Origin of the sequence: Bacillus seohaeanensis, assembly GCF_042684945.1 — a bacterium.
GTDB lineage: Bacteria > Bacillota > Bacilli > Bacillales > Bacillaceae_B > Rossellomorea > Rossellomorea seohaeanensis.
This window is the reverse complement of sequence record NZ_JBHUMF010000009.1, coordinates 1-57,671: the sequence shown is the minus strand read 5'-3', so window position 1 is coordinate 57,671 and position 57,671 is coordinate 1. Positions and strand designations below refer to the sequence as shown.

At 36.4% G+C, this 57,671-nt stretch carries 58 protein-coding genes; 8 read left to right on the top strand and 50 right to left on the bottom strand.

Translation table 11 applies throughout. From position 1 onward, the window contains the following. Nucleotides 1-225 precede the first annotated feature (225 nt). The 11 genes from ACFSUL_RS04200 to rpsU all read right to left on the bottom strand — a co-directional run bounded on the left by ACFSUL_RS04200 (nucleotide 226) and on the right by rpsU (nucleotide 10,141). The gene (locus ACFSUL_RS04200) at nucleotides 226-621 is read right to left on the bottom strand and encodes a diacylglycerol kinase family protein (protein WP_377932994.1); all 396 of its coding nucleotides are present in this window, start codon (nucleotides 619-621) and stop codon (nucleotides 226-228) included. Next, the gene (ybeY, locus tag ACFSUL_RS04195; RefSeq protein WP_377932992.1) at nucleotides 596-1,069 is read right to left on the bottom strand and encodes an rRNA maturation RNase YbeY; all 474 of its coding nucleotides are present in this window, start codon (nucleotides 1,067-1,069) and stop codon (nucleotides 596-598) included. The genes ACFSUL_RS04200 and ybeY overlap by 26 nt, the downstream gene beginning before the upstream one ends. Next, nucleotides 1,066-3,234: an HD family phosphohydrolase gene (locus tag ACFSUL_RS04190; protein ID WP_377932990.1), complete on the bottom strand. Its 2,169-nt coding sequence runs from the start codon at nucleotides 3,232-3,234 to the stop codon at nucleotides 1,066-1,068. Before ACFSUL_RS04190 ends, ybeY begins: the two co-directional genes overlap by 4 nt. Nucleotides 3,235-3,844: 610 nt before the next feature. Next, entirely contained in the window at nucleotides 3,845-4,801 is a 957-nt protein-coding gene (locus ACFSUL_RS04185) for a PhoH family protein (RefSeq protein ID WP_377932988.1), read from the bottom strand. Nucleotides 4,802-4,804: 3 nt separating this feature from the next. Continuing rightward, the gene (yqfD, locus tag ACFSUL_RS04180; protein WP_377932986.1) at nucleotides 4,805-5,992 is read right to left on the bottom strand and encodes a sporulation protein YqfD; all 1,188 of its coding nucleotides are present in this window, start codon (nucleotides 5,990-5,992) and stop codon (nucleotides 4,805-4,807) included. 24 nt (nucleotides 5,993-6,016) lie between these two features. Beyond that, on the bottom strand, nucleotides 6,017-6,298 hold the full coding sequence (yqfC, locus tag ACFSUL_RS04175) for a sporulation protein YqfC (protein ID WP_377932984.1): 282 nt from the start codon (nucleotides 6,296-6,298) through the stop codon (nucleotides 6,017-6,019). Nucleotides 6,299-6,354: 56 nt separating this feature from the next. Next, nucleotides 6,355-6,801 carry a hypothetical protein gene (locus ACFSUL_RS04170; RefSeq protein ID WP_377932982.1) on the bottom strand — a complete coding sequence of 149 codons (447 nt, stop codon included), beginning with the start codon at nucleotides 6,799-6,801 and terminating at the stop codon, nucleotides 6,355-6,357. Nucleotides 6,802-6,831: 30 nt separating this feature from the next. Further along, nucleotides 6,832-7,836, bottom strand: coding sequence for a flotillin-like protein FloA (floA, locus tag ACFSUL_RS04165; protein WP_071411273.1), 1,005 nt, complete (start codon nucleotides 7,834-7,836; stop codon nucleotides 6,832-6,834). An 18-nt stretch (nucleotides 7,837-7,854) separates the two neighbouring features. Beyond that, nucleotides 7,855-9,168 (bottom strand): NfeD family protein, encoded by a 1,314-nt coding sequence (locus ACFSUL_RS04160; protein ID WP_377932980.1) that lies wholly within the window; start codon nucleotides 9,166-9,168, stop codon nucleotides 7,855-7,857. A 337-nt stretch (nucleotides 9,169-9,505) separates the two neighbouring features. Beyond that, nucleotides 9,506-9,952: a GatB/YqeY domain-containing protein gene (locus ACFSUL_RS04155; protein ID WP_071411272.1), complete on the bottom strand. Its 447-nt coding sequence runs from the start codon at nucleotides 9,950-9,952 to the stop codon at nucleotides 9,506-9,508. Between the two features lie 15 nt (nucleotides 9,953-9,967). Next, nucleotides 9,968-10,141, bottom strand: coding sequence for a 30S ribosomal protein S21 (gene rpsU / locus ACFSUL_RS04150; protein ID WP_006838418.1), 174 nt, complete (start codon nucleotides 10,139-10,141; stop codon nucleotides 9,968-9,970). A gap of 320 nt (nucleotides 10,142-10,461) precedes the next feature. On the opposite strand from rpsU, the gene ACFSUL_RS04145 reads away from it, so the two are divergent. Next, nucleotides 10,462-11,418: a Na/Pi symporter gene (locus tag ACFSUL_RS04145; protein WP_377932978.1), complete on the top strand. Its 957-nt coding sequence runs from the start codon at nucleotides 10,462-10,464 to the stop codon at nucleotides 11,416-11,418. Between the two features lie 467 nt (nucleotides 11,419-11,885). On the opposite strand, the gene deoC is transcribed toward ACFSUL_RS04145, so the two are convergent. From deoC to gpr, 14 genes are all read right to left on the bottom strand, one after another. Further along, a complete protein-coding gene (deoC, locus tag ACFSUL_RS04140) occupies nucleotides 11,886-12,563 on the bottom strand; it encodes a deoxyribose-phosphate aldolase (protein ID WP_377932976.1) in 678 nt (225 codons plus the stop codon). Nucleotides 12,564-12,777: 214 nt separating this feature from the next. Beyond that, nucleotides 12,778-14,445, bottom strand: a complete 1,668-nt coding sequence (locus ACFSUL_RS04135; RefSeq protein WP_377932974.1) for a glycoside hydrolase family 13 protein — start codon at nucleotides 14,443-14,445, stop codon at nucleotides 12,778-12,780. 206 nt (nucleotides 14,446-14,651) lie between these two features. Further along, nucleotides 14,652-16,007: a tRNA (N(6)-L-threonylcarbamoyladenosine(37)-C(2))-methylthiotransferase MtaB gene (gene mtaB, locus ACFSUL_RS04130; protein WP_377932972.1), complete on the bottom strand. Its 1,356-nt coding sequence runs from the start codon at nucleotides 16,005-16,007 to the stop codon at nucleotides 14,652-14,654. Nucleotides 16,008-16,011: 4 nt separating this feature from the next. Then, nucleotides 16,012-16,764 carry a 16S rRNA (uracil(1498)-N(3))-methyltransferase gene (locus ACFSUL_RS04125; RefSeq protein ID WP_377932970.1) on the bottom strand — a complete coding sequence of 251 codons (753 nt, stop codon included), beginning with the start codon at nucleotides 16,762-16,764 and terminating at the stop codon, nucleotides 16,012-16,014. Between the two features lie 281 nt (nucleotides 16,765-17,045). Then, nucleotides 17,046-17,987 carry a 50S ribosomal protein L11 methyltransferase gene (prmA, locus tag ACFSUL_RS04120; RefSeq protein ID WP_377933088.1) on the bottom strand — a complete coding sequence of 314 codons (942 nt, stop codon included), beginning with the start codon at nucleotides 17,985-17,987 and terminating at the stop codon, nucleotides 17,046-17,048. 24 nt (nucleotides 17,988-18,011) lie between these two features. Next, nucleotides 18,012-19,136, bottom strand: a complete 1,125-nt coding sequence (dnaJ, locus tag ACFSUL_RS04115) for a molecular chaperone DnaJ (protein ID WP_377932968.1) — start codon at nucleotides 19,134-19,136, stop codon at nucleotides 18,012-18,014. A 161-nt stretch (nucleotides 19,137-19,297) separates the two neighbouring features. Beyond that, complete coding sequence (gene dnaK / locus ACFSUL_RS04110; RefSeq protein WP_377932966.1) at nucleotides 19,298-21,127, bottom strand: molecular chaperone DnaK; 1,830 nt, start codon at nucleotides 21,125-21,127, stop codon at nucleotides 19,298-19,300. A 38-nt stretch (nucleotides 21,128-21,165) separates the two neighbouring features. After that, on the bottom strand, nucleotides 21,166-21,729 hold the full coding sequence (gene grpE / locus ACFSUL_RS04105; protein ID WP_377932964.1) for a nucleotide exchange factor GrpE: 564 nt from the start codon (nucleotides 21,727-21,729) through the stop codon (nucleotides 21,166-21,168). A 374-nt stretch (nucleotides 21,730-22,103) separates the two neighbouring features. Continuing rightward, nucleotides 22,104-23,138: a heat-inducible transcriptional repressor HrcA gene (hrcA, locus tag ACFSUL_RS04100; RefSeq protein ID WP_377932962.1), complete on the bottom strand. Its 1,035-nt coding sequence runs from the start codon at nucleotides 23,136-23,138 to the stop codon at nucleotides 22,104-22,106. 314 nt (nucleotides 23,139-23,452) lie between these two features. Beyond that, nucleotides 23,453-24,586: a radical SAM family heme chaperone HemW gene (gene hemW / locus ACFSUL_RS04095; RefSeq protein WP_377933086.1), complete on the bottom strand. Its 1,134-nt coding sequence runs from the start codon at nucleotides 24,584-24,586 to the stop codon at nucleotides 23,453-23,455. Nucleotides 24,587-24,782: 196 nt separating this feature from the next. Further along, on the bottom strand, nucleotides 24,783-26,615 hold the full coding sequence (gene lepA / locus ACFSUL_RS04090) for a translation elongation factor 4 (RefSeq protein ID WP_377932960.1): 1,833 nt from the start codon (nucleotides 26,613-26,615) through the stop codon (nucleotides 24,783-24,785). A 208-nt stretch (nucleotides 26,616-26,823) separates the two neighbouring features. Further along, nucleotides 26,824-27,228 carry a YqxA family protein gene (locus ACFSUL_RS04085; RefSeq protein WP_377932958.1) on the bottom strand — a complete coding sequence of 135 codons (405 nt, stop codon included), beginning with the start codon at nucleotides 27,226-27,228 and terminating at the stop codon, nucleotides 26,824-26,826. A 283-nt stretch (nucleotides 27,229-27,511) separates the two neighbouring features. Then, a complete protein-coding gene (spoIIP, locus tag ACFSUL_RS04080; protein WP_377932956.1) occupies nucleotides 27,512-28,720 on the bottom strand; it encodes a stage II sporulation protein P in 1,209 nt (402 codons plus the stop codon). Nucleotides 28,721-28,822: 102 nt separating this feature from the next. Beyond that, nucleotides 28,823-29,950: a GPR endopeptidase gene (gpr, locus tag ACFSUL_RS04075; RefSeq protein WP_377932954.1), complete on the bottom strand. Its 1,128-nt coding sequence runs from the start codon at nucleotides 29,948-29,950 to the stop codon at nucleotides 28,823-28,825. A 210-nt stretch (nucleotides 29,951-30,160) separates the two neighbouring features. Here gpr and rpsT point away from each other — a divergent pair, with 210 nt between their 5' ends. Further along, nucleotides 30,161-30,412 (top strand): 30S ribosomal protein S20, encoded by a 252-nt coding sequence (gene rpsT, locus ACFSUL_RS04070; protein ID WP_071411259.1) that lies wholly within the window; start codon nucleotides 30,161-30,163, stop codon nucleotides 30,410-30,412. A gap of 117 nt (nucleotides 30,413-30,529) precedes the next feature. Here the strand turns inward: rpsT and holA are convergent, their stop codons facing one another. Further along, on the bottom strand, nucleotides 30,530-31,564 hold the full coding sequence (gene holA, locus ACFSUL_RS04065) for a DNA polymerase III subunit delta (protein WP_377932951.1): 1,035 nt from the start codon (nucleotides 31,562-31,564) through the stop codon (nucleotides 30,530-30,532). Between the two features lie 294 nt (nucleotides 31,565-31,858). Here holA and ACFSUL_RS04060 point away from each other — a divergent pair, with 294 nt between their 5' ends. Further along, entirely contained in the window at nucleotides 31,859-31,993 is a 135-nt protein-coding gene (locus tag ACFSUL_RS04060) for a YqzM family protein (RefSeq protein WP_071411258.1), read from the top strand. A 79-nt stretch (nucleotides 31,994-32,072) separates the two neighbouring features. On the opposite strand, the gene ACFSUL_RS04055 is transcribed toward ACFSUL_RS04060, so the two are convergent. From ACFSUL_RS04055 to ACFSUL_RS04045, 3 genes are all read right to left on the bottom strand, one after another. Beyond that, nucleotides 32,073-34,346 carry a DNA internalization-related competence protein ComEC/Rec2 gene (locus ACFSUL_RS04055; protein WP_377932948.1) on the bottom strand — a complete coding sequence of 758 codons (2,274 nt, stop codon included), beginning with the start codon at nucleotides 34,344-34,346 and terminating at the stop codon, nucleotides 32,073-32,075. A 3-nt stretch (nucleotides 34,347-34,349) separates the two neighbouring features. After that, nucleotides 34,350-34,913, bottom strand: a complete 564-nt coding sequence (locus ACFSUL_RS04050; protein ID WP_377932946.1) for a ComE operon protein 2 — start codon at nucleotides 34,911-34,913, stop codon at nucleotides 34,350-34,352. 144 nt (nucleotides 34,914-35,057) lie between these two features. Further along, nucleotides 35,058-35,681: a helix-hairpin-helix domain-containing protein gene (locus tag ACFSUL_RS04045; protein ID WP_377932944.1), complete on the bottom strand. Its 624-nt coding sequence runs from the start codon at nucleotides 35,679-35,681 to the stop codon at nucleotides 35,058-35,060. Between the two features lie 83 nt (nucleotides 35,682-35,764). Between ACFSUL_RS04045 and comER the strand changes: the two genes are divergently transcribed. Next, nucleotides 35,765-36,586 (top strand): late competence protein ComER, encoded by an 822-nt coding sequence (gene comER, locus ACFSUL_RS04040; RefSeq protein WP_377932942.1) that lies wholly within the window; start codon nucleotides 35,765-35,767, stop codon nucleotides 36,584-36,586. A gap of 81 nt (nucleotides 36,587-36,667) precedes the next feature. Here comER and ACFSUL_RS04035 read toward each other — a convergent pair whose 3' ends face one another. From ACFSUL_RS04035 to ACFSUL_RS04000, 8 genes are read right to left on the bottom strand one after another with little or no spacing between them, the layout of a single operon-like run. After that, on the bottom strand, nucleotides 36,668-37,426 hold the full coding sequence (locus ACFSUL_RS04035) for a class I SAM-dependent DNA methyltransferase (RefSeq protein WP_377932940.1): 759 nt from the start codon (nucleotides 37,424-37,426) through the stop codon (nucleotides 36,668-36,670). A 2-nt stretch (nucleotides 37,427-37,428) separates the two neighbouring features. Next, nucleotides 37,429-37,779: a ribosome silencing factor gene (gene rsfS / locus ACFSUL_RS04030; RefSeq protein ID WP_071411252.1), complete on the bottom strand. Its 351-nt coding sequence runs from the start codon at nucleotides 37,777-37,779 to the stop codon at nucleotides 37,429-37,431. Between the two features lie 4 nt (nucleotides 37,780-37,783). Continuing rightward, a complete protein-coding gene (gene yqeK / locus ACFSUL_RS04025) occupies nucleotides 37,784-38,350 on the bottom strand; it encodes a bis(5'-nucleosyl)-tetraphosphatase (symmetrical) YqeK (RefSeq protein WP_377932937.1) in 567 nt (188 codons plus the stop codon). Continuing rightward, on the bottom strand, nucleotides 38,337-38,912 hold the full coding sequence (locus ACFSUL_RS04020; RefSeq protein WP_377932935.1) for a nicotinate-nucleotide adenylyltransferase: 576 nt from the start codon (nucleotides 38,910-38,912) through the stop codon (nucleotides 38,337-38,339). The genes yqeK and ACFSUL_RS04020 overlap by 14 nt, the downstream gene beginning before the upstream one ends. A 12-nt stretch (nucleotides 38,913-38,924) precedes the next feature. Then, a complete protein-coding gene (gene yhbY, locus ACFSUL_RS04015) occupies nucleotides 38,925-39,218 on the bottom strand; it encodes a ribosome assembly RNA-binding protein YhbY (RefSeq protein ID WP_071411249.1) in 294 nt (97 codons plus the stop codon). Next, nucleotides 39,205-40,053, bottom strand: coding sequence for a shikimate dehydrogenase (aroE, locus tag ACFSUL_RS04010; RefSeq protein ID WP_377932932.1), 849 nt, complete (start codon nucleotides 40,051-40,053; stop codon nucleotides 39,205-39,207). Before aroE ends, yhbY begins: the two co-directional genes overlap by 14 nt. A 17-nt stretch (nucleotides 40,054-40,070) precedes the next feature. Beyond that, nucleotides 40,071-41,171, bottom strand: a complete 1,101-nt coding sequence (yqeH, locus tag ACFSUL_RS04005; protein ID WP_377932930.1) for a ribosome biogenesis GTPase YqeH — start codon at nucleotides 41,169-41,171, stop codon at nucleotides 40,071-40,073. Then, the gene (locus ACFSUL_RS04000; protein WP_377932928.1) at nucleotides 41,168-41,689 is read right to left on the bottom strand and encodes a YqeG family HAD IIIA-type phosphatase; all 522 of its coding nucleotides are present in this window, start codon (nucleotides 41,687-41,689) and stop codon (nucleotides 41,168-41,170) included. The genes yqeH and ACFSUL_RS04000 overlap by 4 nt, the downstream gene beginning before the upstream one ends. A 529-nt stretch (nucleotides 41,690-42,218) precedes the next feature. Here ACFSUL_RS04000 and ACFSUL_RS03995 point away from each other — a divergent pair. Beyond that, the gene (locus ACFSUL_RS03995) at nucleotides 42,219-42,365 is read left to right on the top strand and encodes a sporulation histidine kinase inhibitor Sda (protein ID WP_377932926.1); all 147 of its coding nucleotides are present in this window, start codon (nucleotides 42,219-42,221) and stop codon (nucleotides 42,363-42,365) included. A 255-nt stretch (nucleotides 42,366-42,620) separates the two neighbouring features. Here the strand turns inward: ACFSUL_RS03995 and ACFSUL_RS03990 are convergent, their stop codons facing one another. Then, complete coding sequence (locus tag ACFSUL_RS03990; protein ID WP_377932924.1) at nucleotides 42,621-43,424, bottom strand: phosphatidylserine decarboxylase; 804 nt, start codon at nucleotides 43,422-43,424, stop codon at nucleotides 42,621-42,623. 120 nt (nucleotides 43,425-43,544) lie between these two features. Between ACFSUL_RS03990 and pssA the strand changes: the two genes are divergently transcribed. Then, a complete protein-coding gene (pssA, locus tag ACFSUL_RS03985) occupies nucleotides 43,545-44,084 on the top strand; it encodes a CDP-diacylglycerol--serine O-phosphatidyltransferase (protein ID WP_377932922.1) in 540 nt (179 codons plus the stop codon). Nucleotides 44,085-44,165: 81 nt separating this feature from the next. Here the strand turns inward: pssA and ACFSUL_RS03980 are convergent, their stop codons facing one another. Beyond that, nucleotides 44,166-44,300, bottom strand: coding sequence for a hypothetical protein (locus ACFSUL_RS03980; RefSeq protein ID WP_377932920.1), 135 nt, complete (start codon nucleotides 44,298-44,300; stop codon nucleotides 44,166-44,168). Between the two features lie 631 nt (nucleotides 44,301-44,931). Here ACFSUL_RS03980 and sigK point away from each other — a divergent pair. Continuing rightward, nucleotides 44,932-45,645 (top strand): RNA polymerase sporulation sigma factor SigK, encoded by a 714-nt coding sequence (gene sigK, locus ACFSUL_RS03975; protein WP_377932918.1) that lies wholly within the window; start codon nucleotides 44,932-44,934, stop codon nucleotides 45,643-45,645. Nucleotides 45,646-46,623: 978 nt separating this feature from the next. On the opposite strand, the gene ACFSUL_RS03970 is transcribed toward sigK, so the two are convergent. The 6 genes from ACFSUL_RS03970 to ACFSUL_RS03945 form a co-directional block, all read right to left on the bottom strand. Beyond that, on the bottom strand, nucleotides 46,624-46,767 hold the full coding sequence (locus tag ACFSUL_RS03970) for a YrzI family small protein (RefSeq protein ID WP_084778183.1): 144 nt from the start codon (nucleotides 46,765-46,767) through the stop codon (nucleotides 46,624-46,626). A 360-nt stretch (nucleotides 46,768-47,127) separates the two neighbouring features. After that, complete coding sequence (locus tag ACFSUL_RS03965; RefSeq protein ID WP_377932916.1) at nucleotides 47,128-47,364, bottom strand: YrhC family protein; 237 nt, start codon at nucleotides 47,362-47,364, stop codon at nucleotides 47,128-47,130. 185 nt (nucleotides 47,365-47,549) lie between these two features. After that, nucleotides 47,550-48,686 (bottom strand): bifunctional cystathionine gamma-lyase/homocysteine desulfhydrase, encoded by a 1,137-nt coding sequence (locus tag ACFSUL_RS03960; RefSeq protein WP_377932914.1) that lies wholly within the window; start codon nucleotides 48,684-48,686, stop codon nucleotides 47,550-47,552. 1 nt (nucleotide 48,687) lies between these two features. Next, nucleotides 48,688-49,611: a PLP-dependent cysteine synthase family protein gene (locus tag ACFSUL_RS03955; RefSeq protein WP_377932912.1), complete on the bottom strand. Its 924-nt coding sequence runs from the start codon at nucleotides 49,609-49,611 to the stop codon at nucleotides 48,688-48,690. 102 nt (nucleotides 49,612-49,713) lie between these two features. After that, nucleotides 49,714-50,412 carry a 5'-methylthioadenosine/S-adenosylhomocysteine nucleosidase gene (mtnN, locus tag ACFSUL_RS03950; RefSeq protein WP_377932910.1) on the bottom strand — a complete coding sequence of 233 codons (699 nt, stop codon included), beginning with the start codon at nucleotides 50,410-50,412 and terminating at the stop codon, nucleotides 49,714-49,716. A gap of 15 nt (nucleotides 50,413-50,427) precedes the next feature. Beyond that, entirely contained in the window at nucleotides 50,428-51,066 is a 639-nt protein-coding gene (locus ACFSUL_RS03945) for a class I SAM-dependent DNA methyltransferase (protein ID WP_377932908.1), read from the bottom strand. Nucleotides 51,067-51,284: 218 nt separating this feature from the next. On the opposite strand from ACFSUL_RS03945, the gene ACFSUL_RS03940 reads away from it, so the two are divergent. Beyond that, complete coding sequence (locus ACFSUL_RS03940) at nucleotides 51,285-51,491, top strand: YrzA family protein (protein WP_377932906.1); 207 nt, start codon at nucleotides 51,285-51,287, stop codon at nucleotides 51,489-51,491. Between the two features lie 256 nt (nucleotides 51,492-51,747). Here the strand turns inward: ACFSUL_RS03940 and ACFSUL_RS03935 are convergent, their stop codons facing one another. The 5 genes from ACFSUL_RS03935 to ACFSUL_RS03915 form a co-directional block, all read right to left on the bottom strand. After that, nucleotides 51,748-52,470, bottom strand: a complete 723-nt coding sequence (locus ACFSUL_RS03935; RefSeq protein WP_377932904.1) for a DUF1510 family protein — start codon at nucleotides 52,468-52,470, stop codon at nucleotides 51,748-51,750. Nucleotides 52,471-52,701: 231 nt separating this feature from the next. Next, nucleotides 52,702-54,396: a peptidoglycan D,D-transpeptidase FtsI family protein gene (locus tag ACFSUL_RS03930; RefSeq protein ID WP_377933084.1), complete on the bottom strand. Its 1,695-nt coding sequence runs from the start codon at nucleotides 54,394-54,396 to the stop codon at nucleotides 52,702-52,704. Between the two features lie 414 nt (nucleotides 54,397-54,810). Continuing rightward, on the bottom strand, nucleotides 54,811-55,287 hold the full coding sequence (gene greA, locus ACFSUL_RS03925) for a transcription elongation factor GreA (RefSeq protein WP_377932902.1): 477 nt from the start codon (nucleotides 55,285-55,287) through the stop codon (nucleotides 54,811-54,813). Between the two features lie 184 nt (nucleotides 55,288-55,471). Then, nucleotides 55,472-56,107 (bottom strand): uridine kinase, encoded by a 636-nt coding sequence (gene udk / locus ACFSUL_RS03920; protein WP_071411232.1) that lies wholly within the window; start codon nucleotides 56,105-56,107, stop codon nucleotides 55,472-55,474. Then, on the bottom strand, nucleotides 56,104-57,387 hold the full coding sequence (locus ACFSUL_RS03915; protein ID WP_377932899.1) for a peptidase U32 family protein: 1,284 nt from the start codon (nucleotides 57,385-57,387) through the stop codon (nucleotides 56,104-56,106). Before ACFSUL_RS03915 ends, udk begins: the two co-directional genes overlap by 4 nt. Nucleotides 57,388-57,671: the final 284 nt, after the last annotated feature.

The window sequence follows — 57,671 nt, the reverse complement described above, 5'->3', positions numbered from 1 at the left end:
AAAAATGGGCTGTTATCATTTTGTTACAAAATAGTTAGATAATTCTAACAATTGAGCCCCAATTTAATGATTGTTCCCTTATTTTATCGGACTAACGAAGCGTTTTCAAATTTAACAGCAGTTAGTATCCTAAACAAATTGCCTAGCACCTCCCTCACAATAGAAAGTACTACCTACTGTTAAATGGGTGGGGCTAGGCAACTATTTATCTATACTTTTTATTACTCATCCAATTATAATCTCTATAAGCTTTGGAACAAAAATGATGGCCCCAATGATAATGGCTGCTATTGAAAAAATCAGCACAGAACCTGCTGCAAGATCTTTAGCAACCTTTGCTAAGGGCTGATAGTCAGATGTTATCAAATCTACTGTCTTTTCAATTGCTGTATTCATTGTTTCTAATGCTAATATCCCAAAAATAAGAAGCAAAAGAATTGACCATTCAACTGGAGAAATAGACAAGACAAATCCTATAACACAAACTAGTACTGCTGCAAAGAGATGAACTTTGAAATTTTGTTCCCCTTTCCAAACAGTCCATATCCCACCAAAAGCATATTTAAAGGAATAAATGAAACGCTTCCACCTACTTTTAGTTTCTTTTAAGTCCATACTCATCTAATATGTCCTTTTGACGCCCGAACATTTTCTTTTCTTCTTCCGCTTCCATGTGGTCGTATCCGAGTAGATGAAGAAACCCATGTAATGCAAGGAAGCCTAATTCTCTTGAAAAAGAATGACCATATTCTTCTGCCTGTTGCTTCGTCCGATCAACAGAAATAATAATATCCCCTAATACTCTCGGCATATCTCCACCAACAATTTCAATCTCTTCTTCTCCCAGCTCTTCCAATGCAAAAGAAATAACATCTGTTGGCATGTCTTTATCACGGTATTCACGATTAATTTCTTGAATTCTCTTATCCGTCACAATAGTAACAGAAACTTCACTATTCTCTTCCACATTTTCTTTTTCGGCTGCAAAGTTTAAAATATTTTGCACCAATTTTTTAGAACCATTTTCCAAAGTATCTGTTTCATCAGTAAAATCAATTATTAATGTCATTTGTCTTCTCCTTTAGTCTTTAATTCTGGGTACTCAATTCTGGAATGAAAAATACCATTTAATGTTTCACACAATGTATGTTTAACTTTTTGAATTTGTTTCAATGTTAAATCACATTCATCAAATTGCCCATCTTGAAGACGGTCGTTAATTATGTTATTTACTAGTTTTTTTATTTCCTCTGGAGTCGGTGAACTCATTGATCTTACAGCCGCTTCTACACTATCAGCAATGTTAATGACAGCTGCTTCACGGGATTGAGGTTTTGGTCCAGGATATCGGAATGCTTCTTCTTGCACATCATTCCCTTGTTCTAACGTCTTATGATAAAAGAATTTTAGCAATGTAGTCCCATGATGTTGTTCAGCAATATCCACTATTTCTTTTGGAAGTTTATGTTTCCTCAACATTTCTGCACCATCTGTCGCGTGACTAATGATAATATTTTTACTTGTTTCTGGAGAAACATGGTTATGAGGATTTTCCATATTCATTTGATTTTCAATGAAAAAATGCGGCCTTTTCGTTTTGCCAACATCATGGTAATAACAACCAACCCTTGCTAACAAACCATTTGCTCCTATCGATTCACAAGCTGCTTCCGCTAAATTAGCAACCATCACACTATGATGGTATGTACCAGGAGCTTCCGTTAATAATTTTTTTAGTAATGGATGATTGGGATTTGAAAGTTCAACTAATCTCATTGCTGATAAAATACCAAATCCCGCTTCAAAAAATGGGAGAAACCCGATGGTCAGTATAGCAGACCCGATACCGGATACCAATGCAAAAATTGCATAGTACACATACTCCATGCTTGTGAATTGAGCATCTCTTAACAAGATTAAGAATGATATGATTAAAATATTCACAATTACTACATAAAAACCTGCCCGTAAAATATTTGCTCTTTGGTCGCGATTAGATAAAAACAATACCCCAGAAATACCGCTAAACAACGTATACATGGCCACCTCAATGTCAATAGCCCCTGTTAGCTGATTATGAAATACGAGGCTTGCACACGCTGAAAGGATAAACACCATAATCATGGCTATTCTTTCATTTAATAAAATTCTGATGATCATTCCAGCAAATGCAGCTGGAAACAAAAATCCGATATCATTTATTTCAAGTTTTTCCATAAGACCTACAATTTTCATTAAGAGAAGCGTGACAACAAATACAATACTTGTCAATATTAAATAATTTTGCTTTTTTTCCTCCGAAATATCCCAGCTATAAAAAAAGTAGTAAAGGGAACTCATTAATACAATAATAAAAATCCCCAAGCCAATTAATGGTTTCAATGAAATATCATTGGAGATAATCCCCAATAATTCCAATTGACGATAAATATCTGGAGTTATTATTTGATCGGACTTTACAATAACTTCTCCTTCAATTATTTTTACCGGTTGTACATTTGCTTCTGCCTCTTTTTTCAACTCCTCCGTTTTTTGATTATCATATATTTCTGTAGGTTCAATAGCTAAATTTCCTAACCTTACAGCAGCCGTCAATAGATCACCGGTAAAATTAAAGGTGGATATCCTTTGTTCTAATGATAATTTAGCTTCGTCAAGTTGATCATCGTAAACCTTGTTATTCATGATGTATTTCACTTGAGTAGTGACAACTGTATTAACCCTTTGCAATTCTTCATCTGTAGCAGATAAAAGAGTCGTAAGCACTTTATCATTAAGCGCATCTGTCACATTCTTTTTCACATTAGATGTTAAACGTTCCTTTAATTGTGTCAGTTGCTTATCAAGTAGACTTGATTGCCTTGATTCATTTTGGGAATTTCCCTCATCCTCAGAAGGTGCATTTTCCCGTTTTATTTCTGCAACACTTTCTACAAGTGAATCTATTAAGGTAAGGGAGTTATTAATTGCTTCTTCTTTATGTATATATACCTTCTCAACTTCTTGAATTGCCTTTTCCCGTTTTTCTTGTGTTTTTTGATCATCTGTTATTGTTTTAGGTGCCCGTATTGTGTTCTCTGGTACCTCATATATATCTACATTGTAACTTTTAGGTTTAACATTACTAAATAAAACACCAAATACGATGATGGCTAATAATACAAATATTAAATTAGTAAATAATCTATAGCTTAAAAACAATCTTATTTTTTTTAAAAGAGGATGAGTTTGCATGGTAACCTCCTACTAGTTTGCAGAGAGTAAAGGTATTACTGCCCGTTAATGTGAGATGAAATTAATAATTATGTAAAATGATAACAGTTTTTGTCACAATTATCTATTTAAATCCTGTTTACATTTCATAAAGTAAGGCCCTTTTCTCCTAGATTGTTGTTTCTACTTATAAATTCTACCCGTTGCTTTCCGCGGGGAGGAATGAAAGCCTCTTAGAAAAGTGGAAGCAGCTTGGTCAACCCTTGAAGAAAATAGGGATTACTCTTAAAAAGGCGCTTTTTGCCTTTAGAGGGTAATCATCTTTTTCACAGCGAGCTAGACCCTCCGCTTCGCCTGCGGAGGCTCTCACTCCCCTCTCTTCCTTCAGGAGTCAAGCACCTTTCGTTCTAAGCAACTCAGTTGGTTAAACTTAATGTGTAGTTTTTTAAGACAACAAATTTTACAAAAACAGCCTAAAGTAATAAAATCTCGACTATTGTGCCGTATTCGTGTTGAGATCAACTTAAAAACTACTTCAATCTATTTGCTTTCCTATATAAGAACATAAATAAGAGACTGTGCCTAAGGTATTTATAACCTATTGGACCAGCCCCTTTTTATTATTAACATATTATGATTTTTGTTCAAAAGCGTTAATTATTTTTGCAACTAATGGGTGACGAACAACATCTGCCTGCTCTAGATATACGAACGACAACCCTTTTACATTTTTAAGAATTCGTTCTGATGAAATCAATCCGGACTCCACACCTTTTGGAAGATCTACCTGCGAACGATCTCCGGTTATAATCATCTTCGAATCAAATCCCAATCGAGTTAAAAACATTTTCATTTGTGCTTGTGTCGTATTTTGTGCCTCATCTAAAATAACGAAAGCATCATCCAATGTTCTTCCCCTCATATAGGCAAGGGGTGCTATTTCTATTGTCCCTCTCTCAATTAAGCGAGCAGTATGTTCTGCCCCTAAAACATCGTGAAGAGCATCGTATAATGGTCGTAAATATGGATCAACTTTTTCTTTTAAATCCCCTGGTAAAAAACCAAGACTTTCCCCAGCTTCCACTGCTGGTCTTGTTAAAATAATTTTTTTTACGTTACCATTTTTCAACGCATGTACAGCCATCACAACTGCCAAATACGTTTTCCCCGTTCCGGCTGGACCAATGCCAAATACAAGATCATTACTTCTGATTGCTTGTATATACTGTCTTTGTCCTAACGTTTTTACTCTAATCGACTTTCCTTTGGCATTGCGCGTTATTTCTTCGTTATAAAGGTCAAGAAAGTATTCTAAAGTACCTTGTTTTGCCATTTGAAGTGCATATAATACATCACGCCCACTAATGTTAATACCTTTTCTTATAACATTCACAAGGCTTTCTAATACACCGAGGGCAAGTTCTGATTTTTCCTTTTCACCTGAGACGAGTAATTCTTCGCCTCTAGTAACAATAGAAACCTGCAAATCATTTTCAATTAATTTAAGATGTGAATCAGAAACACCAAATAATGCAACGGCCTCATTTGGATTTTCAAGTGGTAATTTCATTAAAATTATATCTGACATTCCTCAGTCTCCTTGGATAATTGGTTGTCCTTTTGCAATGTCTTCTATTACTTTATAGTGTATGTTTAACTTAACTTTACCATTCTCAACCTTTTCATGCAAAACTTTTTGGCTAATGATTTCAGCATCCTCCGGAAGGGTCGAGTCCAAATTATTTTGGGCTAGTTTTTTTGCCACCTTAATAGCTTCTTTCCTCGAATACTTACGATTTACCTCCTCTTTCTCCTTAATCGTTTTTTCTATATAATGAACTGGAAGTTCCCATTTTAAAAATTTTATATTTTTCTCTTCTGTTTCTTTCACATATTGTTTATATTCATGTTTGCCAAACCCCCAAATAGGAATTTTCCATGAACCTACTGCTAAATAATGCTTCCTTTTTTCATTTCCTGAAAACACTTCAAATTTGGAATCAAGTGGGAGTTCAACCGATGTCTTATACCACGTTTCTCCTATTATTTTTGCTTTTGCGGGGACATCTTTTGTTTCGTCTTCATTGCCAATGACCCCAGAAACTAAAAGTTGTCCTTCTTTGACGTAATCATTTACCTCGACTTGAGGCTGACCTTCTTCAACAAACATTTTAGTTATAATCGCTTTCTTTTTTGCTACGATGTTTTGCGGACCCGTTTTTTTCAACTCTTCAGGCTCATTTTTTTCCACTACTTGAAAGTGAAAGGTTGTCCCTTTTAACTCAACACCTACCCATGTTATATTGTTCATTCGGTAAGATAATTCTTGTTGGATTGTTTCAACATCCGGAATGAAAAATTGCAATTTCCCTTTGGCTACCCCAATATCTTCTAATTCCTTTCGAATTCCATGTTCCACTTGCGGACTTGCTCCTTTAATATTTATCCCCCAAACCATATTAGATAACAGGATAATGATAAAAAGAAACATCAGCGCACCTAGTACAAATCCTGCATTTTTAATGGACCTTTTTACAAGGAAAGGGGACCCCTGACCCCTTAAAAATGTCACTTTACAATTAAAAGAACGGATTGCCCTTCTGAAGTTATGTACATCATGCAATGACAAATAAAATGTTACAGTTTCCGTTCCTGCTCGTTTCACATTCCAAATATAAATATTCGAACGTATTAACTGATTTAGAACCCTCTCAACACCTTTTCCTTCTAGCTTTACAAATACTTCCCCAGTAAAAAATCGGATCCACTGGTTCTTCAAATTATGTCCCTCCTACTCGAATTACTAGTCTAAATACGTTACCTCATCAATTTTTCCTTCCAGTAGAATCTCTTCCGGCAAAATCATTTTAATAACAAAAGACTTCCCTCTAATCATTAACTGACCTTGTTTTAAGAGCAGCCTCACTTCTTTATCTGTGAAAGTCAGTAATCCGCGATGGTTTTCTATATAAATATGAATTTGTCCGATCATCGTAATTCTTGGAAGGTCCATCATGACATCTTCCGGTAGGTCCATTTTCTGGGTCATCCATTGCCGAACTTGTTGAACCCAATTTTTCGCCATAAAAAAGAACCCCCTTTCATCTCATATTTATGAAATGGAAGGGGGTTTCATCACTGTTATTTTCGGTGATGCTGTTTTTTTGCTCTAGGTGGCCCTAATATTTCTGACATTACTATGCCTTTAACAAGGTCATCTTGTGTTAAGTTATCAAAAGAAACGGCACTATACTTCTTCTTTTGATACTGGTTGCCTCTTGAGATAGGGGGATTAAGTTTATTTCGATTGGAAGTTTTCTGCACCTTCTGTTCCGCTATCTGCCTTTCTACTTCCATTCTTTTTTCAATAAACCTATTGGATGCACTCTCAGGAGCCTTTTCTTTGTTTATTTTTTGTGCTCTTCTTGGCTCAGTCTCTACTTTAACTGGAGGCTTTTCCCTCTGTATAGGATTTGGTGCTTTTTCTGTTGGTATCACTTTCCGTTCTTTTTCAGAGTCACCTTTTTTAGTACGATTAAAAATCATACTGATGATCCCTGCGATAATCATAAATATTAAGCTCTCCACGAATAATTCTCCTTTCTAAGGCAAGGATTCTTATTCATCCGTTTGGTCATTATTTTCGTTATTCCCTGTCAATTTCCCAATGGAATCCCTCATATCAGTATCAGCATCAATATTTTTTAAGTTCATATAATCCATGACACCGATATTTCCAGAACGCAGTGCTTCTGCCATCGCAAGTGGGACTTCTGCTTCTGCTTCCACTACTTTCGCTCTCATTTCTTCTACACGAGCTCTCATTTCCTGCTCATTAGCTACAGCCATCGCTCTTCTTTCCTCTGCTTTTGCTTGTGCAATATTCTTATCCGCCTCTGCTTGTTCGGTTTGTAGTTCTGCACCAATATTTTTACCGATATCAACATCCGCGATATCAATAGATAAAATTTCGAAAGCTGTACCAGCATCCAATCCTTTTGTTAAAACAGTTTGAGAAATTAAATCTGGGTTTTCTAACACTTTTTTATGGTTGTCAGAGGAACCAATTGTAGAGACAATTCCTTCCCCAACACGTGCAACAATCGTATCTTCGCCTGCACCACCGACAAGTCGATCAATATTTGCCCTTACTGTAATACGTGCTTTTGCCTTCACTTCAATTCCATCCATTGCCACACCAGCAATAAACGGTGTCTCTATTACCTTTGGATTAACACTCATTTGAACAGCTTCTAGTACATCTCTTCCCGCAAGATCAATAGCAGCCCCACGTTCAAATGTTAATTCGATATTTGCACGATGAGCAGCGATTAATGCATTAACAACTCTGTCAACATTACCTCCAGCTAAGTAATGACTCTCAAGCTGATTTGTGGTAACTCCTAATCCTGCTTTATGTGCTTTAATAAGAGGATTAATAACTCGACTTGGAATAACACGTCTTAACCTCATACCAACTAAAGTAAAAATACTTATTTTAACTCCTGCAGCTAATGCGGAAATCCATAGCATTACTGGTACAAAAGTAAATAAAACGGCGAGAAAAATAATTCCTACTACTACTGCTACCAGCATTAATATTGTACTTGCATCTAATACCATAACCCTGCCTCCTAATGACTATTTGTGTTCCCTAACAACAATTCGTGATCCTTCTACCTTTATAATTTTTACTTGTACATCTTGTTTGATATACCCACCTTCCGAAACAGCATCAATGCGCTCATCCTCTACAATCACAGTTCCTGATGGTCTTAACGGAGTTTTAGTAGTTCCGACCCTTCCTATCAATTCAACTCGGTTTGCGTTTGACACATAACCACTTTCCGTACTGGTGGAATCTTTTAAAATTATCTTATTAAATAGTTTCATTTTTTTCCCAAACACCTTTACAAATAAGATCATGGCAATAATTGCTACACACAGAGCAATCAAAATGGAAATACTCATTTGCATAACATTTCCCCCTGCCAAAATAATACTGCCTATAACCGCAACGATTCCCAGAATCCCAGCTATACCACCAGGCAAGAATAATTCAGCTATAATTAAAGCGACACCAATAAGAAATAGAATTAATGTTTCATATCCCGCCAAGCCTGCTACTAAGTGACCATAAAAGAATAACAAAAGAGATGCAAGACCAATGGACCCCGCAACACCAAATCCTGGAGAATAAAGCTCTACAACTAACCCTAGACTAGCCAAGGATAAAAGAATAGGTACTACAATAGGATTGGTAATAAAACGAGCGAGCTTTTCAGCAAATGTTTCTTCCACTTGATGAATAGTTGCATTTTCGAGATTCAGTTTGTTCAGAAGTTCTTGTAAAGAATCCACTGTCCCTTCCGAATAACCCACTTTTTCAGCTGTACTTGAACCTAATGTTAATAGTTCACCTTTTTCAATACCTAATTCAGGAATTTTCATCGTTTCATCTGCCATTGCTAACGCATAATCAGGATCTCGATTTTGGGATTCAGCAGCACTCTTCATTGCTGAAAGCCAATAACTTTGAGCTTTTTTATCAGCAGCATTACCAGCTTGGTCAATAACTGCTGCCGATCCAATTTGACCATTAGGCACCATATAAATTTCTTCTGCATGCAGTGCAATAAAAGCTCCAGCAGAAAGGGCTTTATTATTAATAAAAGCCACTGTCTTTGTTTCAACCCCATCAAGCAGCTGCCCAATATCCCCTGCAGCATCCACTAAGCCACCGGGCGTGTTTATATCAAACACAATGACATCTGCATTATTTTCACGCGCCTCTTCTATCCCACGTTCCAAAAATGCATGCATTCCTTTTTCTACTTCTTTTTGAATAGGAATAACATAAACATTTTTGCTGCCGCTTTCCGCACTGCTTTCAAAAGGGGAAAAACAGCTTAAACCAATAAAAGTAAGAACGAGTGAAAGCAGTATTCTTTTCAATTATACCCCCTCATTTCAATGATGTTGTTCTTCCTATATAACCCCCGTTTAGATAAAGAACGTTTCGCTTTACCACAAATCAATCAAACACGGGATACCTACCTTTATGTACGTATTACTACACTAAATAGTTTCAACTTATTACATTAATTTATTAAAGTTAAATGCAGAGAAACGGAAGATGCCTTAGTGAATCAAGATACCTAAACTAGAGTTAGCAAAAAGTGGGCGCGACTCATTCAGCCTCAACCACAGGTAGTTTCTGGAGCAAGACATACATCAACCACTATAAAACGGGAAAAAGCCGAGAAATTAATTTCTCGGCTTTTTCCTAACCTTATGATAGATGCTGATGAACAAGTTTGTTGACGAGAGCCCCATCCGCTTTCCCTTTTACTTTAGGCATGATAGCCCCCATCACTTTACCCATGTCAGCTTTAGAAGTTGCTCCAACTTCTGAAATCGTTTCTTGAACAATTTCAGATAGTTCATCTTCTGAAAGTTGCTTAGGCATATATATTTCGACGTAAGTCAGTTCAGTTTGAATTTTTTTAACGAGATCCTCACGACCCGCATTCTCAAACTCTTGGAGGGAGTCTTTACGTTGCTTTACTTCACGAGAAAGGACTGTCAACTCTATGTCTTCAGACAACTCCTGCTTACCAAGCTTAATTGCTTCATTCTGAAGAGCAGCTTTAAGCATACGGATAACAGTTAGTTTGTCTTTTTCCTTACTTTTCATCGCTTGTTTCATATCATCATTTAAACGATTGAGAAGACTCATGAATTACACCCTCTCTTAGAACTTACGTTTTCTTGCTGCTTCAGACTTTTTCTTGCGTTTTACGCTTGGCTTTTCATAAAATTCGCGCTTTCTATACTCTTGTAAAGTTCCTGTTTTAGAAACTGAGCGTTTGAAGCGACGAAGAGCATCTTCAAGCGATTCGTTTTTACGAACAACTGTTTTTGACATCTCTCTTTCCCTCCCTCCGAACACACTACACTTACATGTTCCAGTTAAGCAAAATTGGAATAAACCAAATTTTTCAGGTGTATGGAAAATCATACTACCTATATTATTGGCTATCAATTGATAGCTGTTTCCCTTGCATGTTTGGTACAAGGTGACAGAAAGTGCATGTCTTTCTTTATGGAAATCGTAAAGAATTCCATTCACTTTGCAATTATAATATAAGCAAAGTAATAGGTCAACATTTTCTCATAAAATGGTTGTATATTTAGGCATGTCCTCTCTATTATTTCCATACATATAGAGAAGAGGAGTGAAAGTCAATGCTTATTCATTTTTTCGGATTTCTATTTTTTTTAGGTTGCTTTTTGCTTGGTATGTTTTGGTTAAGGACAGGCCTTTTTAATATTGCAAATGAGAAAATGAAAAACCTTCTCTATTTAGTCACAAACCACCCATTTAAAGGCTTCTTAATCGGTATGATTATTACTGCATTTCTTCATAGTAGTTCAGCTGTTATGGTACTGACTGTCGGGCTCGTGTCAACACGTTTAATAACGTTTAAGCAAACAATTGGAATCATGCTGGGTTCAAATATTGGAACAACCTTCACATTAGAAATGTTTACATTAAATTTAAATTACTTTTCTATTCCAGCATTAATTATCGGAGCCCTTTTCATCCTCTTGAAAAATTCATCATTAAAGTCGATTGGATATATATTTATTGGTTTTGGTCTTATCTTTATCTCGATTGATAGAATTCAATCACTTGCGGCTCCACTTACGGAAAGCACTTATTTCCAAGAGGTTCTTCTAAATGTGAATGAACACATTGTTCTAGCTTTATTAATTGGGATCGTTTCCACCGCGATCATACAATCAAGTACAGTTGTTACTGGCGTTGCAATGGGATTTTTAGCTGTACACGCAATTAGTCTTGAAGCAGGAATTGCCATAATGTTAGGGGCTAATATAGGGACTTGTATCACTGCATACCTTGCAAGTGTAGGTGGAGGAAAAGAAGCGAAATTGACAGCTTACGCACATATTTGGCTAAACCTAATCGGTGTTGCAGCCTTCATACCTTTTATTTCGAAGTTAGGAATGATTGTATCTAAACTTGCTACTTCACCAGATCTTCAGCTTGCACATGCTAGTGTCATTTTCAATTTAATTTGTTCTCTTGCAGCCTTGCCTTTTGCAGAACCTTTTAGTAAATTTATTGAGCATTTCCATAAGAAAAGCGGAAGCGGCTTGTTCAGCTCACGAAGAAAATAGGGCTTCTCCTCGAAAGGCGCTTTTTGCCTTTTGAGGGGAATCATCTTTTTCACAGTGAGCTAGCCGCTGAAGCTAGACAAAGAAAAGCGGAAGCGGCTTGTTCAGCTCACGAAGAAAATAGGGCTTCTCCTCGAAAGGCGCTTTTTGCCTTTTGAGGGGAATCATCTTTTTCACAGTGAGCTAGCCGTTGAAGCTAGACAAAAAAAAGCGGAAGCGGCTCGTTCAGCTCACGAAGAAAATAGAGCTTCTCCTCGAAAGGCGCTTTTTGCCTTTTGAGGGGAATCATCTTTTTCACAGTGAGCTAGCCGTTGAAGCTAGACAAAAAAGTGAAAACGATTTGCTCAAGGGCGACAAGCATATCCAAAATAAAATAACAACTGAGGTATCACTTTAACCCCAGCTGTTATTTTAGGTTGATATAAACTGTGTACCCTTAGGATTATGTCTAACGCTTTGGTCAGATCCTCCTAATAGTCAGAATCACTTGTTAACCCTTGGACAATCTTCACCCCTGAGCTTGCACCAATTCTAGTTGCTCCTGCTTTCACCATTTTCTCTGCGTCTTCAGGGCTCCTCACCCCACCAGAAGCTTTGACACCAATTTCAGGACCCACTGTTTTTCTCATTAATTGAATATCTTCCTCTGTAGCTCCTCCAGTGGAGAATCCAGTAGAAGTTTTTACAAAATCAGCTCCTGCATTAACTGCAATTTGACTTGCCTTTACTTTTTCCTCTTCTGTTAATAGAGATGTTTCAATGATGACTTTGGAAAGGGCTTTTCCCTTCGATGCGACTACCACTGCTTCAATGTCACGTTTTACTAATTCAAAATCACCGCTTTTTAAAGCACCTATATTAATAACCATATCCACTTCTGTTGCACCATTTTCAATAGCGTTTTTCGTTTCAAAAGCTTTTGTTTCAGGAGTGTTTGCTCCTAGAGGGAAACCAATAACAGTACAAACTTTTACAGAAGTACCATTTAACAGTTCACTTGCATATTTAACCCAAGTAGGATTTACACAAACGGAAGCAAATTTGTATTCTTTTGCTTCTTGACAAAGAATTTCTACCTGTTCTTTTGTTGACTCTGGTTTTAATAAAGTATGATCAATCATACCTGCAATTTTATTATTTAAATCCATTTGTCTCTCTCCTTTAGCAATTACAAATTAATAGTTGTCCGTACCTCCCATATCATAACAAACCGCTTTCAAAAAGACGAGTGCTTTTTATTATTTTGTCTCTCTCCCAATATTATTAACCTTACGTCATTTCAATTGCTCATCCCCTCCCTATATAAAAAAAGAGAATAATTCATCAAGATGCCTTCCACCCTAGTGAATTATTCTCCAATAATTAATTTGCTACTTTATATACACGAACTTCATAAGGTTTTAATAGAAGCAAATCTTTGTCTTCGTGGGAATTAACCTCATAATTATTCAGTACAAGTTGTTCTGAATTTAAAGCTATACCTTCGAAAGAGCACTTAGCCCCTGTTGATGATAAATTTGTAATGACAAGCATTTTTATTTTATCATCCGTTCTTGTATACGCATAAACCTGCGGATCCTTTTCTAAAAGAAGATCATAAGTTCCATAAGTGAAAACATCTTGATCTTTTTTCAGTTTAATCATTTTTTTATAAAAAGAAAGAATAGAGTCTGGATCTTTCTCTTGCATTTTCACATTTACCTTTTTATAATTTTCGTTTACTTTCATCCATGGAGAACCTGTTGTAAAACCTGCGTTTTCTTCCGATGACCATTGCATTGGAGTTCTGCTGTTGTCTCTTGATGATGCCCAAATAATTTCCATAATCTCTTGATGCGGTATACCTTCTTCCCTTTTTAAGCGATAAAGATTTTTCACAGCAACATCGTCATAATCATCAAGTGAAGAGAACTGAACATTTGTCATTCCTATCTCCTGTCCTTGATAAATGAACGGTGTGCCTTGCATAAGGAAATACATAGCTGCCATCGATGTTGCACTTTGCTTCCAGAACTCCCCATCATTCCCCCAAGTAGAAACGACACGTGGTTTATCATGGTTTTCAATAAATAAAGCGTTCCATCCATTACCTTCTAAACCTTTTTGCCAGCGAGTTAGCACCTTTTTTAGTTCCACAATGTCAATTTCAGGACTTGTTTCTGCATCCCATAACCCAAGATGCTCAAATTGAAAAATCATATCCATTTTTCCATTTTCTTTCCCGACCCAGAGTTCCGCTTCATCTGCTTTAACTCCATTAGCTTCTCCAACTGTCATTACATCATAATTAGCGTATGTTCGATCTTTAAACTCTTGCAGAAATGTATGAATACCTTTTTGGTTCATATGCATATCAAAAGAGGAAACGTACTTTTTATTTTTCGGATTCGGCATATCAGGAAATCCAGGACGTTTCTTAATATGACTAATTGCATCAATTCTAAAGCCGTCAATTCCCTTATCAAGCCACCAGTTCACTGTATCATAAAGCGCTTCTCTTACATCTTTATTTTCCCAATTTAAGTCTGGTTGTTTTGTTGAAAATACATGGAGATAATACTGTTCCGTCTCCTTGTCATATTCCCATGCAGAACCTCCGAAAATACTCTCCCAATTATTTGGCTCCTTCCCGTTCTTTCCGTCTCTCCAAATATACCAATCACGTTTTGAACTTTGTTTAGAGCTTCTTGACTCAATAAACCATTCATGTTCATCGCTCGTATGGTTCAATACAAGGTCGATAATAAGCTTCATACCTCTATTATGGACTTCATCAAGCAGTTGGTTGAAATCCTTCATTGTACCGAAATCCTCCATAATATCTTGGTAATCAGAAATATCGTAACCGTTATCATCATTAGGAGATTTATATATAGGACAAATCCATATTACATCTATACCTAGATCTTTTATATAATCTAGTCGTTTAATAATTCCTTGTATATCACCAATTCCATCACCATTAGAATCTTGGAAGCTTCGCGGATAAATTTGATATCCTACAGCTTCTTTCCACCATATTTTTTTCATACTAACACCTCAAACTATTGTATTTAAATAAATTGCAAACGTTTGCATAAAAAAAGAAATAAAAAATACACACACTTTATTAATTTACTTTCAGTTTACAATCTTCTCTTTCCGTTAGCAATAAAAAAATTCCATTACAAACAACAAAGTAACCGCTAACAATTCTCTAATAAATAAGACTCCCTAATTAGGGAGCCTTATTATTATTAAATCGCAGTTCTTTCGTTCACTCTTGTTTCTTCCTCTAGTACACGGACAAATTTTCCTTCATTGTATGGATAACCAGCTTTTGTAATTTTTACTTTTACAAGTTTACCAACCATATCTTCTGTTGCTGGGAACACTACTTTTAAATAGTTGTCTGTGTAACCTTCATAAAGACCACTTTCAGGATCTTCCTTAAAGCGTTCCTCTGGAATAACTTCTAATACTTCTTCTTCAAAATTAGAACTGTATTCTTTAGCTAATTGATTAGAAAGCTCAATTAAACGATGAACTCGTTCATTTTTTACACTCTCATCAATTTGGTCATCCATTCGTGCTGCAGGTGTACCAGTTCGCTTAGAATATGGGAACACATGTAACTCGGAGAATTTATGATCTTTAACAAAGTTATATGTTTCCATAAACTCTTCTTCTGTCTCTCCAGGAAAACCTACGATAACATCGGAAGTAACAGCAAGTCCTGGTAAAGCTTTCTTTAACTTTTCCAATCGTTCTGCAAAAAATTCCATCGTATATTTTCTACGCATTCTTTTTAAAACAGTATTAGAACCCGACTGTAACGGAATGTGCAAGTGCCTTACGACCATTTTGGACTTGTCAATAACATCGATTACTTCGTCCGTCAATTGACTTGCCTCAATAGACGAAATCCGAATACGCTTAAGTCCCTTTACGTCTCTCTCTAAATCGCGAAGTAGCATTGCAAGATTGTAATCTTTCATATCCTCTCCATAACCGCCTGTATGGATTCCAGTTAGGACAATTTCCTTGTATCCTGCATCAACTAGCTGTTGAGCTTGTCTAACTACTTCCTGAGGATCACGGGAACGCATAAGTCCACGAGCCCAAGGGATAATACAGAATGTGCAGAAATTATTGCAACCTTCTTGTATTTTTAAAGAAGCACGTGTACGGTCTGTAAAAGCTGGAACATCTAGCTCTTCATACACTCTATTTTTCATAATATTTGTCACACCGTTAATCGGTTGACGTTCCTCTCTGTATTGCTCAATATAGGTCAACATCTTTTTACGGTCTTGTGTACCTACAACAATATCAACGCCAGGGATGGCCATAATTTCAGCAGGAGATGTTTGAGCATAGCAACCCGTTACACAAATAACAGCATCAGGGTTCTTTCTAATTGCGCGTCTAATCACCTGTCTGCTTTTTTTATCCCCAGTGTTCGTAACAGTACAAGTGTTAATAACGTAAACATCTGCTGTAGAATCATATTCCACACGGTCATAACCTTCGTCTTTAAATAATTGCCAAATGGCCTCTGTTTCGTAGTGATTAACCTTACACCCTAAAGTGTGGAATGCTACTGATGCCATAAAATCACCTCATTAATTCAAATTGATAGCTTATAGCGGAAAGAACATACAACGGAGCCGTTTCGGTTCGAAGAATTCTAGGGCCTAACCCGCATAACAAAAAGCCTGCTTCCTTCAATTCCCTTATTTCCTTCTCGCTTAATCCGCCTTCTGGTCCAAACACGACTAGTATACTTTGACCTTCTTTTATCTCATGTAATGTATGATAGAAATTTCCTTTTTCTCCTGCTTTTGCCTCTTCCTCGTAGGCAACAAGCTTATAGTCATAAAGGGTACTATCTTTCAATAAATTTTTCAAAGAAAGCGGAGAACTAACTATCGGCACTTGTTGGCGATGGGATTGTTCTGCGGCTTCTTTAACAATTTTTCCCCACCTATCTAGTTTTTTCTTCGCCTTCTTTTCATCCCACTTCACTATGGAGCGATCCGCATTAAAAGGGATAAATCGAGAAGCACCGAGTTCCGTACCCTTTTGAAATACCCACTCCAATTTATCCCCTTTCGGCAGTCCGCTCGCAATCGCAACAGAAATAGGTAGTTCTTTTAACACCGTTTCCCATTTTACAACGGACGCTTCTACATCGTCACTGGTAATCGTTTCAATTTTGGCTTGAGCTGAAGTGTGATCAGGAAATACGACATAAATCATGTCTCCTTCCTTCATTCTCATGACCCGAACTATATGATGAAAATCATCTCCTGATATGGTAACCATCTTTCCTTCAACATAAGGTTTTTGTAAAAAGTAACGTTGCACTAATATCACCTCAAAAACGAATTATCCAGTTCCAGCAGCTAGAGGCTCAAGGCTCGAGACATAAGTCAATCATCCCTAAAAGGCAAAAAACGCCTTTCCGGGATGCTTGACTTATGCTTGTCGCCTCTGATCAAGCCGCTTCCGCTTTTCTTATTGTCTAGCTGCAGCGGCTAGAGGCTCGAGACATAAGTCAATCATCCCTAAAAGGCAAAAAACGCCTTTCTGGGATGCTTGACTTATGCTTGTCGCCTCTGATCAAGCCGCTTCCGCTTTTCTTATTATTACTGTGGTTTTTTGGCAATAATTGCAACCCAATCTTCCATTACCATAACTTCCTCAATAATAAAACCAGCTTTTTCTATTGCTTCTTTTACTTGATTTTTTTTCGGTTGAATAATGCCGGATGTAATAAAGTAGCCTCCTGGTTTGACCAGTGCAGCAGCATCATCAGTAAACCGCAAAATAATTTCGGCAAGGATATTTGCGACAATCACGTCTGCGGCTGCTTCTATTCCATCTAATAAATTATTCTGACGAACAGTTGTGACATCCTGAACTTTATTTAGCTTAATATTTAATCTCGCAGAAGTAACAGCAACTTCATCCAAATCATATGCATCTACTTTTTCTGCTCCAAGCATTGCAGCAGCAATACTTAAAACACCTGAACCGGTACCGACATCAATTACTTGATCCCCTTTTTTAACCGTTCTCTCTAATGCTTGGATAGACATTACGGTTGTGGGGTGTGTTCCTGTACCAAACGCCATGCCAGGATCTAGCTCAACAATTAACTCATCGCTAGTGACAGGTTCATATTCTTCCCAAGTAGGAACAATTGTAAATTTGTCTGATATCTTTACTGGGTTATAGTATTTTTTCCATGCTGTTGCCCATTCTTCTTCATTCACCTCGGAAATTTCTACTTTATTTAGCCCAATATCGATATCATAAATAACTAAATTATTTATTGCTTGTTTTATCTCCTCAACCGTTTCACCTAAAAAGCTATTTACTGGGAGATATGCTTTAATAACTACACCTTCTTCAGGGTAATCTCCAGGATTGAGTTGGTAGATTTCCCCAAACACATTTTCTCTTTCTTTTACTAAATCAAAAGGATCTTCAATAACGACACCACTTGCGCCTGATTCATGAAGAATATTTGAAATAGGTTCAATTGCTTCATTGGTTGTATGAATACTAATTTCTGACCACTTCATATCATCTACCAACTCCGTTCCTACTTATTCACCCTTAAAGGCCTTTTTTACTTTATCAAAGAAACTTTCATGCTGCTCATCAGGAACTTGTCCGCTAATGTCAGCGAATTCCCTTAACAGATCCTTCTGTTTATCCGTCAGCTTGGTTGGAGTCACTACCTTTACTTTAATGTGCTGGTCGCCAACACCATAGCCTCTTACATTCGGAACACCTTTACCACGAAGTCTAAAGTTTGTACCTGTTTGTGTTCCAGCTGGGACTTTCAACTTAACCTTCCCATGTAAAGTAGGAACCTCAATTTCATCACCTAATGCTGACTGTACAAATGTAATCGGCATTTCGCAATAGATGTCATCGCCATCACGTTCAAAAAAGTCATGGGAGCGAACATGGAATACAACATATAGATCCCCTGCAGGCCCGCCATTAACCCCAGGTTCCCCTTGTCCGGTAACTCTAAGTTGTTGACCATCATCGATACCCGCTGGAATCTTCACGTTAATTTTACGGCGCTTTTTCACTTTTCCTGCACCACCGCAAGTAGAACATTTCTCCTTAATTTCTTTACCTGTTCCACTACAGTAGTTACATACACGTCTATTAACAATTCTGCCAAATGGTGTATTTTGTTCTACATTCAATTGACCTGAGCCATTACAATGAGAACATGTATTCACTTTTGTACCAGGTTTTGCTCCTGATCCATGGCATGTATCACATTCTTCTTCTTTTGGAATTTCAATATCTGTTTCTTTACCGAAAACAGCTTCTTCAAAACGTAACGTCATCGTATACTGTAGGTCCGCACCTTGTCTTGGAGCATTCGGATCCCTTCTTCTCGAACCGCCACCGCCAAAGAAGGTATTGAAAATATCTTCAAAACCACCGAAACCACCAAAGTCAGCTCCGCCACCACCAAATCCTTGGTTTGGATCTGTATGGCCGAATCTATCATACTGTGCACGTTTTTGGTCATCACTAAGTGCTTCATAAGCCTCTGAAATTTCCTTGAATTTATCTGCAGCATCCGCTTCTTTATTAATATCAGGATGATATTTTTTTGAGAGCTTGCGGTATGCTTTTTTGATTTCGTCTTTTGAGGCGTCTTTTCCAACACCTAGTACTTCATAATAATCCCGTTTACTCATCAAATCGACACTCCCGAATCTTTAGCATAAAGGTTATTTTAACATTGATCGTAATATGTTATCAATAATTAGTACAAAATATAATGAATGATTCCCTTTATCAAAGAAAAAGCCAAAGCCAAGAACATCCCTGACTTTGACTTTTCCTAACTGATTAAAAATTATTTATCGTCTTTTACTTCTTCGTATTCAGCGTCTACAACGTCATCATCTTTACTGTCGTTTTGACCTTCAGTACCTTGAGCAGCTTGTGCTTGTTTCGCTGCTTCTTCATATAGCTTTGTAGATAGGTCTTGAACGATTTGTTGAAGAGCATCTTTCTTTTCGCGGATAAGCTCAAGTTCATTTTTTTCGATAGCATCTTTAAGTTCTGCTTTCGCATCTTCTGCTTTTTTCACTTCTGCTTCGTCTACTTTTCCTTCTAGCTCTTTCAACGTTTTTTCTGTAGAGAATACTAGTTGGTCAGCTTCGTTGCGAAGTTCAACTTCTTCTTTCCGCTTTTTATCTGCATCAGCATTTTCTTCTGCTTCTTTAACCATTTTATCAATTTCTTCGTCAGAAAGACCTGTAGAAGATTTGATTGTAATGTTTTGTTCTTTTCCTGTACCAAGGTCCTTAGCACTAACATTTACGATACCATTTTTATCAATATCGAACTTAACTTCGATTTGAGGTACTCCTCGTGGTGCTGGAGGAATATCGGATAATTGGAAACGCCCTAATGTTTTATTATCCGCAGCCATTGGACGTTCCCCTTGAAGTACATGGATGTCAACCGCTGTTTGATTATCCGCCGCAGTAGAGAACACTTGTGATTTTGAAGTCGGAATTGTTGTATTTCGCTCAATAAGTTTTGTTGATACTCCACCCATTGTTTCAATACCAAGTGAAAGTGGTGTTACATCAAGAAGGACAACATCTTTCACATCACCTGTTAAGACTCCACCTTGAATCGCAGCACCCATTGCTACAACTTCATCAGGGTTTACACCTTTATGAGGATCTTTACCTGTTTCCTTTTTAATTGCTTCTTGTACAGCTGGGATACGTGTAGATCCACCTACAAGGATAACTTTGTCAATCTCGCTTGGAGATAACCCTGCATCTTTCATTGCTTGACGAGTAGGTCCCATTGTGCGCTCAACAAGATCTGCAGAGATTTCATCGAATTTTGCACGAGTTAAGTTAATCTCTAAGTGAAGTGGACCAGCTTCTCCTGCTGTAATAAATGGCAATGAAATCTGTGTAGATGTTACACCTGAAAGATCCTTTTTCGCTTTTTCAGCTGCATCTTTCAAACGTTGCATAGCCATTTTATCTTTAGAAAGATCAATTCCATTTTCTTTTTTGAACTCCGCTACAAGATAATCCATGATTACATCATCGAAGTCATCTCCACCAAGACGATTATCTCCCGCTGTAGAACGTACTTCGAATACACCGTCACCAAGTTCTAGGATAGATACGTCGAACGTACCTCCACCAAGGTCATACACTAAAATAGTTTGATCTTCATCCATTTTATCTAAACCATATGCTAATGCTGCAGCAGTTGGTTCATTAATAATACGTTCTACTTCTAAGCCAGCAATTTTACCAGCATCTTTTGTTGCTTGACGTTCTGCATCGTTGAAATAAGCCGGAACAGTAACAACCGCTTTTTCAACCTTTTCACCTAAATACTCTTCTGCATATCCTTTAAGATGTTGAAGAATCATTGCAGAAATTTCTTGTGGAGTAAATTCTTTGTCTTCCACGTTCACTTTATGATCTGTACCCATATGACGCTTTACAGAAATAACTGTATTAGGGTTTGTAATTGATTGGCGCTTAGCCACTTCCCCAATTTGTCTTTCCCCATTTTTAAAAGCTACAACAGATGGTGTTGTGCGGTTTCCTTCTGGATTAGGAATAACCTTCGGTTCTCCACCTTCAAGAACAGACACACAAGAGTTTGTTGTACCTAAATCGATACCGATAATTTTACTCATGAAAAGAGACCTCCCTATTTTTCACAATATGTAATTTATTATTGATTTACTTTTACCATTGAAGGACGAATCACTCTATCCTTTAACTGATATCCTTTTTGAAATTCTTCTACCACTATATTGCTCGAAAAGTTTTCATCCTCGACTTGCATTACAGCTTGGTGAAGGTGAGGATTAAATTCTTGTCCCACAGCTTCAATCGGCTCACAGCCTTCTTTTTTCAATGCTTCAACAATACTTTTGTGTACCATTTCCATACCTTGAAGCAAGGATTTCGTCTGTTCATTTTCTGCCTCTATATTTAAAGCACGTTCGAAATTATCAAGTGCTGGTAGAAGTTCGGAAATTAAGCTTTGTGCACGATATTTTTCGTTTGCTTCGTTTTCCAATGTTACACGACGACGAAAATTATCGAAGTCTGCACGTAAACGAAGATAACGGTTTTCAGAGTCTTCTAGCTCTTGCTTAAGCTGAGAAACTTCATCTGTTGTTTGCCCTTCAGCTACTTCTGCTTCTTCAGCAAACACTTCTTCTACCGTTTCTCCATTTTCGTTGTTTACTTCTTCTGTTTGTTGACCGGTTTGTTTCGTTTCTTCCGCCATTTCTTCTTCACCTCCTTAAAAGAAAAGTATAAGCGGCTTGGTTAGACCCAACAAGCATAAGACGAACATCTCAAAAAGGCGCTTTTTGCCTTTTTGAGATGATCACCTTATGACTCGAGGGGCTAGCCGCTGGAACTAGACAAATCGAAAAGTATAAGCGGCTTGGTCAGCTCGCGAAGAAAATAGGGATTAGCCTTAAAAGGCGTCCTTTGCCTTTAAGAGCTAATCGTCTTTTTCACAGCGAGCTAGCCGCTGGAACTAGACAGTAAATTTGCCCATTTCAACGTTAATAACTTCATTAATCCATAAAGATCCCAGAAACCAGGCTAAAACTGATTTCTAACGTTAATTATTATCTTTATACAATATGTCCACTATAATCCGCTTTGATACAATTTAGTAAGGACCTTAGACATATCATCAGTAAAGAAATCTAATAAGCTGATGACGCGCGAATATTCCATTCTAGTTGGTCCTAAAATAGCAATAGACCCCACTTGTTCTGCTCCTATAGAATAAGAAGCGGTAATTAAACTACAATTTTCCATTGCTAAATGATTGTTTTCTCTGCCTATTTTAACACTTAGTCCACTTCCAGCGGGTCTAATGATATCATATAGACTATCTTCTTGCTCAATCATGTTAAGAAGTAGCCGAACCTTTTGAATATCATTAAACTCAGGCTGATTAAGCATGTTGGTTTTTCCGCCAAAGAACAATTTATCATGTGTTGGCATATCTAACGATTGTGTTAAAGAATGCAAAATAAAATCATAGTTTTGAATATGCTGCTTTAATAGCAAAGCAACTTCTTTAAAGATTTTATCGTGCAAATCACTTATCTGCACTCCAGTTAAACGATCATTTAATATATTGACCAGCTTTTCCAACTCTGCGGGATTCATAGTCGGAGGTAGTTGAAACATCCTATTTTCAACATGACCGTTGTCCGTTACGATAATTGCAACCGCCGTATTGTTGTTAAGCGGTACAAGTTGAATTTTCTTTAACCTATTTTCTTTTAAATCAGGTCCTAATAGAATTGTTGTATAACTCGTCAATTCAGATAAGATTTTTGCCGACTTCTGCACCACTTTCTCTAGTTCATAAATTTTTTCAGCAAAGACCGAGCGCAGTGCGTCTACATCCCCTTGATTAAGTTGTTGGGGTGACAATAAATGATCTACATAATAACGATATCCCTTTTCAGAGGGAACACGTCCAGAAGAAGTATGGGTTTTTTCAATAAAACCAAGGTCCTCTAGATCCGCCATTTCATTTCTAATTGTAGCTGAACTAAAAGAAATATCCTCTTTTTTGGACAGGCTTCTTGAACCAATCGGTTGTGCAGACCGGATAAAATCATCAATAATAACTTGTAATATAAGCAATTGTCGATCTGTTAACAACGTTTATCACCTCTGTTAGCACTCTCTTTATATGAGTGCTAAATCTAATAATAAATTATCAAAACAAAGATGAGATGTCAATAAAGAGAAACTACAATCAGTAGGGATTTTTTTCATCCTCACTGATTATTAATCCCCTTCTACTATCAATATCCCTACTTGTCAGCGAATACTTAACCGACAGTACGAACCCTATTGGTTTAGCTAAAGCTTTGGCAAGTTTCACTATACCTCACCAAACGCGCATTTACTGGCAGTTGGCCTCCCTCAAACCTTAAGATCAGAAGGTTTACTCCCCGTTAATGTGGGACAAGTTAAATTATTCCAAGAAATTCTTGGAACACTTCATTCCCTAAGAATTTTCCTTCATTTGTCAAATAAACTCTTTCGTCCCCATTTTGTAACAAACCTCTTTTTTGCATCTTTTCAATTGGCTCTTGAAAAACCTCCATAATATCCTGGTTGAATTTCTTTTGAAATACAACCTTCGACACACCTTCTGTTTTCCTAAGTCCGAGAAACATTTCTTCCTCCATACTCTCACTCTTCGTTACAGTGTGCTCTTGAATAATTGGCAATTCGCCGCAAGAGACCGGCTTGATGTATTTTTTTATTGGTCCATGATTAGAATATCGAATACCATTTACATATCCGTGAGCACCTGCTCCAAAACCGTAATATTCATTATTATCCCAGTAAACAAGATTATGCTTGCTTTCATAACCTTTTTTAGCAAAATTACTAATTTCGTATTGATGAACGTTATGTTTGTTCATAGTAGACATTAATAATTCATACATCTCTGCTTCTTCGTCTTGGCTAGGAAGGTGTAACTTTCCTTTTCTCATTAAATTATAAAAGACTGTTTTAGGCTCCACAATTAAGGAGTAGGCAGAATAATGAGGGAGGTCTAATGCTAGTGCTTTTTCTAGTGTATCTTTAAAGTCCTCTTTCGTTTGACCTGGTAAGCTATAAATTAAATCAATGCTTATATTTGAAAAACCAACGTTTAACGCATTGGTTACAGAAGTATATACATCTTTACTTTTATGTGTTCTGCCGATTCTATGAAGCAACTCGTCATTGAATGACTGCACTCCAAAACTAAGGCGGTTGACACCATAGTCTTTTAAAACAGACAGCTTTTCTTTTGTTAGGTCACCAGGGTTTGCCTCAAAGGTAAATTCTCCATTTTTTAACGGCAAATGTTTAGTAATTGCTTCGCATAGTATCTCTAGCTCTTTTGCTGAAAGGGAAGTAGGTGTACCTCCTCCGACAAAAATTGTATCAGTTTCTATTTTCTGTTTTTGCGTTCTTAAACTTAATTCCGTTTCAAGGGCATTCAGGTATTCACTAACAGGCTGCCCTTCCAAAAATACTTTATTAAAATCACAATAGTGACAAATATGTTCACAAAACGGAATATGGATATAGGCTGATTGAGGCATTTTCATTTCTCACTTTCTCTACTTAAACTCAAAACAGGAATAACCGAGATGCTTAATTACTTTTTCATAGAGAAAAGGGGGTAAGTGAAGCTTGATTTCAAGCCGCTTTCCCCCTTTTTTCTATTGAAGCATCACATTATTCGCTATTACATTTTAAGCTAATGGTATAGTCTATTACTACCCAACAGGTCTTTGATTACTTTTTATCGCTGTCATCCATTTTTAAAACAGCCATAAATGCTTCTTGAGGGACTTCTACAGAGCCCACTTGCTTCATTCGTTTTTTCCCTTCCTTTTGCTTCTCGAGAAGCTTTCGTTTACGGGAAATGTCTCCGCCATAACATTTAGCTAAGACGTTTTTACGAATAGCCTTAATGGTCGACCTAGCAACAATTTTTTGGCCAATCGCTGCTTGAACTGGAACTTCAAACTGTTGTCTTGGAATAAGTTCTTTTAATTTATCAACGATTACTTTCCCACGGTCATAAGCAAAGTCACGGTGAACAATAAAACTTAATGCATCTACCTGCTCACCATTCAATAGGATATCCATCTTCACTAGCTTCGATGGTTTATAACCAATTAGTTCGTAATCAAAGGAAGCATAACCTTTTGTATTCGACTTTAGCTGATCAAAGAAATCATAAACAATCTCAGCAAGAGGGATTTCATAAACGATATTCACTCTCGTTTCATCCATGTATTGCATATCGATAAAGTTCCCGCGTTTCCCTTGACAAAGTTCCATTACCGCACCAACAAAATCATTTGGAACCATCATTGTTGCCTTTACATACGGTTCTTCCACGCTTTCAACCTTTTGCGGGTCAGGCATCATTGATGGGTTATCAACACTAATTTCCTCACCATCTGTTAATTGCACATGATAAATAACACTTGGTGCTGTGGTTATTAGGTCAATTTTAAATTCTCTTTCAATACGTTCTTGTATGATTTCCATATGAAGCAATCCTAAGAAACCACAACGGAAACCAAAACCTAATGCTTGTGATGTCTCCGGTTCGTATTGAAGGGCAGAATCATTTAACTCCAATTTCTCTAACGCTTCACGAAGGTCATTGTATTTATTAGAGTCAATTGGATATAGCCCACAGTACACCATTGGATTTAGTTTTCGATAGCCCGGAAGTGGTTCTGACGCTGGATTTTTCGCTAGCGTAATTGTGTCCCCCACTCTTGTATCTCCTACATTTTTAATAGCCGCAGTCAGAAATCCTACATCGCCGACTGTTAACTCATTAACTGGCGTTGCTTTTGGGGTAAACACGCCAACTTCTGTTACTTCGAATTCCTTTCCTGTCGCCATCATGCGAACTTTATCTCCAACCTTAACGCTACCTTCCACCACACGAATATACGCGACAACACCGCGGTAGGCATCATATAAAGAATCGAATATCAATGCTTGTAAAGGATTATCAGGATCTCCTTGTGGAGCCGGTACCTTTTCCACAACCTGTTCTAAAATATCCTCAATACCGATACCTGCTTTTGCTGATGCTAGCACCGCTTCAGATGCATCTAACCCAATAACATCCTCCACTTCTTGACGGACTCTCTCCGGGTCTGCAGCAGGTAAATCAATTTTATTAATAACTGGTAGGATCTCTAAATCATTGTCCAGCGCTAAATATACGTTGGCCAATGTCTGGGCCTCAATACCTTGTGCTGCATCCACTACTAAGACAGCACCTTCACATGCAGCCAAACTACGTGAAACTTCATACGTAAAGTCGACATGTCCAGGTGTGTCAATTAGATGAAAAATATATTCCTCTCCATCTTTAGCCTGATATTTCAACTGAACAGAATTCAATTTGATAGTAATTCCGCGCTCTCTTTCTAGATCCATTGAGTCTAGCAATTGCTCTTTCATTTCACGAGCCGTCAAAGCTTTCGTTTTCTCTAGAATACGGTCAGCTAAGGTTGACTTCCCATGATCTATATGAGCAATAATAGAGAAGTTTCTTATTCTTTGTTGTCTTTTTAACTTTTCTTCACGATTCATAAACGTTCAACTCCTGTTAATCCACACATATACACTACGTTGAATTATAGCAGTAGCATCTTGATTATTCAATGTAAACAAAATATTAACGAAAAGTTAAAGAAAAACTGTCACTCGAAGCTTCAGTAATTAAATTTCTTATTTATAAAATAAGCTGATACACAAGGAAAATGTTTTGCATTTTCCATATGTATCAGCTTTTTGTTTCTTATACTAGTGAAGCAACAAACTCGATGATGGAATTTGTTAAATCGGAAACGAATCCTGCTAACGATTTACCGATTGAGGAAAAAAAATTGAATGCCTTCATCTTTTCTAGCTTTTCCTTCTTCTCTATTATTGTTTCTTCTTGAATTTCATTTCCAAGAACAGATGCTTCATACTCCCCTTCTTCGTCTTGTGAAAGCTGAACGGCTGAAGAAAGGGAATGTCCCTCATGGCCTTTCATTTCTATAATACCTTCACTTGCGTACTGCATCCCGATTAAAACACCGATAAATAGGACCGAAACAAGGAGTATACATTTAAATATAAATGTTTTCATTACCGTCTCTCCATTCATATCCGGGCAGCATACTCCTACCCAATAATAAGGTAAAACTTCGATAGGCAAGGAACCCTCACCTTTCCGCCACTACTGACCTATAGTAGCTAAACTAGTTGGAGTCTTGAACCAATATTTTATGGCTCATTTCGTATGAATTGTTGCTATTTGGTCCGCAGCCCGAACACACTTCGCTTTCCGCGGGCGACCAGCGAGCCTCCTCGCATACGCTGCGGGGTCTCGCTCTGGTCGCTGTTCCCGCAGGAGTCTACGTGTGTTCGAGCTGCTCCCTGCATCTAGCTACATTTTAATTCGTATCAAAAAGCAACACTCTTTTATGAAACAGCCTATTTTATTGACTTGATGGAGGAGTAGATATATTATGATTGACTTTATCTGCCTGCCAGTAGTAATCTGCAAATATTTCTGCAAAAGCCTCCGATGTCCGATTCAATTCTTCGAATGTATTATCCACACCACCAAATTCCAATAACATTGCATTTCCAGACATATCCTGATTAAACTTCCCGTTCGTTCCGCTTCCTTTTTTAACAAAAACACCGCGTGATAAACCTTTATATTTCGCTTCTAACTTTTCATGAAGTTCAGTAGCTAACTTAAGGTTTTTTTCATAGTTTGGATGTTCTGCACCTACCACAAAAGCAAGTTTTGCATAGGAATTTCCGTTAATAGTTGCTGTCGTTACATCTTTACGTTGAGAATCACGATGAACATCAATCAAGTATAATAAATCTTTATTCCCAGCCATTGCTGCTTGAACTAACGGACGCGACTCCTGATACGCTGCCCAATATTCAAGCCCTTTGTTATTTAAATTCTTTATTACATCGGTTTTATCTATACTTGTTCCAATCCCCAACTGTTCGAGCTCACTTTTAAGTTTGTCTCCAACTTTTGTGACGTTTATTTTTGAATGATGAGCCAAGTTAGGATCTTTTACACCTTGGAGATAAGGTAAGTAAGACTCTCTCGTATGAGAGAAATACAAATGTACCGTTTTTTTACCTCCCGTACTTTGAGGAGGAGTAGTATCCCCATTTTCCGAACCAGATTCATTTAATTTTTCTGTATTTTGCAATTCAGCCTCGTTTTCAGTATCCAATGCATCACGTGGAGGGACTGACTCTATTGGCATATTGGTAAAATTTGTCCCTTCACCAGCTACTAAAATATCTCCGTCAAATATTGAGAACCCTGGTAGTTCTCTTCCTAACAAACTTCTTGGGTCTTCAAAACTTACATTTGTAGTAACTTGAAACAATAACGATGACAAACTTGGCCATTCCTGTTCATCTTCCACATTCATATTACCAAATGCACGATTTTCCAACGCAAATAACCTATACAAAGCCTCACCAGAGACATTCTCCGCTGCTTGGTTTAACGAATTAGAAGTTATTCTATATTCCGGTTTTAATGACGTCAGAATTCCTGAGATCGAAAAAATTGAAAGTAAACCAACAATAAAAATGACAAACCCTTTTAACAAAGTCGACAAATTGACTGCTACAACATAATTTGATGATTTATACGACCTCACTAGTTCCACCCTTTCTAAACAACTCTAGTACAAACTATGATATTGATAGAAAAAGTAGAACCTAAAATAGTAACGGACCAAACAATAGACCGCCAATTATTACTATCTTGTTTTGAAACCTGTATTACCTTGGTCTACCGCATCATGAAGAGCGGCGTTTAATCCGTTTGCGATAAGATTTGCCATATCTTCAATAAACACATCTACTTCCTTTGGCGTAACCATTAAGTTATGACCAAGCGGGGATAACACTTCACTTATCAGCTTTCTCTTTTCCTGCTCTTCAAGCGTTCCAATTATCCCCAAAAATGTCTTCCGATGCTGTTCCGCCGGTAAGTCCTCTTCTGTCAATTCTCTCCGTTCCCCAAAAGTTAAACCAGCAGGTGCTAGTGATCGTGAGGGACGATCTCCTTCTTTCATTTCCTTTCCAAAATGCTTCAATAGAAAATCTACCGTATCACTGGCAATAGTAACTGCATCTACTACAGTCGGAACCCCAATAGCAATTACAGGCACACCAAACGTTTCTTCATCAAGCCCTTTTCTTTTATTTCCAACTCCCGATCCCGGATGAATACCTGTATCTGAGATTTGAATGGTAGAATTCACTCGTTCAATTGACCTTGATGCAAGTGCATCAATTACGATAACGAAGTCTGGTTTTGATTTCTCTACAACACCGAAGATAATATCACTTGTTTCAATACCTGTCAGACCCATTACCCCAGGCACTAATGAACTTGTAGCCCTATATCCGGACTGTACAGATTCTGGTTGAAATTCGAATAAATGCTTTGTCACAATGACACTTTCACAAACTTGCGGTCCAAGAGAGTCAGGAGTCACATTCCAATTACCAAGCCCAACAATTAAACAGCTTGCATCTTTAGCAATTCCTTTGTTTTTTAAAAACTGACTGAATTCCTTCGCAAATAGCGACTCTACCTTTTGTTGTAAATCAGTATCTTGTTGGCGAATGCCATGGGCTTCAATCGTTAAATAATTTCCAGCTTTTTTTCCAATGTTCTTTTCCCCTTCAGGTGTAATCGTAACAAGGGAGACATTAATACCCTCTTCCTCCCTTTCTTTAATTATTACTCCTTCAAGTTCTGTATTTTTTTGATTCTTTTTTTCTTCCTTTACCTTATCGTTTAACACCATTTCCCTTGCTTCTACCGCTAAATCAGTACGTACGGAATAGTTACTTAAATCTAAATTTTTTTTGTCCATTACAAATAGAACCTCCTAATGGATTAGTTTTACTAATATTTTCTATGTTTGCCTTTCTAGTAAAACTTCATTCATCAGAAACTATTTAACGGGATTACTATTGCAAAACGTGAGCCAATTTGATAGAATATCACTTGTTCTGATTAATTATGGATATTGAAAATCGAGTGAAATATATATGCCTCGATCGTTTTATAGGAGGTGACAGGAATGCCAAATATTAAATCTGCTATTAAACGCGTTAAAACTAATGATGCACGTAGCGCTCATAATGCTACTATCAAATCTGCAATGCGTACTGCTTTGAAAAAAGCGGAAGCTGCTGTAGTAAACGGTGAAGAGAACGCAAAAGAACTTGTAAGTGTAGCTGTTAAACATTTAGACAAAGCAGCACAAAAAGGTCTTATCCACAAAAATGCTGCTAATCGTCATAAAGCACGTCTAATGACAAAAGCTAACTAATAGTTTGCTGACTAAAAAAGCTGAGGTTATCATAACCTCAGCTTTTTTATATAGACATAAATGCCAATAGCTACAACGCCCCTAACACTAGATATTGCAGCCTAACATGTGAACCTTTTAATGTGTAATTGTTGCCTGCTCTTGTAATTTAAATAAAAACAATTCTATAACCAATTCTTTCTTCTGTCTACCTGTCTTCATTTCGTAGTCCCCTTGAGCAAGTAAATCAATAATGTATGATAACTGTTCATCAGTAAAATATTTCGCTTGACCTGCTGCCAACTTAACACGAAAAGGATGTACTTTTATAAAGGAAGCAATTTTTTGCTGACCATATCCCCTTCGAGATAATTCCTTTACTTGATAGATTAACCGAAATTGATTCGCCAATACAGCCAGAATTTTAATTGGCTCTTCATTCTGTTTTAGTAGATCATAGTAGATTCTTAATGCTTGATCAATTTTTCGATGAACAACTTTGTCCACTAATGAAAAAATATTTTGTTCAAGCGATCGTGCTGTAAGTTTCTCAACAGCTTCTATATCTATTCTGTTTGTTTCACTCGCATATAAGGAAATTTTGTCCAATTCCCTCGTTAGCATCATAAGATTGGTCCCAGCTAAAGCAATTAATAAGTCCATTGCTTCTTCATCCATTTGTATATCATTCAATGAAACCCTTTGCCTAATCCATGTTTTTAACTCCCGTTCATTTAATTTTTTCGCTTCTACTACTTCTGCTTGTTTTTTTATTTGCTTCGTAATCTTTTTTCGCTCATCCAATTTTTCATATGGGGCTGCTATGACTAAAATGGTATAAGGTGCAGGAGAAGATATGTATTGTTCGAGTTTTTTCACATTATGCTCAACTTTTTCCTTTGTCTTTTCAGCAGTAAGAAAGACAGGATTTTGAAGGATTACTACTCTTCTCTCACCCATAAACGGGAATGTTTCCGCATCTTCAATAGCAGTTTCAACAGGCGTTTCTTCTAGGTCATACACAGAAAAGTTAAAATCCATTTCTTCTGGGGAAATCGCATGTTCTATTAATTTTTGTTTCGTTTCATTGATTAAAAAAGGTTCATTTCCGTACAATAAATATATATTAGCGAATTGCAATCTTTCAATTTTTTTCCAAGTATCAATAACCAAATTAGCACTCTCCAGTATTTCTTTCTCCTACTTATCATAAAAAAGCTTTTTGGTTTTGACAAGGTGGAAAGGGGATATCCGTTGTTTAAGGACACCCCCTAAATCTATATTAACACCGATGAAAAAGACCTAGGACCCTTTCTCATCAGCGGTATTTCCTTTGTAATCATTATCTTCACCGATAATGTGACATCTTATAGGTGACAACTCTTGTCAGTATAGGAAAATGTACAAGGAAGTATAGATTTTTTATTCGGGATGCTCTATACTAGAATAGAAATAGGAGGGGTAGTTGTGAACGAATTTGAGAAAAATGTCCAATCAAAGAGAAACGATGCAGTAGATTCTGGTGTAGGCTTTATTGTATCTTTTGGTTTCTTTGCGACAATGTTCATTATCGCAACTGTCATTAAGTATATTGGTTCTTAATGAAAGACAGGGGCTAACTCAGCTTATAATCTTGAGTTAGCCTTTTTCTTTTGTCTTCTATCTTAATTGTTACTACATCCTATGGAAGCACGCCCGAAAATGTTCCACTTTCACCCAAAAATTTATAGACTACGGCACCATGAACAGAGGTGGAATAGACGTCAATATTACGCTCCGAAAGACGCTTTACAACATCCGAGTGTGGATGTCCAAATCGATTATTTACTCCAGCAGAAATAATAGCTATGCTCGGCTCTAGACCATCTAGAAGTTCTTCACTTGTCGATGTGTTACTCCCATGATGGCCTACCTTCAACACATCAACATTTATTTTGAATTTCTTCATTATATTCTTCTCGCCTTTTTCTTCCAAATCTCCAGTAAATAACCACTTCTTCCCACCCATTAAACTGTATATAACAATAGAATCGTTATTTCCTTCATAATCTGTATCTGTAGGAGAAACAATTTGGAAACTTCCATGTTCTGTATGCCAACTTTTCGGTGACATCACTTCTTTTACTTTTACATTTTTCCCTTTTGCCGCTTTCATAACATCTTTCATCGCATCTTTTTCTAAACTGTTCGGGCTTATCATTACCTCCTTTATCAACATTTCTTGTATAATGTCTTTCGCTCCTCCAATATGGTCTAAATCACTATGCGTTAGAATTAATTTATCAACTACTGCAATTCCCTTACTTTTTAAAACAGGCAAAACAAGATCCTTCCCTACTGAAAATTCTTTTGACCTTTTCTCCCACTCTTCTTCTGGAAATTTCATATTACCTCCAGTATCAATTAGATAGGTTCCACCATTATAAGGCAAATCAATAAGAATGGAATCACCTTGACCAACATCAATAAAAACTATCTCACCATAGGGAGAATAGTAATTCCACCCTAATTGAATACACATTGTGAAAACAAGGAGAATGAATCCTTTTGTCAACCTTCTCTTTTCCCAACAATAAAATAAATAAAATACTGTAATAACGTAACTAATCATTAACACCAACGAAGGTCTACCTAGAACAATTTCTGAAAAAGATTGTTCACTAATAAAAATCGATACTTTATCAATAAATGTTACGATATGTCTCAATATTAACAGTAAAAACATTCCTGCAGGCACCGATATTCCAAGCAAAATAAAGATAAAAATTACCCCTGGAAGGACGATAATAGAGAACAATGGAACATACAATAAATTTGTTAAAAAACCTACCAATGAAAATTCAAAGTAGTGGTAAATAATTACAGGTAGTGATGCTAACTGGGAAATTATTGTTACATTGAAGAGTCCCTTAATATAAGAAGTGAAGCTTTGCAAGATAACCTTTGAGGATAATATAAGAGCAAAACTAACAATAAAGGAGAGTTGAAAACCAACATTGTAAATAGAGTAAGGGGAAAGAAATAGAAATATGCAAAAAATAAGAGAAAAGCTATCTAGTACGGTTATCGAACGGAGATACTTCCTAGTTAAAATTAGGATAATCATCATTCCTGAAGCTCTTATAACTGGTGGTGAAGCACCAGTCACAATGATATAAACAAATAAAAATCCAACTAGTAACCATTGTGATAACTCTTTTGTTATCCCTACCCTGAGTAACAAGTAGTAAATCATACTCGTTAACATACCAACATGCAAACCCGAAATTGCCAATAAGTGGACTACTCCCAAGCTTTGATACGCTTCATAAGTATTTTCTTCAATATTGTTTTTTTCTCCGAACAAAAGAGCTTGTGCTACCCCAATTAATTCAGAAGGAAAATACTTTTCTACCTTTAAAAGGCTGGTTTGTCTCCATTGAAGCAACTTATAATAAAAATGATTATTGCTTTTACAGGAGGAAAGAGCTATTTCATCTGCTTCTACTATCCAATTGACCCCATTATTACTTAGATATTTTTGATAGTCAAAACTGTTTGGGTTTCTCATCCCATCAGGTTTTACAAGCTCCCCTTTAACAGAACATGTCATCCCTGGAGCAATTCTGTATAATTCAGCTTTTTCTTTTTTCGATGAAATATAATATCGCAAGGAAATTTTTTCATTTTGAACTGTTGATAGACTTTTGAATACGTTCCCGTCGATATCTGGTTGCTCGTTGAATAAAACTTGGAAATGACTTTGGTTAGAGGAAAGTGAAGATTCGTTTAAATGTTGATGGAAAATGGTATTTGTATACGAGAGAAGTAAGATAAACATACATAATAACTGGATTTTCACAGACATTTTCTTACGAAATAAAGGGATGGTAAGGAGAAAGAAGAAAGCGGCACCCCAAAATGGATGAAGTGCCAATAAGATACCAGTAAGTACTGCCCAAGCAAAATAAATCACAAGTTACCCTTTATAAAGCTTTATATATTCTTTTTCGTATTGTTTAAGCTTTTCTTCTTCCAACCCTAACTTTTTTAAATCTTCCATCGCATTACTAAGTAATTGAGCTTTTTCATTAAAAAGTGGATCCATGTTTTCTGGTGCAAAAGGCACCTTCTCGACTACTACACCTGCTTGTTGGAATAATTCTATTGCATAAGGATGATTTTTGTAATCTGTTGCGTAATAAACCGTTTTTATTCCAGCTTGGATAATTGCCTTGCAACACTGAAGGCAAGGAAAATGCGTAACATATATTTCTGCATTTTCTGTACCAACACCGAATTTTGCACACTGTAAAATAGCATTCATTTCTGCATGTATCGTTCTTACACAATGGTTATCTATAACATAACAGCCTTCATCCATACAATGATCTCCTCCGGCTATCGAGCCATTATAACCTCCCGCAATTATCCTTTTATCCCGGACAATTGTTGCCCCGACTGTCAATCTAGTACATGTACTTCGAAGAGCCAATAAATGACTTTGTGCTAAAAAATATTGATGCCAAGCAATTCTCCCCATAATTGGTTGCTCCTTTATTTGTAGTATAGTTCCATTTAGATTTCGGTATTTTAGCTGTCTATTTTTAATTAGAATTCAAGCCGCTTCCGCTTGTCTTTTAGTCTAAATATATTTGACAAGTTTCGTCAATGGTTTAAGCTAACTTTACTGCACGGTAATTAAATCTTTTAATTTTTCAAATGTTTTTTCTCCTATGCCGGAAATTTCTTTTAGTTCGTCAATGGTTTTAAATTGTTTATTTGTCTCCCTGTACTCTACAATTGCTTCTGCTTTTGCAGGACCTATTCCAGGTAATTCGGTAAGCTCTTGCGATGAGGAAGTATTTAAGTTTATTTTATTTTGCCTTGTCCCACCATTTGTTGCTGCAGTTTCTTGGGGTATAATTGTGGGGTTGGGGGATTCTTCACCTATTTTCGGGATATATAGAATCATTTCATCGGTAACCCTTAAAGCTAAATTAACCTGTTTTTCATCTGCATTTTCTGTAAATCCCCCCGCTTTAGCAACTGCATCTTTCACTCTCTCCCCCAAAATTAGTTCGTACACACCAGGTTTATTCACTTCTCCTTTAATATCAGCATAGATTGTACGGGGTTCCTCAGGCTCATTATCAACAACTACAGGTGGAGCTTCTTCTACATTTTGAATCGGTTCAAAATTGTCTTCTTCCTTACTATTCAACAACTTACCAGCAAACACAATCGATATGACACTGATAACAGCTAATATGATTAGTAAACTCCTATACTTTTCGATGAATCCATTCATTTAAAATCACCTCTATTTGGAATAATCATTCTTTATGAATCATAGGTTTTAGGAGAGTATGTGAGAAAGAAGGAGGGCTGAATATGAACGTAGGAATTTTAGGTACTGGAAATATGGGGAAAATTATTATCGAAGCTCTCATTGAATCTGGGGCTATTTCTCCTTCAAACCTCAATATTACCAACAGGACATTAAACAAAGCTAGAGAAGTTCAGCTACAATATGAGAAAGTTAATTTATTGGACACTAACAAAGATGTTATACAAAATTCAGATATTATTTTTATTTGTGTGAAGCCTCATGATATATATGGAATCTTACAGGAAAATCGCGCACTGTTTTCAAGGGATAAATGCCTTGTTTCTATTACGAGTCCAATAAGTGTTGAGCAGTTACAGACTGTAGTTGATTGTTCGTGTGCAAGAGCGATACCAAGTATCACTAATCGTGCATTGAGCGGAGTATCATTATTGACGTTTGGAGAATCTTGTAGTGAAAAATGGAGGCAAACGATAAGCGATTTGTTAAATAAAATTTCTAGGCCGGTAGAAATTGAAGAAAAGATAACAAGGGTATCATCAGACATTGTAAGCTGCGGTCCTGCTTTTTTCAGCTATTTAACGCAAAGGTTTATTAATGCCGCTGTGAAAGAGACAGAAATAAATAATGAGACGGCAACAATTCTTGCTTCTGAAATGCTCATTGGTTTAGGAGATCTATTAAAAAAAGAAATTTACACATTGCCAACGCTTCAAGAAAAGGTATGTGTAAAAGGTGGTATTACAGGGGTTGGCATTTCCGCAATGGAAAAAGAATTAGGGAATGTTTTTGAGGAGTTAATTAAAGCAACGCATGATAAATATAAAAAAGATAGAGAAGAAACCCAATCTCAATTTGGATTATAAACACTTTTCTGAACTTTTACAACTAAAAAAATTATGGATGGAGTCCGAAAGTGTTAACACACGGTACTCCATCCTTTTTATTTAGGTAGAGGTTTTAACTTTTTTACAAGTAAAAAAGATTCTTTCACTCGTATCTGTAGGGTATTCAGAAGTAAAATCAGCTGAAATGGATATGATTTCAAAACCTGTGTCTTCTAACCATTGTCTTAGCTGAAGAATCGGATAAGTTCTTTGTTTATGTGTTTCTTCCACTCTCTCATACAGTCCTGATTCTACATCATGAACAAAAAAAGTTAATTCATGCTCAACGCTGTTAGGATATTCTCCAGGAAAGCAATCCCAAATATAAGATACCTGCTCATCGTTGAAAGTAAATGTTTCATCCATGAAAATTTGTGATACTTTATAAATCGAGTGAACATCAAATAAAAACAACCCGTCCTGTTTTAAATGCTCATTAACACCTTTAAATGTATTGATTATCTCTTCATCTGTTTCAAGATAATTTAACGAATCACAAAATATCGTCACCACATCGTAAAGTCCAAGAGAAGAAAGTTCCGCCATATTTTGATGGAATAAGGGAAGTTTCTTCCCCTGGTGCTCTGCTTTATCCTGAGCTATAAAAAGCATCTCCTCAGATAAGTCAACACCAGTTACATCGTATCCTTTTTCAATCAAACGTAAGGAAATTTCACCAGTTCCACATGCAATATCTAGAACCTTTTTTCCTATTATCGAATTTCTTCTTGATTGATCCTGTAAAAAGTCAACCCATCCATCATACGGCACATCTTGCATTAAATAATCATAAATAGTTGCAAATTGTCCATAACTCATTACTACATCTCACTTTGTAAACTAACGATTGAGGCATCTCCCCATAATCTTTCCAAATTATAATAACCTCTTTCTTCGCGATGGAATACATGTGCAACAACATCACCTAAATCAACTAAAATCCATCTTGCTTCATCAAAGCCCTCAAGTCTTTTAACCGTATACTCATTCTTTTCCGCCTGGTCTTTTAATTCCCGAGCAATCGCTTGTACTTGCTTATCGGAATTTCCGTGACAGATTAAAAAATAATCAGCAATAAGGGATACTCCCTTCATATCTAGTACGACTATATCTTCCGCTCGTTTATCATCTGCCGCTTTAAATGCTAGTTCTAATAAGTTCTTTTCCTCCATTATTTCAACTCCTTTTATTTTGTATCAAACTGTTGTAAAAATAAAAAGTATCAGGGTAGATAGCTTGATTTTTTTTCATAAGAAAAACGATCGTATTTTGCAAAGCTTTGATCAGTGCTTCATCCAACGATGTTTCTGCTATCTGCCTTACCTCTTCTACTCCAGGAAAACTTCGGTTCGGTTCTATATAATCAGCTAAGTAAATAACTTTCTCTAACGTCGTCATTCCTTTTCTACCAGAAGTATGATATTTAATAGCATCCAATACTTCTTTATCATCAATTCCTACTTCTTTTTCGACGAGTAATGCCCCAACAGGTGCGTGCCACAGTTCCATATTGTACAATAATAAGTCTTGTTCTAATGGAGTTGAAAGGATAATTTCTTTCATCTCATCCTTATCACGAAACTTTGCATAGTCGTGGAAAATTGCTGCAAGCTCCGCCTTTTTCTCATCTGCACCATTTTTTCCTGCGAGAGCTATCGCTGTTTCCATTACACCAATTGTATGAATATATCGATGATCAGTTAGATGCCCCTTTACTATTTTTAACGCTTCATCCCTCTCCATAAATATGTTCCTCCTCTATATAGTCTAGTACATTCTGTGGTATCAAATAACGAATAGACCGACGATTCTTCAAGTGTTCACGTATAAGAGAGGACGAAATATCAATGCTAGGAACCTCTACCATTTTAATATTATAAGTTGTATCGCTAGTATAGTTCGGACGGTTTACACCTATAAAATTAATTAATGACAACAGTTCGTCAATTTTATGCCATTTCGGTAGATACTCTATCATATCTCCACCAATAATAAATGAAAAATCAATGAGAGGTTCTCTTTCCTTTAATAGTTTTATTGTATCAATCGTATAGGAGGTTCCTTCCCTTTCTAACTCAATCAACTCAATAGAAAAAAACGGATGGGCTTCCGTTGCTAAACTTAGCATTTGAACACGCTGATCCCCAGATACATGATTCTCCATTACTTTATGAGGAGGAACATGGTTTGGCATAAATCGTATTTCATCTAGCTCACATTTTTGCAGCACCTGATCCGCTATTATCAGATGTCCTATATGCGGTGGATTAAATGTACCACCTAACAAACCGACCTTTTTTGTCATAACAGCACCCTTTTAGTTTGGAAGGTTTAATTTTTTATTTTCTTTTGATTCTTTATAAAGTACGATAGTATTACCGATAATTTGCACAATTTCTGCTTTTGAGCCCTTTGATAGCTCCTCTGCCACTTCATTTTTATCTACTTCACAGTTTTGAAGTACACTTATTTTCATTAGTTCTCTTGCCTCTAAAGCATTTTCAATTTGCTCAATCATATTATCATTTACCCCACCTTTTCCAACTTGGAAAATTGGATTTAAATGATGAGCTTCTGAACGTAAATAACGTTTTTGTTTACCTGTTAACATGTTGACCTCCTAGTTGTGTTAAGACAATTTCTTTCATTGTGTTTATATCAGGGTTTCTGCCTGTCCATTTTTCAAAAGAAAGTGCTCCTTGATATACAAACATATCTAACCCATTTTGAGTTCTTGCTCCTAGCTCTTTCGCTTGTTTTAAAAGGGATGTTTCCAATGGGTTGTAAATAATATCGCTGACAATCGCATTTTCTTTTATCATCGCCACATTTAACGGCTTTTCCCCAATCTTAGGATTCATACCTATACTAGTTGTTTGAATAATAATATCATATAATCCCAAGTTAGTCTGAACACTATCCAAGGATAATACTTCTGTTTGAACAAAAGAAGAACGTCGGGTTTTTAATAACTCTGCTTTTTCCTTTGTGCGATTACAAATATCTATTTTACTAATACCTTGTTCGGCAAGCGAATAGTAAATTGCTTTTGCTGCACCGCCTGCTCCAATAATAAGGACACGCTTCATTTCTATGCTTTCCTGGGCAAATTCTTTTAACCCCTTAATAAACCCAAGTCCATCCGTATTATAACCTGTTAATGTCCCTTCATCATTTACTATCGTATTAACAGCACCAATTTTTTCAGCAAGCGGGTCTATTTGGTCCAAATATTCCATTACAGCTGTTTTATGGGGAATCGTTACGTTCATTCCTTTAATTCCGAGCGCCTTAACTCCTCGTATTGCATTTTCTAAGTTTTCTTTTCTAACATGGAATGGATGATACGATCCTTCTATTCCCAACTTTTCAAAAGCTGCATTGTGCATTAGAGGAGACATGGAATGACTGATAGGATCCCCGATTACACCGTATAGTCCTGCCATATAGTATCACTCCTCTTTTATATTAGAGATTTTCTTAAAAACACGCTTACTCCTTTAGGAACGTAGGCTGCAATATAAGCACCTGGTTCGTTTATTGTTACCCATCCTAATCCTGAGAACACAACATCTGTTTTCGCTTCTTTAACTCTAAACTCATGTCTAACAAGCTCAGGAAATTCATCTAATTGATCTTTCCTCGGAGGCTGTAAGAGCTCCCCTACATGGTTTTCATATAGCTCATCTGCTTTTTCTAGTTTAGTACGGTGAATACTCATTTCATTGGATAAATAGCAGGTAAATGCCTGTCTATTCCCTTTAATAAAATCAAAGCGTGCAAGCCCACCGAAAAACAGAGTCTGTTCTTCATTTAATTGAAATACTCTTGGCTTTATTTCCTTTTTAGGTGTAATAAACTTTAAGTCTTTCTTATCAACAAAATGAGCCATTTGATGATGATTAATAATACCTGGTGTATCTATCAAGTACTCTTCATCATCTAGTGGAATTTGAATCATATCAAGAGTCGTTCCTGGAAAATGAGATGTTGTAATAACATCTTTCTCACCGGAAACCTCTTTAATAATCTCATTGATAAACGTCGACTTCCCTACATTCGTACATCCTACTACATAGACATCTTTTCCATCACGATATTCTTCAATCTTCTCAATAGCTTCTTTTATATACTGACCCTTAGCAGCACTCATTAATAATACATCAACAGGTTTTAATCCTAATTGACTTGCCTCGTGCTTCATCCAATGAACAAGTTTTGATGGTTTTACTGACTTAGGTAGCAAGTCCACTTTGTTACCAATTAAAAGGATAGGATTATTTCCAACAAAACGATGTAATCCTGGGAGCCAGCTTCCATTAAAGTCAAAAATATCTACAACCTTGACGATTAAACCTTCTGATTGTCCAATCTCATTTAAAATTTTTATAAAATCATCGTCTGTTAGTGGAACATCCTGAACCTCGTTATAATGCTTAAGTTTAAAGCATCTTTGACAAATAACCTCGTCTTTTTCCAAAGCGGAGGTAGGAGCGTACCCAATACCTTGTTTATTTTCTGTTTGGATTTCTATCCCACAGCCGACACATACTATTTCACTCAATTTTCTTCCTCCCAATTCAACATTCCTTTACGCTTAAAGAAATTCATGATCCTTCTTTCCAATTTACGATTAAACTTTGTTATTACTCCGTCCGTCTGTGCGACAGGTACGACCAATATTGTATGAAAACCATTTCGATTTCCACCTAGTACATCTGTAAGTAATTGGTCTCCAATAACTACCGCTTCTTCCTTCTTTACATTCATGTTCTTAATTGCACGTCTAAAGGCGCGTCCCATTGGCTTTCTAGCTTGAAAGATAAACGGGATCCCTAAAGGATCAGCAAATGCAGAAACACGTTTTTCATTATTATTCGAAACAATGGTAACAGTAATTCCTTCGTTTTGCATTTCTTTAAACCAATTTATCAATTTAGGAGTTGCATTTGGGCGGTCCCATTCAACTAATGTATTATCTAAATCCGTTATAATAGCTTTAATTCCTTTTTCTTTTAACTGCTCCGGGCGGATTTTGAAAACATCCTTAACATGTTGATCTGGTAAAAAAAGATTTAACAATACTTACACCTCTGCTCTTTAAACTTGTATAACCTAAGCGAATCACCATAATTGTTATTTTGCTGATGATACGCTAAACTTATCGACACTCAACTGACAATTCCTTTGATTACCATCCGTAAGTGCAAGATATAGTGAAACTTTCAATAACATTTTAATGTCTGTGGTTAGTTAAACTGTTTCCATTCTTTATAAGGTTAATCATACCCAATTTTTACTGTAGATTCAAAATAAACCATATCACTGGCAGCATCGTCAACGTTTTTTCTATTATAGAGGAAATATTTTTCGACACTTTTTTTCTTTTTAACAACTGTGGATAACCTTATACACACTATACAGTAGGTTAAATTAACATTTTATCCTCTTATATACAACTTAATCACAACTTATCCACCGCAAGCTGTGGATAAAACGAACGCTTGTTCTATATGTTTTAATCTGATAGAGTTAAGTTACAAATTAAGTAACCTATTAAATCTATGTTAAGTCACTAATAAAAATGACAATGAATTTGGAGGTAAAGATGATGAAAAAACTATCGGATGAGCTATTAATTGGCTCCTACTTTAAAGCATGTGAGTTAAATTTAAGTCCGGACTTTATCCACCTCGTAGAAATGGAAATTCACCGTCGTTCATTAACACATAAAATAAAGGTAAAAGTTTCATCATAAAAACAGAAGTGCTTTGATCAGCCTCGACAAGCTTTTTTTGAAAGGGTTATTTTCGTAAAGATTATTGTTTTTTAGCTAAAAACTAAGTTGAATCTACTGAGTTGATTGGACCAGAGGGCTAGTGCCCGTAGCGGAAATCAACGAGCAAAATCCATAAGCAAAAAAACAATCTATAAAAAAGATCTTTTGAAAATGAAAAAGACTCCGAGTCTCTAAACCGCTAGAACTAGAAAATAAACAAAGAAATGGACGAATCTACTTTGATTCATCCATTTCCTTTCTTTTGATTTCCCCTACTTTACATCCCATCTTAACCGGAGCAGGGACAGAGATGTGAGAGGATAGCTGAAAACGATCCTTTTCAAAAAGCAGTATCACTGTAGATCCAAATGAAAAATAGGCAACCTCGTCACCTTGTTCCCATTCCATATCTTCTGTTGAATATTCTATGCTGTTAACAAACATTGCTCCTACCTTAACAAGAGCTACTTTTTCTTCCTTCGTTTGCAATTCTGTTATCATTCGAAAGTTTTTAGAAAAGACTTCTTTTCCATACGCAACCCCTGTATTATTAACAGGATACGAATTCGTCCCAAGTTGCCACTTATCTAGGACATATGCTTTTACTGGACTATGTATTCGATGATAATTGGCTGGGCTCAAGTAAAAGATTAAAAAGTCACCTCCGATGTAGGAAGATGCCTTCTCACTATTCCCTAACATTTCTGTTATAGAATAATCTTTTCCTTTTACATTCATTACTAATTTATCATTAATAATACCAGTACTTGCTAACACACCATCAACAGGGCTTATAACATGATCTTTTCCAAAGTGTATTGGTCTAACATCCTTTTTTAACTTGCGAATAAAGAAGTCATGAAGTGTCTTGTAGCTGCCAATAGTTCCTTCTACTTCCTCCATTTTGATTTTATATGTCTTAGTAAAAGTAGGAATAAGCAGGGAGCTTAAACGCGATTGTACAAATTTCTTTATCAATAGGGACGACCATTTTTTATTTGTCAATTCAATAAACGTGCGATAAGCAACTTTTTTCAAAATTTCATCCTCCAAATAACAAAAAACTAATAACAATATTAGATTCATAAGTATATAATTAAATATTATTATATACTATATAAAAAAGGTCTATCCTTTTTCAGTATAAGGAGTGAGATAATGTTTCTTTCCGATGTAATTGATCAAACGGTTAAGAAGCTCAAAGCTCAAACAGCAAACGTTTTAACACTAACCAACTTAACACTTGGTGGCTTTGCAATTATAACATCTATTAATAATCAATTGAACTTGTCGCTGCTGCTAATTTTCATTGCAGCGCTAATCGATCGCTTTGATGGAATGGTAGCAAGGAAATTAAATATTGAATCAGAGCTTGGCGGACAATTAGACTCAATGAGTGATATTATTTCATTCGGAGTAGCCCCTGCAATTTTAATGTATTTAGGGGTATTGAATGATTTTAGCTTTCCTGGTATGTTTTTCACCATTTTTTATATTGGTTGCGGTGCATTTCGTTTAGCTAGGTTCAATATATCTGAGAATAACGGCTATTTTACTGGTTTACCCATTACAGCGGCAGGTTGCTTGCTAACACTAAGCTATCTCGCAATTCCGTATAGCCCACAACAAGTATTTCTTTTTATTACACTTATCCTTTCATTACTGATGATAAGTCCTTTCCGATGGAAAAAAGTATAACAATAAATATTGAAGCAGTAGCCCCTCGCCCCCAAAGCTTTGGGGTCGAGGGGCTACTGCTGGTTAACGCTAAATTTATTATTAGTATTTATAATAGCACCAACCACCAAATACTAATAATAGGATAAGTAGTACAACAGCAAGTGCAAGATAAAATCCATTATAATATCCCGAATACACTGGTCTATAATCACAATAAGGATATCCAACAGACATTATATTCCCCCCTCACTTAAGCCATTATTAGTATTATATGATTCTACTTACTAATTCTGTATGGGCAGTCGTCATGGATTAAACGATTACGTATGCATTCCATTCTTCTCAATTGGCTGTTTGTAAGGTATTTTTAAGCACCGTAAAATCATTTAGGATAACCAAGATGAATCAATTCTATACCACTTTGGTACTAGATTTGCTTTTTTTATCATAGATGGTGGTGTCTTGGTTTCAGTCGCCATGGAGATTTTTCGTAAAATTTGTTGTCTGTGAGCAAAGGGCCGCTCCATTCAACTGTTGTTAAAAACAGCGATCTTTTAGAAAGGCTCTTTTCTCATAGATTGTTGTTTTTACTTATAAATTTAGCCCGTTGATTTCCGTTAAAAAGACACAGCTATTTCTTTAGACAGCTTGAACTATGGTTGGACACGGCTGGACTATACCCATTTTGGGCATATAATTCTTTTTTAGGTAAAACCTCCTCTTTCCACAGCTAACTAATTCCTTAAATTCACATTTTAAGCCGTATAAAACGAATTGTGACTTAGAACTTTACCTGGACATGCAAGTACAACCTATTACAAGCATATTATGTTAATAGGCTCAAGTCCTTATGGAGGTGTATCGTATGTCTGGAATTGTTACAGCATTAGGATATTTCCTGAAAGAGTTAATATTTCTTGTCTCCTATGTTAAGAACAATGCTTTTCCACAGCCACTATCTTCTGAAGATGAACGGAAATACTTAAAGTTAATGGCAGAAGGTGATGAGCACGCACGAAATATGCTTATCGAGCATAACCTCCGGTTGGTTGCTCACATTGTCAAAAAGTTTGAAAATACAGGGGAAGATCCTGAAGATCTAATCTCCATTGGAACCATCGGTCTAATCAAGGCAATTGAAAGCTATTCGGAAGGAAAAGGGACTAAACTAGCCACATATGCTGCAAGATGTATCGAGAATGAAATTTTAATGCATTTACGAGCATTGAAAAAAACAAAAAAAGATGTTTCTTTACATGACCCAATAGGTCAAGATAAGGAAGGAAATGAAATAAGTCTTATCGACATTTTAAAATCAGATGCGGATGATGTTATTGAAACGATTCAACTGAATATGGAACTTGAAAAGGTAAGAAAATATGTATGTGTTTTAGATGACAGGGAAAAAGAAGTTGTGATGGGCAGATTCGGTCTCGACATGAAAGAGGAAAAAACCCAAAGAGAGATTGCAAAAGAACTAGGGATATCCCGGAGCTATGTTTCCCGAATTGAAAAAAGGGCATTAATGAAAATGTTCCATGAATTTTATCGTGAAGAAAAAGAAAAACGGAATGGGTGAAGCAGAAGGAAAAATCCACTTAACTAGGGAAAGTAGGCATTTCAAGAAATAAGATAAAGTTAAGTTCAAAAAAATTCAAATTTAAATAATTTTATAGCAATAGGTTCACACGAAAAGCTTCATTAAATTTTCGAACAAAATGAAAGTTCAATTAACAGAGGGTTATTGCCCATTGATATGAGATAAATAAAAGGCTGATCGTCAGATACTCACTTAAACATTTCGTATTTATACAAAATGTTTTAAGCAAAGTGCTTACGATCAGCCTTTTTAAAAATTTATTCAACGCTTAATTCAGCAGTTATTATCAGTCCGATAGCACTAGTTAATACAATCCCCATTACCATTGCAAACATATTCCTCAGCTCCTTTTGTTATTCCCTTTCTTACTACTAATGTATCATTATTTCCACAAAAATTTTAAAGGATAAATGAACAATTCATTGCGAAGTATTGACAATAATGTGAATCCCCTAATATCTCACCTCTTAGACGTTTACACAAAAATATAGGCTACTGCCTATCCTCGACAAGCATTTCCAGGAAACAGAAGAAGTCGTTCTTTGCGCCCCTTTAACGGTTTAGGGCCTTGAAGGGCTAGGAAAGCGGAACTGGATTATGCAATTGTCCCCCGCCTATGCTTCTCCAATTTCTCAAGCATCGATATGCAGATCTTACCGCCCGTTAATGCGAGATAAATAGTGAATAAAAAGGTTATTTCTTTTATCAATTCAAAAAGGAACAGATACATTATCTGTCCCTCCGTTTAACTATATTATTTAGTCTTTTTTCTCATTTCTACAAGTGAATTAATTTTCTTGTGAAAAAGTAAAGACCATAAAGAAATATTCAAAAACATGTTATCACCTGCCTTGCTCATTTCGTTAGGCAGAATCCTTCTCCACCCAGATTGCATTTAGACGTTTCTCCTGTAAAAAGATCATCATCATTACTCCTCTCCTCTTAAGTATTTTTCTTTTAGTACATTTTTGATAAAAATGTATCTTGTTTGATTTTCGTTTCTTCAAACCTTCTAGCAACTGCTTCATTGTGAAGTACTTCTTCCCGAGTTGTGTGTCGCTTTTTAAATGTAACTGTCATGAATAAAAGATTCAGCGTCATACTATCACCTCCTTAAAAGACATAAAAATAGCCACAAAGAGTCATTTACCTCCCCGCGGCATAAAAAATCCACAGGAAAGTACATTCTCCCCGTGGCATTATAATCTAAATTAATATTTAGAAAAAGATCAATCCACTAGTGGTCGAATGATAAAACTATTTTGTTTTAGTACGATGTCTTTCCAGCTAATTACTAACATGTCATTCGACCTCCTCGTCATTGTTTTTTCTTACATTGGTTAGTATATCCAATAATATTGGAAAAGTAAACCACTTTTTTTACCTATTTTTTTACAAATTTCTACAAAACAAAAAAACGGATAAGAAATTATATTCTCACCCGTTTATACATATCTACTTTTAATTTTCCATTGAATGTAATTGTTTTTTATACTTTATAGCCTTTAAGAAGAACAGGAAAGAAGTACCTAACATTACTACTGTTCCCCCCATTAACATATATATTTTAACTAACGTTTTACCTTCCGCAGGAATGATAACTCCTAAGTATAAAAAAGTACTTAGCGCGATAAGTGTAAAACCAAATCGTTTGTAATCAATTATCTTTTTTTGTAACGTTTTTTTATTGAAGTTCAATACTGATCACCTACTTTGAACTAGTAAACTCTTTTTCTATTTTAACATAGAAAAAATGTTTATCACTTTGAAATTGTCACCAGTTCTTCCAATAGGGGAATGGGCAATATGTAATCAAATAAATAAGCAGTGAAGGGAGATGTAATACTCCCTTCACTGCTTAAATTAAAACTACCACTACATTTTTATTTAGATAAAGCTGTGTTCAAATCTTCAATTAAATCTTCAGCATCTTCTAATCCGACAGAGATGCGGACTAATCCATCAGTAATTCCAAGCTCTAAGCGTCGGTCACTCGGAATAGATGCATGTGTCATACGAGCTGGTACAGAAATTAAACTTTCTACAGCTCCTAAACTTTCCGCTAACGTGAAATATTTTGTTCCCTCTAATAAACGGTCAGCGTTTTCCTCACTACCAACATCAAATGAAACCATTCCTCCAAAACCACTCGCTTGTTGTTTAGCAATTTCATGATTTGGATGACTTTCAAGACCAGGGTAATAAATTTTATTGACTTTCGGATGAGTTGAAAGGAATTCTACAATTTTTCTTGTGTTTTTCTCATGCTCTTCCATTCGAAGTCCAAGTGTTTTAATCCCTCTTATTAATAACCAAGAATCTTGTGGTCCTAATACACCACCAGTAGAATTTTGTACAAAGAAAAGTTCTTCTGCTAATTTTTCTGAATTAACAACAACTAAACCTGCAACAACATCACTGTGTCCTCCAAGATATTTTGTAGCACTATGAAGGACTATATCTGCACCTTGATTGATAGGGTTCTGCCAGTAAGGTGTACTAAACGTATTGTCAACAATTGTAAGTAGATTGTGACTTTTAGCTAGCGCAGCCGCTTTTTTAATATCTGTAATCTTTAAAAGCGGGTTTGTTGGAGTTTCAATATACAATGCCTTCGTATTAGGCTTGATTGCTTTTTTAATATTTTCCATACTACTGCTATCAACAAATGTTGATTCAATTCCTAAACGGTTTAGCACCTTCGTCATAACACGGTATGTTCCACCGTACACATCATCTGTTAATACAACATGATCTCCACTATCAAATAACATCATTACAGCGGTAATTGCTGCCATCCCTGAACCGAAGGCAAAACCTGCTTTTCCACCTTCTAAGTCCTTAATCAATTCTTCTAATGCATGACGAGTAGGATTCCCTGAACGAGAATACTCATATCCTTTGAAATTACCTACACTTTCTTGTTTATACGTACTTACTTGATAAATTGGGACAGATACTGCACCTGTATGTGGATCATTTGGAATACCGCCATGAATTAATTGTGTTTTCTTTTTCATTTTAAATTCCTCCTCCGTATATCTGTTTACTTAAATATCTTTCACTAGAATCAGGGAAAATAGTAACAATATTACTTCCTGGCTTTGCAGATTGTGCTTCTGTAAGTGCGGCATGTAAAGCAGCACCCGATGAGCTCCCTACTAATAATCCTTCTTTAAAAGCCAGTTCCTTTACTCTCTCAAATGCATCCTTATCCGAAACAGTATGAATTGCATTGAAATAAGCTGGGTCCATATAGTCTGGTAAAAACTCCATGCCAATTCCTTCTGTTTTATGAGGACCTGACTCTCCGCCGTTTAATATGGAGCCTTCCGGTTCTACTATTACCGTTTTAATGGCAGAATTTTTCTCTTTTAAATATTGAGCTGTCCCCATAAAAGTTCCACCGGTACCAGCACCTGCAAGAAAAACATCAATTTGACCATCCAATTGCCTCCAAAGCTCCGGCCCCAGTGTCTTGTAATATGTTCTCGGATTAGCTTCATTTCCAAATTGCTGAGGTGAATACGAATTCGGTATCGAGCGAACAAGCTCTTCTGCTTTTGCAATAGCACCTTTCATTCCATCACTTGATGGTGTATGAACAATTTCAGCACCTAATGCCTTCATTAACTCTTGTTTTTCGACACTAAATTTTTCTGGGATACAAAAAATGACCTTGTACCCGCTATTTACAGCGGCTAGAGCTAACCCTATACCAGTGTTTCCAGCTGTAGGTTCTATAAAAGTACCGCCTGGCTTAATTTTTCCACTCTCGATAGCATCCCTTAGAAGCTCTTTACCGAGTCGGTCTTTCACACTTCCTCCTGGGTTAAAAAATTCCAGCTTAGCAAAGAGCCGAACACCATTAGCTAACGGAAAATGTTTAATTTCTATTACCGGTGTATTTCCTATTAATTCGTGGACGTTATTAAAAATTTCCATGTTCTTCATCTCCCCCTGGAACCCGAAATGTGGAAGCGGCTCGTTCAGCTCGCTACAACTAGACAATAGAAAAGGGCCAAGTAAAATGACCCTTCGTTCAAGTTATTTCCGCAATGCTTCCACGATACTCATAACAAGGTTTGCAGAGTGGAGTGCAGCTTTCTCTAAATATTGTTCAAAGGAAACATCCGATTCCTTTCCAGCAATATCTGATAGTGAACGGATAATAACGAAAGGAGTATCAAATTGATGGGCCACTTGAGCAATAGCGGCAGCCTCCATTTCCACTGCTTGAAGCCCTTGAAATTTATCTTGAATAGCTTCTACACGTTTCGGATCGTTCATAAAGCTATCGCCTGTAGCAATAAGCCCAGAAACAACCTGAACATCTTTTAATTCTTTTGCACTGTTAATCGCAATGTTTTTTAATTTCTCATCGGCTAGAAATGCTGCTGGAAGTTGTGGTACTTGCCCATATTCATAACCAAATGCTGTAACATCGACGTCATGATGGCGTACTTCTGTTGAAATAACAACATCCCCAACGTTCAATGAAGGATCAAATCCACCAGCAGAACCTGTATTAATTACTGCATCCGGTTGGAATCTTTCTAATAAAACAGCAGTGGACATTGCAGCATTCACTTTCCCTATACCAGAACGAAGTAAAATTACCTCTATTCCCTTCATTTCACCACTTGTATATTCACAGCCTGCAATTGTTTCAACTGTTTGGTTTTTAATATTTTCTCGTAATAGTGTTACTTCTTCTTCCATTGCTCCAATAATTGCAACTTTCATAGCTAATACCTCTCTCTACAGTTTTGTTGCCTCCATAATCCAAACAAAGCTATTTACTTGTTTAAAGGAATGAGAGAAGCCATTTTCACTCAGTAGCGTTTCAAGAGTACCAATCGTTGTATAATACTCTCTTCTTAAATCCTCTGCTAAATTATGAAAACCTTGTTCTTCTGCTCTGTTTATGAAGTCCAAATGATGCTGATTACTTTCAAACATCGTATCAGCAAATATTATTTTACCACCTTTTGATAGTAGCTTTCCATAAACAGCAAAGGCTTTTCCTTTTTCCTCATCAGTTAGATGGTGAAAAGCATATGTGCTTACAATCGTATCGATTTGTTCATCTACCTCAAAGTCTAGGAAATCCCCGTCTAGTAAAGGAATATCCTTACCTAACTTCTGTTTAGCGATTGTACGCATCTCCGGAGACGGTTCTACTGGCACTACCTTCAAACCAGCCTCAAGAAGTTTTTTTGTCAAGTTGCCTGTCCCCGGACCAAATTCAAGAACCGTACCTGAAGAAAGTGTAGTAACACGCTCTAATATTTTCTCGTAATTAACAAAAACCTCTCTATATTCAACATCTTTCCCTGTTACAGAGTCATCATATGATTCTGCCCAATCCTGGAAAAGATCTAAAAACTCTCTACCCATTTTAAGCACCCCAGTTTATGTTTATAATTCCTATGAGTATACTATGAATTAATTTTAAAACTGTTATTAAATTAACATAATGACTAGCAAATATCAATAATAAGTTACTCCAACACACATTGTAAGTGAATGGAAATAAAAAAAGAAAAGGTGGGATTTCAGAAACTTTATGTTGTAAAATAACTAGTACAGATTTATAAAAATAGGAGGAACTACCAATGAACATCTCTTTCGAACTGCTAGAAGATAAAGTGGAATTTTTTGAAGCGGAAACATTAAAAACTCTAGAAAAGAAAATAAATGAGCAAATTGAACATAATAAAGCAATATTGTTACAAGTTCATTCCGTATCCCATCAAGTAACCATTGATGATAATGGAAGACGGCTATTTACTGCGGTGGTACATTTCAAAGCAAAAAAATGACCGTTACTTGATGTGTTTAAGCATAGAGGAATTTGATTTTTTATACCTTAATCTATTTTGGTATTAAAATTAAACTGAATAGGAAATAGTTGATTATAGTAAAAACGGAGATTAGCCTTTTCGCTAATCTCCGTTTTTATTTACTATAGAACACTAAAACATTCACTTGCGTTCTAACTCTCTTATTGGAATTGTCTACGTCTATTCCCGATAACTCTAGAGGTCAGCTCTGGCTAAACCACTTCTACTTAAAATCTTAATCCTTATCGTTTTCAACCAGTTCCTGCATTTTAGTCGGTTTCCAACCTTGACCATCTATCCACTGAAGATATACTCGATAAACAGTAGAATTATCTTTAGCAGAAACAGTTCCAATTGATTTTTGCGGACTACCGTTTCCTTCAATATACCAAACTGTCATATTTCCTTCAGGAATCCCCGTTGCATAGGATAATGCCTTCACTTTTTCATCCCAGTCAATGGAACTATCATCATATTGTGAAACATGCTCTCCCGTCTGCTCCGTACCAATTGGCTTCCACTCGGGATGAACAATCGATTTTTTTACATTGGGTTCATCACTTTCTTCTATTTCTAACTTACTTTTATCCTCTACGTTGCTTGCAATTTCCTCACTTTTTTCTTCTGTTGCTGAAGAATCTTCTTCATTATCTTTATTGGAAGATGTATCATTATCATTATCATTTTCATCTTCACTTTCGTTCTCATTTATTGAGCTATCTTGCTTATCTTCTTTCTCTACATTATCTTTACTGTTTTCATCATTTGAAGAAGTATCCTTATTAGGCTCTTCTTTCACCACTTCATTTGAAGCTGTATTTTTATCTTTCCCATCACTTAAAAAGATCGTTGCCCCAACGATTAAGATTAGTAGAACTACAACCCCAATCATGATATTTAAAATATTATTTGTTTTCTTTTTTGATCGTTTGTCTAAGCGAGTACGATAATCAGACACAATATTCCCCTCCCTGGCAAGTACCACTTTTCTTTACCTAGTTTCAGTGGCTGTTTATACAAAAACAGTTTCCGCCCGTATATCTGCCGCCCATGTCTTTAAACTAATATTAATAAATATATTACCACGCAGTTGTAAAGTTGAAAACTCATTCGATTCGTGTATTTTTTAACATGACTTATCTATCGCTCAATGAATTTACCACAAATATATATTCATTGAAAGGGACTCTTAGTCTATATTTTTTTCTTTACGATAAACAGCATCCACAGCATCTTTAAAAATGGGATAGATTCCACCTTCGTTAATTTTCACATCTAAGTTAACAGCTACAAGGGCATACTTCGGTTCATCGAATGGAAAGTATCCTGCAAACCATTTATTGTATAGTTGATTACTAGGTACTTCCTCCCCTTCATATTTTCCTGTTTCCGCTGTACCAGTTTTCCCAGCTATTGGATAAGCTGCCGCTTGTAAGTATCGCGCCGTTCCTTTTTCATCTGTAACAACACCTCTTAAATATTGCTGTAATTTCATAGCCGTATAGCGAGAAATTGTCTCGCCCTCCCCTTTCTCCTTTGGAAATGAGAACATGGAATTACCATTTTCATATTCAACAGCCGATACAGCACTTACTCGATACTTTTGACCACCTCTAGCAATTGTTGCCATCATATTAGCAACACCTAACGGAGTGACTCGTACTTCCCTCTGTCCGATACCTGTTTGCGATACAAAGTTCATATCTTTCTTTTCCTCTTCGGAACTAAAGATTTTAGACTCTCCTAACTGTAATTGCTTGAAATTAGAATAATGATAAATATCCCCTTGCCAAGAAATATCCCCTATTAACCCTAATTTTTCTGCATATTGTTCAATTAAATTAGGATTTTTCTCCGTTAGGCTTTTCGCTAATTCTGCAAAAGTGCGATTACAACTTACCGCAAAGCTTTTTTTAATATTTATGTTTCCATATTGCTTTTCCGCCTGGTTACCGTAAATGTCTTCACTGCATGGAAAAACAGTCGTTTCATCTACAATTTTTTCATCGATTGCTGCCGCAGCTACTGCCGTCTTGAATACAGATCCTGGTATTAGCGATTTAAACATATAGTTTGTGGCACCTGTTCCGCCGTAGGGATCTTTGATGTTAATTTTAGGACGAGACACATTTGCAACAATTTCACTTTTTTCAATGTCTAAAAGCAAAAGTCCACCTTTTTCGATGTTATACGTATCTGCTACTTCTTCTAGTTCCTGTTGTAATTTACTATCAATCGTAGTCTTTACATTTAATGGATAGAACGGGTTAGAAGGTGCCAAATATTTGACATCTACACCAAACAGTGGTCCTCCTCTTGCATCCACATGATAAATGAGTTTTGCTTGCTCTTCGGCAACCAACCATTCATCAAATGTTTCTTGTAAACCAGAAACCCCTATTTCCTGATGGGCCCCCTTCACCTTGTCTGGATACCTTTCATGAAACATTTTTTCATTTTCTCCTGTTATACCAATCAATTGACTTGCCAACATTTCTTGTTTGGGAAATTTCCTTTTCAAAGCAAAAAGTCCTTGGATTTCGAGCCCATTGATTGCTTCCATTTCTTCTTCTGACAGTTGAAAGGGTTTATTTCCTCCAAACACAAATGGAGCTTTTGCCTTCTCAACCTTTGTTTTAATTGTATTGACTGGTACATGAAGAATATCAGCAACCTTTTCAACCGGCCATTCCATCGATTTCAAGAACGGAAATAGAATTAGGACATTTTTTTCTTCATAGCTTAACGGATCTCCATTTCTATCAAGAAATTCACCGCGCCCCTCATCAATAATGAGTTGCTGGGTCCGCTGTTCTACACTTTCTTCAATTAGATTTATTTTATGTTTTGTAAACGATTCTGTTTGAAATAATTGCAATTGCATCAACCTAACAATCAACAAAGATACACTCAACAAAAGAACCACGGAAACTAAATAAATTCTTCTCCTTTTCAAAAACAACACCTCGTCATCATTGTTGACGAGTTTTCAGAGTAATAATCTTTCCCCTTGAGTAAAAGTCAATATTCTGAAAATATTTTATAAAAGGCTCTTTTCTCATAGGTTGTTGTTTTTACTTATAAATTCAGCCCGTTGCTTTCCGCTACGGGCACAAGACTCCTCGGGGAGGCATGAGAGCCTCTATTCCCGCAGGAATCTTGTGCCCTCCGCTCCAATCAACTCAGTTAGTTAAACTTAGCATGTAGTTTAAAAGCAACAAACTTTACGAAAATAGCCTTATAAAAAAACTGCACTTCATAATGGAAGTGCAGTTTTTTATAAAAAGAGATATTATGTTTATTTTACTTCGACAATCTTAACATTCATTTCTCCACCAGGCGTTTGTACTGTAACTTCTTCCCCAATTTTATGACCTAGTAGGCTTTTCGCAATTGGTGAATCATTTGAAATTTTACCTTCAAATGGATCTGCTTCTGCACTTCCTACAATTGTATACGATTCTTCATCACCGTCTGGAAGTTCCACAAACGTTACGCTTTTTCCAAGTTGAACTGTATCGGAATTTTTTTCATCTTCTTCAATAATCTTTGCATTGCGAATCATATTTTCAATAGTGGAGATACGTCCTTCCACGAATGCCTGCTCATCTTTAGCAGCATCGTACTCTGAGTTCTCTGACAAGTCTCCGAAACTGCGTGCAATTTTAATACGCTCGACTACTTCTTTACGCTTTACCGTTTTTAATTCTTCTAATTCCTTTTCGAGTTTCTCTTTACCCTCTTTTGTCATTGGATATACTTTTTCTGTAGACAAAACCCTTCACTCCTTCTTCACGATTCTATTGAGCTTCCCTTGCTCTGTATGTAATCTTGTATCCTTTGCCCCCTTTAATATGTAAAGGCAGGGAATGGAGATGAGCTGTAACTCACTCCATTCCCTTACTAATTTAGGCATTTGGGAATTGTAACTATTATCTATACTTATCTATGCTATATTATTACAAAAATGATTTTTGTTCAAGAATTGTTTGAATTTTTGTTACCATTAAATCGATTGCAACGTGATTATGTCCGCCTTCTGGAATGATTACATCCGCATATCGTTTAGTAGGTTCAATAAATTGATTATGCATTGGTCTTACAACTGATATATATTGATCGATAACAGAATCAATAGAACGACCTCGTTCCTTAATATCTCTCAACATTCTACGAATAATACGTAAATCAGCATCGGTATCAACATAAAGTTTAATATCCATTAAGTCACGCAAGCGTTTGTCTTCTAATATTAATATACCTTCCAAAATAATAACATCCTTCGGTTCTACGACAATAGTTTCCGAAGACCTAGTATGCATTTTATAATCATATACAGGTTTTTCAATTGTTTTATAATCTAATAATTGATGTAAATGCTCGATTAACAGATCATTATCAAATGCCAATGGATGATCATAATTCGTTTTTAATCTTTCTTCAAAAGGAAGATTAGCTTGATCTTTATAATAATAATCTTGTTCAATCATTAAGATGGAATGACCTTGAAATTGTTCAAATATTGCCTTTGTTACACTTGTTTTTCCTGAGCCAGATCCACCAGCTACACCTATGACAACAGGTTTCTTTTTCATGATGATACCTTCTCTCCTCGCATCATGTTTTTTGGATATACCGGATTATCTATTTTGAATCTTACAATTTGCAGAGGATGACGAGCAGCATCTAGTTCGTTTCCTTTTTCGTCCCAAATTTTGTCGATTACATGCGTAACGTTTTCTATTTCAGGACCGAAAAACTCGACAACTTGTCCCGGCTTAAAGTAATTTCGTTGTTGCAATGTGACGATTTTAGTGTGCTCGTCATAATCGAGCACAAGTCCAATAAAATCAACATTTGAATTTTTCTTTTCGTGTACACCAAACATTTGCTCTTCGAATCCCGGCACCCCTTCAAAAAATGCAGAGGCTGTTTCCCTATTTGCACACTTGTCTAATTCAACAAGCCATTCTCTTTTTATTTTAAAATTATCAGGATCTTCACAATAAGCATCAATCACTTTTCGATAAACACTAACAACTGTTGCGATATAATGAATTGATTTCATTCTTCCTTCAATTTTTAAACTGTCAACACCTAAATCAATCATTCTAGGAATTGATTCGACTAGTTTTAAATCTTTCGGGCTCATTGCAAATGGAGCATCATTGTCCGTAAATAAAGGTTTTTCGTTCTCTTTGTCAAGCTCATAAAGGTCATAATCCCAGCGACATGATTGACAGCAGCCTCCACGGTTAGAATCCCTCGCTGTCATGTGATTGCTTAACGTGCATCTACCTGAATAAGCAATACACATTGCACCATGGATAAATGATTCAATTTCAATATCGACTTTTTCTTTCATTTCTTGGATTTCGTCACCGCTTGTTTCACGAGCAAGGACAACTCTGTCCAACCCTTCTTCCTTCCAAAATTGGACAGCTTTCCAGTTTGAAAGAGATTGTTGTGTACTTAGGTGAATTTCTACATCAGGTGCTACTTTACGACATGTTTCAATTATTAGCGGGTCAGCAACAATTATTCCACTAACACCAGCTTCTTGCAAACCTCGGAGGTACTCATCTAAGCCATCAATATTTTCATTATGGGCATAAATATTCGTCGTAACATAGATTTTTGCACCATATTGTTTCGCAAATTCTACGCCTTCTTTCATTTCTTGAAATGTGAAATTCCCCGCATTGGAACGTAAGCCGTACTCTTGTCCACCGATATATACAGCATCTGCTCCATAATGAACAGCGATTTTTAATTTCTCGAGATTACCGGCTGGGGCGAGCAACTCAGGTTTTTTAGTTATGACCTGTTTACCATCAATCCTTTTGATGATAGGTTCCTTCACAACAGTGGTCATTCCTGTTTCCTCCGTTCATTCATCAATTTCGTATCAAACTTTATTTTAGGCTCTTTTCTTATAGATTGTTATTTTCACTTATAAATTTTTTCCGTTGATTTCCACTACGAGCACTAGACTCCTCGGGGAAGAATGAGAACCTCTTAGAAAAGCGGAAGCGGCTTGGTCAGCCCGCGAAGAAAATAGGAAAATTCCCAAAAGGCGTCCTTTGCCTTTTGGGGATTTTATCTTTTTCACAGCGAGCTAGCCGCTGGAGCTAGACAATCCGAAAAGCGGAAGCGGCT

Excerpts from the sequence above, each read along its gene's own strand:
- floA (WP_071411273.1), bottom strand. The coding sequence starts at position 7,836 with ATGGTATTAGATGCAAGTACAATATTAATGCTGGTAGCAGTAGTAGTA.
- ACFSUL_RS03955 (WP_377932912.1), bottom strand. The coding sequence starts at position 49,611 with ATGGAAATTTTTAATAACGTCCACGAATTAATAGGAAATACACCGGTA.
- rpsT (WP_071411259.1), top strand. The coding sequence starts at position 30,161 with ATGCCAAATATTAAATCTGCTATTAAACGCGTTAAAACTAATGATGCA.
- ACFSUL_RS03940 (WP_377932906.1), top strand. The coding sequence starts at position 51,285 with ATGAACATCTCTTTCGAACTGCTAGAAGATAAAGTGGAATTTTTTGAA.
- dnaK (WP_377932966.1), bottom strand. The coding sequence starts at position 21,127 with ATGAGTAAAATTATCGGTATCGATTTAGGTACAACAAACTCTTGTGTG.
- aroE (WP_377932932.1), bottom strand. The coding sequence starts at position 40,053 with ATGGCAGGACTATACGGTGTAATCGGGGATCCTATCAGTCATTCCATG.
- pssA (WP_377932922.1), top strand. The coding sequence starts at position 43,545 with ATGTTTCTTTCCGATGTAATTGATCAAACGGTTAAGAAGCTCAAAGCT.
- yqfC (WP_377932984.1), bottom strand. The coding sequence starts at position 6,298 with ATGGCGAAAAATTGGGTTCAACAAGTTCGGCAATGGATGACCCAGAAA.
- ACFSUL_RS04185 (WP_377932988.1), bottom strand. The coding sequence starts at position 4,801 with ATGTCAGATATAATTTTAATGAAATTACCACTTGAAAATCCAAATGAG.
- ybeY (WP_377932992.1), bottom strand. The coding sequence starts at position 1,069 with ATGACATTAATAATTGATTTTACTGATGAAACAGATACTTTGGAAAAT.
- sigK (WP_377932918.1), top strand. The coding sequence starts at position 44,932 with ATGTCTGGAATTGTTACAGCATTAGGATATTTCCTGAAAGAGTTAATA.
- dnaJ (WP_377932968.1), bottom strand. The coding sequence starts at position 19,136 with ATGAGTAAACGGGATTATTATGAAGTACTAGGTGTTGGAAAAGACGCC.
- prmA (WP_377933088.1), bottom strand. The coding sequence starts at position 17,987 with ATGAAGTGGTCAGAAATTAGTATTCATACAACCAATGAAGCAATTGAA.
- ACFSUL_RS04035 (WP_377932940.1), bottom strand. The coding sequence starts at position 37,426 with ATGAGTTATGGACAATTTGCAACTATTTATGATTATTTAATGCAAGAT.
- ACFSUL_RS03960 (WP_377932914.1), bottom strand. The coding sequence starts at position 48,686 with ATGAAAAAGAAAACACAATTAATTCATGGCGGTATTCCAAATGATCCA.
- rsfS (WP_071411252.1), bottom strand. The coding sequence starts at position 37,779 with ATGGAGGAAAAGAACTTATTAGAACTAGCATTTAAAGCGGCAGATGAT.
- mtaB (WP_377932972.1), bottom strand. The coding sequence starts at position 16,007 with ATGGCATCAGTAGCATTCCACACTTTAGGGTGTAAGGTTAATCACTAC.
- yqeK (WP_377932937.1), bottom strand. The coding sequence starts at position 38,350 with ATGGAGAGGGATGAAGCGTTAAAAATAGTAAAGGGGCATCTAACTGAT.
- ACFSUL_RS04135 (WP_377932974.1), bottom strand. The coding sequence starts at position 14,445 with ATGAAAAAAATATGGTGGAAAGAAGCTGTAGGATATCAAATTTATCCG.
- udk (WP_071411232.1), bottom strand. The coding sequence starts at position 56,107 with ATGAAAAAGAAACCTGTTGTCATAGGTGTAGCTGGTGGATCTGGCTCA.
- deoC (WP_377932976.1), bottom strand. The coding sequence starts at position 12,563 with ATGGATTTAAATAATAAAATTGCAGGTATGATTGATCATACTTTATTA.
- ACFSUL_RS04200 (WP_377932994.1), bottom strand. The coding sequence starts at position 621 with ATGAGTATGGACTTAAAAGAAACTAAAAGTAGGTGGAAGCGTTTCATT.
- gpr (WP_377932954.1), bottom strand. The coding sequence starts at position 29,950 with ATGGACAAAAAAAATTTAGATTTAAGTAACTATTCCGTACGTACTGAT.
- comER (WP_377932942.1), top strand. The coding sequence starts at position 35,765 with ATGAACGTAGGAATTTTAGGTACTGGAAATATGGGGAAAATTATTATC.
- rpsU (WP_006838418.1), bottom strand. The coding sequence starts at position 10,141 with ATGTCAAAAACAGTTGTTCGTAAAAACGAATCGCTTGAAGATGCTCTT.
- grpE (WP_377932964.1), bottom strand. The coding sequence starts at position 21,729 with ATGGCGGAAGAAACGAAACAAACCGGTCAACAAACAGAAGAAGTAAAC.
- ACFSUL_RS04020 (WP_377932935.1), bottom strand. The coding sequence starts at position 38,912 with ATGACAAAAAAGGTCGGTTTGTTAGGTGGTACATTTAATCCACCGCAT.
- ACFSUL_RS03945 (WP_377932908.1), bottom strand. The coding sequence starts at position 51,066 with ATGGGTAGAGAGTTTTTAGATCTTTTCCAGGATTGGGCAGAATCATAT.
- ACFSUL_RS03970 (WP_084778183.1), bottom strand. The coding sequence starts at position 46,767 with ATGACGCTGAATCTTTTATTCATGACAGTTACATTTAAAAAGCGACAC.
- ACFSUL_RS03930 (WP_377933084.1), bottom strand. The coding sequence starts at position 54,396 with ATGCAATTGCAATTATTTCAAACAGAATCGTTTACAAAACATAAAATA.
- ACFSUL_RS03915 (WP_377932899.1), bottom strand. The coding sequence starts at position 57,387 with ATGACCACTGTTGTGAAGGAACCTATCATCAAAAGGATTGATGGTAAA.
- ACFSUL_RS04155 (WP_071411272.1), bottom strand. The coding sequence starts at position 9,952 with ATGAGTCTTCTCAATCGTTTAAATGATGATATGAAACAAGCGATGAAA.
- ACFSUL_RS03995 (WP_377932926.1), top strand. The coding sequence starts at position 42,219 with ATGAAAAAACTATCGGATGAGCTATTAATTGGCTCCTACTTTAAAGCA.
- mtnN (WP_377932910.1), bottom strand. The coding sequence starts at position 50,412 with ATGAAAGTTGCAATTATTGGAGCAATGGAAGAAGAAGTAACACTATTA.
- lepA (WP_377932960.1), bottom strand. The coding sequence starts at position 26,615 with ATGAATCGTGAAGAAAAGTTAAAAAGACAACAAAGAATAAGAAACTTC.
- ACFSUL_RS04045 (WP_377932944.1), bottom strand. The coding sequence starts at position 35,681 with ATGAATGGATTCATCGAAAAGTATAGGAGTTTACTAATCATATTAGCT.
- yhbY (WP_071411249.1), bottom strand. The coding sequence starts at position 39,218 with ATGTTAACAGGTAAACAAAAACGTTATTTACGTTCAGAAGCTCATCAT.
- hemW (WP_377933086.1), bottom strand. The coding sequence starts at position 24,586 with ATGCCTCAATCAGCCTATATCCATATTCCGTTTTGTGAACATATTTGT.
- ACFSUL_RS03980 (WP_377932920.1), bottom strand. The coding sequence starts at position 44,300 with ATGTCTGTTGGATATCCTTATTGTGATTATAGACCAGTGTATTCGGGA.
- ACFSUL_RS04145 (WP_377932978.1), top strand. The coding sequence starts at position 10,462 with ATGCTTATTCATTTTTTCGGATTTCTATTTTTTTTAGGTTGCTTTTTG.
- ACFSUL_RS04190 (WP_377932990.1), bottom strand. The coding sequence starts at position 3,234 with ATGCAAACTCATCCTCTTTTAAAAAAAATAAGATTGTTTTTAAGCTAT.
- ACFSUL_RS04050 (WP_377932946.1), bottom strand. The coding sequence starts at position 34,913 with ATGGGGAGAATTGCTTGGCATCAATATTTTTTAGCACAAAGTCATTTA.